Raw genomic sequence first — 57456 nt, forward strand, 5'->3', positions numbered from 1 at the left:
CCTCGGCGAGACGGTGCCGGCCGGCGCCGGACCCGCGCTCGCCGAGCGCCTGCGGGACAGCGCGCCGCAGGTCCGGGCCGCCGCCGCGGCCGCCCTGCGTGAACTGGTCGAAGTACTGCCGGCCGAACCCGATCTGAGGTCGGGGCTGCGCAAGGCACTGCGCGGCGCCGACCCGGCCGTCCGGGCCGCCGCCCTCGACGTGCTGCGCGCCCTGCGGCTGGGCGACACCGGCGTGTACGCCGCCGCGCTCGCCGACACCGACACGGAAGTCCGCATCACCGCCGTGCGGGCCCTCGTCTCGGTGGACGCGGTCCCGGAACTGGCGGCGGCCGCCGCCGACCCGGCCCGCGAGGTCCGGGTCGCGGTGGCCCGCGGCTTCGCCGCTGTACACGCCCCCGCCCCGGCACCGCTCACGCCACTGCTGGACGACGCCGACTCGCTCGTCCGGAGCGCCGCGCTGGCGGCGCTGGCCGCCACAGGCTGCCCGCCCCGCTACGCCGCGCTGGCCACTGCGGCCCTCGACGATCCCACCTGGCAGGTCCGTGCCGGTGCCGCAACCGCCCTCCGGGCGGCCTCGCCCGCCCAGGCCGTCCCCGCTCTGGCCAAAGCCCTGACCGACCCCAACGCGGACGTCCGCAAGGCCGCCGTCCTCTCCCTGCTCCCCCACCGGGCCGATGCCGAAGCCCGCGCCGCCCTCGCAACCGCCACCACCGATCCGGACGCCGACGTCCGCGCCTACGCGTCCCGGGCCGTCTCCTGACCACCGCGCCTCAGACGGCGAGGACCGGCCCCATGTCCACCACGAAGGTCAGGGCATGGGGCACCCGGCTCGGCGGCCAGGACTCGCGCGCTCCGCGATCCGGCTCACCCATCAAAGAGTCGGCGCTGACGCACCATCAGAACGAGCGTCAGCTGAGCGTCACGACGCTGTCGAGAGCATCGTTCCAGCATCAGGAAGTCGCTCTTGACGCACACGGTGCTTACCTGTCAAACCGCAGGTCATCGGCTTGCATCCACAGGTTCCGGACTCGCCACGCACTCCACCTGGTGTGCTCCTGGAAACAGGTCGGACCGATCGGCCCGGGCATGGGGAGCAAAGAGAACCGGCAGGTCAGAGGCCCTTTGCCGCAGGCTCAAGAATGGCCACGCATTCCACATGCGACGTCATCGGGAACAGGTCGAACGCCCGCAGCGTCCGCACCTTGTACCCGCCCTCCCGGAAGTACGCCAGGTCCCGCGCCAGCGCCGCCGGGTCGCACGCCACGTACGCGATGCGGCGCGCCCCGAGGGCGGCCAGCTGCTTGACCGTGGCCTTGCCCGCGCCCGCGCGCGGCGGGTCCAGGACGATCAGGTCGCACTCGGTGATGCCCGTGCGCGGCAGGACCTGGTCGACCTTGCCGTGCTCGATGCGGACCCGGTCCAGGTCCTTCAGGTTGTGACGGGCGTCCTCGACCGCGCGCTTGCCGGACTCGATGCCGAGCACCGCGCCCTTCTCGCCGATGCGCTGGCCGATGGCGCCGGCGAACAGGCCGACACCGCAGTAGAGGTCGAGCGCCGTGTCGTTCTTGCGGGGCAGCAGTCCCTGCATCACCGCGCGGACGAGGGTGTCCGCCGCCTGCGGGTGGACCTGCCAGAAGCCGCCGGAGCCGACGCGGTACGTGCGGTCGTCGGCGCGCTCTCGGACGAAGGCGCGGCCGTGGACGCGGTGGACGCCGCCGTCCTTCTCGTCCACGCGCATCACGGAGACGGGCTTGTCCAGCTCGACCAGGGGGAGCCGGCCGCCCTCTCGCGGGGTAAGGATCACCTGGCGGTCGTGGGAGCCGGTGGCGGAGATGGCCTCCACAGCGGCCATCTGCGGCCAGTCCTGCTTCTCGATGCCGAGCTCGGAGACGCCGGGGGCGGCGATCAGGCAGTGGTCGATCGGCTGGACCTCGTGCGAGCGGTGCTTGCGCAGTCCGGCCAGGCCGTCCTCGTCGATCGCGTACTGGACGCGGGTGCGCCACGCGGGGACCTCGCCCGGCGGGAGCTTGTCGCCCTCGGCCGGCATGACGGTGCCGTCCCAGCCGGCCTCCTCGGGCGTGAGGCCGGCGAGACGCTGGAGCTGCTCGGTGATCACCTCGCCCTTGAGGCGGCGCTGGGCGCCGGGCTTGGCGTGCTGCCAGTCGCAGCCGCCGCACTTGCCGGGCCCGGCGTACGGGCAGGGGGCCTCGACGCGGTCCTTGGACGCCTCGATGACCGTGACCGCGTCGGCGCGCAGGAAGCGGGAGTCGCTCTCGCCCTCGGTGACCCGGGCGACGACCTTCTCACCGGGGAGGGTGTGCCGTACGAAGAGCACCTGGCCCTCGGCGGTGCGCGCGATGCAGTGGCCGCCGTGTGCGACGGGGCCGACCTCGACCTCGTACTCCCGACCGATCAGTGACTCCCCCGCCGGCGACGATGTGGATTCGTTCTGCATGAGGGGGTGGCTCCAGAGATCAAAGGGAAAGCGGCCGGACAACAACCCACGAGTCTACGTGGATGCCGGCCGACCGCTTACCACGAGCGGGTGTGCCCGGTCAGCTCCGGTGGCCGTGTTCCTTGTGCCGCCGCTCCACGGGGCCGCGGCGGACCGATCCGGGTGCGGACCAGTCCGCACGCCTCCTGGCCCGGAGCTTCGCGGCCTCGGAGGACACCAGCTGGTACGGCACCGAGGTCACCATCACCCCCGGCGTGAACAGCAGCCGGCCCTTGAGTCGCAGGGCGCTCTGGTTGTGCAGCAGATGCTCGTACCAGTGGCCGACGACGTACTCGGGGATGTAGACGCTGATCACGTCGCGGGGCCGGTCCTTGCGCAGGCCCTTCACGTACTCGATGACCGGCCGGGTCACCTCGCGGTAGGGCGAGTCGAGGATCTTCAGCGGAATGTCGATGCCGCGCCGCTCCCACTCCTCCTTGAGCGCCTTGGTCTCGGCTTGGTCGACGCTGATGGAGAGCGCCTCCAACTGGTCCGACCGCACCAGCTTGGCGTAGGCGAGCGCACGCAGAGTGGGCCGGTGGAGCTTGGAGACGAGGACGATCGAGTGGACCCGCGAGGGCCGGACGGTGTCGTCGGTCGGGGTGTCGGTCGCCGCGATCTCCTCGGCGACCCGGTCGTAGTGCCTACGGATCGCGGTCATCGTGCCGTAGAAGATCACCATGCCGAGCAGGGCGACCCAGGCCCCGTGGGTGAATTTCGTGGCCAGGACGACCACGAGCACGAGGCCGGTGAAGAAGGCTCCGAAGGTGTTGATGGCGCGCGAGCGGACCATGTGCCGGCGCTTGGCCGGATCGCGCTCGCTGCGCAGGTGGCGGTTCCAGTGCCGCACCATGCCGGTCTGGCTGAGCGTGAAGGAGACGAAGACGCCGACGATGTAGAGCTGGATGAGCCGGGTCGAGTCGGCCCCGTAGATCCAGACGAGGAGGATGGCGGCTCCGGCCAGCAGCACGATGCCGTTGGAGAAGGCCAGCCGGTCGCCGCGGGTGTGAAGCTGACGCGGCAGGTAGCGGTCCTGGGCCAGGATCGAGCCCAGCAGCGGGAAGCCGTTGTACGCGGTGTTGGCGGCGAGGAAGAGCACGAGGGCGGTTGCCCCGGCCAGGAGGACGAAGAAGAACGTACCGTCGCCGAAGACCGCCGCCGCGACCTGGGAGATCACCGGGTCCTGGACGAAGCCGGCGCCGACCGCGACGCCGTTGTCCAGCAGGTCCTTCGCGGGGTTCTCGGCCATCTTGACGTCGGTGGCCATGGCCAGGCCGATGATGCCGCAGAACATGGTGACGGCCAGCAGGCCCATCGCGGCGAGGGTGGTGGCCGCGTTCTTGCTCTTCGGCTTGCGGAAGGCGGGCACACCGTTGCTGATCGCCTCGACGCCGGTGAGCGCCGCGCAGCCGGAGGAGAAGGCCCGCAGGAGCAGGAAGACGAGGGCGAAGCCGGCCAGCCCCTGGTGCTCGGGCTCGATCTCGTAGTGCGAGGTCGGTGCGTGCATGGTGTCGCCGAGGACCAGCCCACGGAACGCGCCCCAGAGGATCATGATGAAGACCCCGGCCACGAACAGGTACGTCGGGATGGCGAAGAGCTTGCCGGACTCCTTCACGCCGCGCAGGTTCATCAGCGTCAGCAGCACGATGGCCCCGATCGCGAAGAACGTCTTGTGCTCGACGACGAGGGGGATCGCGGAGCCGAGGTTCTCCACTCCGGAGGAGATGGACACGGCGACGGTGAGCACGTAGTCGACGAGGAGCGCGCTGGCGACGGTGAGACCGGCCTTCGGCCCGAGGTTGGTGTTGGCGACCTCGTAGTCGCCGCCGCCGCTCGGGTAGGCGCGCACGTTCTGCCGGTAGGAGGCGACGACGGTGAACATCAGGACCACGACGGCGGCCGCGATCCACGGACTGAAGTGGTACGCCGACACACCCGCGATGGACAGCACGAGGAGGACTTCACCGGGTGCGTACGCCACCGAGGACAGCGGGTCGGACGCGAAGACGGGCAGAGCGATGCGTTTGGGGAGGAGTGTTTCCCCCAGCTTGTCGCTGCGCAGCGCCCGGCCGATCAGGATCCGTTTGGGCAGGTCGGTCAGTTTGGACACGCTGAGGATCGTAAGCGCTGTCGCGGCAGGCCATTGTGGCACCACCCGCTCGGCCCCGGGAAAACCTTCATAATTACCCGCGCTCACCACGAAAGTCCATGGAATCCTTAACGAAATCCTTGCGGGCCGGGCAGTCGGCGGCCCGCTGCGGGGCCCTCCTTTGCCCGACGCACCGGTGGATGCGCACACTCGGATGAGGCGGCGGATACCCGGCCGCATAAGCTCATCCCCGGGCGACGCCAACGCGATGGCCCGACGGGGCTGCACCGCAAGCGGAGAAAGAAGTGTGACCAGGGTGTTTTCGCAGGTCATCCGGACGACCAGGACGGCGAGGTAGGCGCACGGTGCACATCGTCATCATGGGTTGCGGGCGTGTCGGAGCCGCTCTCGCACAGACCCTGGAGCAGCGGGGACACACGGTCGCCGTGATCGACCAGGACCCCACGGCGTTCCGCCGCCTCGGTGCCGGGTTCGGCGGCCGGCGGGTGAACGGGGTCGGTTTCGACCAGGACACCCTGCGTGAGGCCGGGATCGAGGAGGCGGGGGCGTTCGCCGCGGTGAGCAGCGGCGACAACTCCAACATCATCGCGGCCCGGGTGGCCCGCGAGATGTTCTCCATCGACAACGTCGCGGCCCGCATCTACGACCCCCGGCGTGCCGAGGTGTACCAGCGTCTCGGCATCCCCACCGTCGCGACGGTGCGCTGGACCGCGGACCAGATGCTGCGGCGGCTGCTGCCTTCGGGCGCCGAGCCGCTGTGGCGCGACCCGAGCGGGGGTGTGCAGCTCGCCGAGGTGCACACGACGCCGTCCTGGATCGGCCACAAGATCAGCACACTGCAGGAGGAGACGGGCGTCCGCGTCGCCTTCCTCACCCGGTTGGGCGAGGCCATACTGCCGACGTCGCAGACGGTGCTGCAGGAGGGCGATCTGGTCCACGTGATGATGCGGACGGACGAGATCGCGAAGGTCGAGGAGGCCTTCGCCGAAGGTCCTGAGGAGGGCGGTCACTGATGCGCGTGTCGATTGCCGGTGCGGGTGCGGTGGGCCGTTCCATCGCGGCCGAGCTCCTGGAGAACGGGCACGAGGTGCTGCTGATCGACAAGGCGCCGACCGCCATCTCGGTGGAGCGGGTCCCGATGGCCGAGTGGCTCCTCGCGGACGCCTGTGAGATCACCTCGCTGGACGAGGCGGCGCTGCAGCGGTGCAACGTCGTGATCGCCGCGACCGGCGACGACAAGGTCAATCTGGTCGTCTCGCTGCTCGCCAAGACGGAGTACGGCGTTCCGCGGGTCGTCGCCCGGGTGAACAACCCGAAGAACGAGTGGTTGTTCAACGAGTCCTGGGGCGTCGATGTCGCGGTCTCCACGCCGCGTCTGATGTCCGCCCTGGTCGAGGAGGCGGTGAGTGTCGGCGATCTGGTCCGGCTGCTGCGCTTCAGCCACGGCGACGCCAACCTGGTCGAGCTGACGCTGCCCCCGGAGTCGGCGCTGGCCGGCACGCGGATCGGCGATGTGGCCTGGCCCGAGGACACCTCGCTGGTCACCATCATCCGGGGTACGCGCGTCCTGACGCCGAGCCCCGAGGAGACCCTGGAGGCGGGTGACGAGCTGTTGTTCGTGGCCGCCCAGGCGCGCGAGGAGCAGTTGGAGGACCTGCTGTCGGTCCGCCGCCCCTCGGAGGACAGCTGAGACGGGTGACGACCGCACGCGGCGTAGGGGCCCGGAACCGTGAGTCACGGTTCCGGGCCCCTACGCCGCGTCCGCGGGGTACCGGCGGTCAGGCGTCGTAGTTGCGGACCTCGGCGGCCCGGGCGCTCTGCGCGGCCTTGCGGGCCTTCTCGGCCTCCTCCTGCGCCTCCATCTCGGCGAACACGTCGATGGGCGGCGGCGCCTTGGCGAGGAAGACCCAGGTCAGGTACACCGCGAGCAGGAACGGCGGGATCTTGAGCGAGACCAGCACCCAGCCGAGCTGCGTGGTGTCGGCCCACCAGTACAGCGGGAAGAGGATCGCGCACTTGGCGAGGAGGATCAGCCCCCACGCGTAACTGGCCTTGGCATAGGCCTTCTTGCGCCCGGGATTCCTGGTGCGCCAGGAGAGGTTCTCCTTGAAGACCGGGCCGAGGATCAGGCCGATCAGCGGCACCCCGGCGAGGGTCGTGACGAGGTAGGCCAGCGCCAGGCCGAGCGTGTAGATCATGCCCGGCAGGTAGAAGTCCTTGGCGTTGCCCGTCATCATCGCGAAGACCACGCCGAAGGCCACGCCGAAGACACCGCTGAAGGCGTGCTTGACCGTGTCCCGGCGGATCAGGCGTACGACCACGAGGACCAGGGACAGCGCCAGTGCGGCGACGGCGGACGCCTTCAGGTCCTTGTTGATGGTGAAGATCGTGACGAAGATCAGCCCGGGCAGGACCGTCTCCACCATGCCGCGTACGCCGCCGAAGGCCTCGAAGAGCGCGGCTTCGGTGACCGCCTTCGCCTCGGCGTCCTGCCGGTCGGTGCGGTGGGGCTGGTCCATGTCGGATGTCGGCTTGTCGCGAGACGTCACCGGCTACTCCTTGCCGAGCGGTCGGAGTTCGTATGTGGGGTTGAACAGCACCCGGCGCCCGTGACTCATGGCGACGCGGCCCGAGGCGATGATCTTACGGCCCGGCTCTATGCCGACGATGGAACGACGGCCGAGCCAGACCACGTCGAGCGGCGCGGTCCCGTCGAAGAGCTCCGCCTCCAGGGCGGGCACTCCGGCCCGCGGGCGCAGGGTGACGGTCCGCAAGGTACCAGTCACCTTGACGATCTGGCGGTCGGCGCATTCGGAGATGCGCGTGCAGCCCGACGCGTGCGTGTCCTCCTGCAGCTCCTCCGACTCCAGGTCCTCCTGGGAGCTGGACAGCCGGTCGAGCATGCGCCGGAAGCGGCCGGACGGCCTCGAAGCCTTGCCGGCCTTCTCGAATCGGGGAACAGCGCTCATACCCGAAGGGTACCGGTCTCCCGTGATACGGGCTGGCCCCCGGGGTGTCACCCGGACGGGGGACCCGAGGGACCGGGGAAGCGGTCAGCCACGCTCGAAGCGGTACCCCATACCGGGTTCGGTCACGAAGTGCCGGGGGTGCGCCGGGTCGGCCTCCAGCTTGCGGCGCAGCTGCGCCATGTAGACCCGGAGGTAGTTCGTCTCGGTGCCGTAGGACGGGCCCCAGACCTCCTGGAGCAGCTGTTTCTGGCTGACGAGCCGGCCCGCGTTGCGGACGAGCACCTCCAGCAGGTGCCACTCCGTGGGGGTGAGCCGGACGTCGCGGCCCTCCCGGTGGACCTTCTTCGCCGCGAGGTCCACGGTGAACCCCTCGGTCTCGACGATCACGAGGTCGTCGGCGCCGTCCGGGCCGACCGGTTCGGCCCGGCGTACGGCGGCCCGCAGGCGGGCCAGGAGCTCGTCCATGCCGAACGGCTTGGTGACGTAGTCGTCGGCCCCGGCGTCGAGGGCCTCGACCTTCTCGTCGGAGGTGTGCCGGGCGGAGAGCACCAGGATCGGTACGCGGGTCCAGCCGCGCAGGCCCTTGATCACGTCGACGCCGTCCATGTCGGGCAGGCCGAGGTCCAGGACGACGACGTCGGGGTGGCGGGCGGCGGCGAGCTGCAGGGCGGTCGCACCGTCGGGCGCGGCGTCCACCTCGTACCTGCGCGCCTTCAGGTTGATCACGAGGGCGCGTACGATCTGCGGCTCGTCGTCGACCACAAGCACCCGGGTCATCGCGGACCTGCCTTTCCGGAAAGTGTGTACGGGGCGGGGGCGTGCCCCGGGGACGTCATGAGGTGGCCTGCACCGGGAGTCCGGGGCCGTCACGCACCTGTCCCGGTACGGCCTTGAGCGTGAGGACCATGGTCAGACCGCCTCCCGGGGTGTCCTCGGCGCCCAGCGTGCCGCCCATCGACTCCACGAAGCCGCGGGCGACGGCGAGGCCGAGGCCGACTCCGGCGCCGCGCGGGGCGTCGCCGTACCGCTGGAAGGGCTCGAAGATGCGTTCCTTGCCCTCGTCGGGGACGCCGTGGCCGCGGTCGGCCACCCGCAGCTCGACGCGCCCGCCGAGTGCGCTGGCCGCGACGGTGACACGTTTCCCGCCAGGGCTGTACTTGACCGCGTTCTCGACGATGTTGGCGACGGCCCGTTCCAGCAGCCCCGGATCGACGGCGACCATCGGCAGCGTCTCGGGGATGTCGAGGTCGACAGCGCCCTCCGGGACGCCGCCGAGTGCCATCGGGACGACCTCGTCGAGGTCGATCTCGCGGATCAGCGGGGTGACGGTGCCGGTCTGCAGGCGGGACATGTCGAGCAGATTGCCGACCAGGTGGTCCAGGCGGTCTGCACCGTCCTCGATGCCCGCGAGGAGCTCGGCCTCGTCCTCCTCGGACCAGGAGACGTCGTCGGAGCGCAGGGAGCTGACCGCGGCCTTGATCGCGGCCAGCGGAGTACGCAGGTCATGGCTGACGGCGGCGAGCAGCGCGGTTCTGATCCGGTTGCCCTCGGCGAGCCGGCGGGCGGCCTCCGCCTCCCCCACCAGGCGCTGCCGGTCGAGCACGACGGCGGCCTGCGCGGCGAAGGCGCCGAGCACCCGGCGGTCCTCGGCGGGCAGCACCCGTCCGGACAGGGCCAACGCCATGTGGTCACCGACGGGCATGTCCACGTCCGCGTCGTCGGGCCGGGCCGCCGGGGCGGGTCCGACGGATCCGGCGCAGGTCCACGGATCGACGTCGCTCTGCCGCTCCAGCAGCGCGACGGACTCCATGGCGAACGTCTCCCGCACCCGGTCCAGCAGGGCGTCCAGGGCCGTCTCGCCGCGCAGGACGCTCCCGGCCAGGGCGGAGAGGATCTCGGACTCGGAGCGCAGCCTGGCGGCCTGATGCGTGCGCCGGGCCGCCAGGTCCACGACGGAGGCGACCGCGACCGCCACCGCGAAGAAGATGACGATCGCGACGAAGTTCTCGGGGTCCTGCACGGTCAGCGTGTGGGTGGGCGGGGTGAACCAGTAGTTGAGGAGCAGGGAGCCGACGGCCGCGGAGGCGAGCGCGGGGGCCAGTCCGCCGAGCAGCGCCGCGGTGACGGTCATGAACAGGAAGAGCAGCACGTCGTTGGCGAGCCCGGGCCCGTTCTCCATGCCGTACAGGAGCAGCGTCAGGAGTGCCGGTCCGCCGACGCCCACGGCCCAGCCCCAGATGATCCGGGTGCGGCCGAGCCGGGCGCCGCGGGCGATGGGCAGTCCGCGCCCCTTGGCGACCGCCTCGTGCGTGACGATGTGGACGTCCAGGTCGGGGCCGGACTCGCGGGCGACGGTGGCGCCGACGCCCGGTCCGTAGATGTACTGCCAGGTCTTCCGCCGGCTGGAGCCGAGGACGACCTGGGTGGCGTTGACGCCCCGGGCGAAGGCGAGGAGCGCCGAGGGTATGTCGTCGCCGATGACGTGGTGGAACGTCCCGCCCAGGTCCTCGACGAGGGTGCGCTGGACGGCGAGTTCCTTGGGTGACGCGGAGGTCAGCCCGTCGCTGCGGGCGATGTACACGGCGAGGATCTCGCTGCCGGAGCCCTTGGCGGCCATCCTGGACGCGCGGCGGATGAGCGTACGGCCCTCGGGGCCGCCGGTCAGTCCGACGACGATGCGTTCGCGGGCCTGCCAGGTGGTGCGGATGTCGTGCTCGCCGCGGTACTGCTGGAGGTATTCGTCGACACGGTCGGCGACCCAGAGGAGGGCCAGCTCGCGCAGGGCGGTGAGGTTGCCGGGGCGGAAGTAGTTGGACAGGGCCGCGTCGACCTTGTCGGACCGGTAGATGTTGCCGTGCGCCATGCGACGGCGCAGTGCCTGGGGCGACATGTCGACCAGCTCGATCTGGTCGGCCCGGCGGGCCACCTCGTCGGGGATGGTCTCCTGCTGCCGCACTCCGGTTATCGACTCGACCACGTCGCCGAGGGACTCCAGGTGCTGGATGTTGACGGTGGAGATCACGTCGATGCCGGCCCGCAGGAGCTCCTCGACGTCCTGCCAGCGCTTGGCGTTGCGGGACCCGGGCACGTTCGTGTGGGCCAGCTCGTCCACGAGGGCGACGGCCGGCGCCCGTTCCAGGACGGCGTCGACGTCCATCTCGGAGAAGACAGCGGTGCGGTATTCGATGTCGCGCCGACGGATCTGCTCCAGACCGTGCAGCAGGACCTCGGTGCGGGGCCGTTCGTAGTGCTCGACGAACGCGACGACGCAGTCCGTGCCCCGTTCGACCCGGCGGTGGGCCTCGGACAGCATCGCGTGCGTCTTGCCGACGCCGGGTGCCGCACCCAGGTAGATCCGAAGCTTGCCGCGCGCCATGGCCCCATTGTCTTCTCTGAACCGGCTGCCGCAGATCGGGGAGCCCACCCTCGAAGCTACCCCGAAAATTTCCGGCATATGGGTCGGTGGGGTGTGGCGGGGGTCCGTATTGACGGGATTCTGACGCGGCTCAGCAGGTCACGCCTGTTCCACGATGTGCCCGTCGCTGAGTTCCAGGACCCGGTCGGCGAAGCCGAGCAGCTGCGGGTCGTGAGTGGCGACGAGGGCGGTGACGCCCTCGCTGCGGACGACGGCCCTCAGCAGTTCCATGACGGCGAGGCCGGTCTCCGCGTCGAGCTGCCCGGTGGGCTCGTCGGCGATCAGGAGAGCGGGCCGGTTGGCGAGCGCGCGGGCGATGGCGACACGCTGCTGCTGGCCACCGGAGAGCTCCCCCGGGCGCTGCCGCGCGTGGTCACCGAGGCCCACCAGGGAGAGCAGCAGCGCCACCCGGTCCTCGCGCTCGCGCGGGTCGGCCTTGCGCAGCCGCATGGGCACGCCGATGTTCTCCGCCGCGGTCAGGATCGGGATCAGGCCGAAGGACTGGAAGATGAAGCCGATCCGGTCCCGGCGCAGCTCCAGCAGCCCGTCCTCGCCGAGCCCGGAGAGTTCGGTGCCGCCGACGGTGATCCTGCCGCGGTCCGGGGTGTCGAGACCGCCGACCAGGTTGAGCAGCGTGGTCTTGCCGGAGCCCGATCGGCCCTTGAGCGCGACGAGTTCACCACGGGAGATCTCGAAGGAGATCCCGCGCAGGGCGTGCACGGCGGCGGCGCCGGTCCCGTACGAGCGGTGCAGGTCCTCGATCCGCACCATGGGTCCGTCGGCCGGGCTTTCGGCCAGGGCCGTGCCGCTCTGTCCGCCGGTGCTCCGTGTCATCGCTCTCCCCCGTGCGCGCGCTGCCCTGCGCAGCGCTTCTCGGCCGCCGCCAGTATGTGCATGAGGCACGCGCCGGGGCAATGGCCTCGGGTACGGGCTGCCTCCGGACCGGCGGACCGTCGGGCGCGAGGGCGTCCGGCCCGGGAACGGCCGGTGGGCCGTACCCCTCGCGAGGGGTACGGCCCACCGGCCGGAACGTAGCGCGACGAGCGGTCAGCGCACCTCGGTGATCTCGGGTCCCCGCTGGAGCTGACCCATGCCACCGGAGAACTTCGAGTTCTCCTGGTCCTCCTGCTGCACACCCTCAGGCACCATCTGGGCGTCGTTCGGGAGCTTGAGGACGATCGGGTCGCGCGGGGCCATCGGGCCGTCGCCACGGACCACCACGGTGTCCCGGAAGATCGTCTCCAGCAGCCCGGCGGCCTCCGGCTGCACGGCACCCTGACCGGAGATCACGCCGCGCAGGAACCAGCGCGGGCCGTCGACTCCGATGAAGCGCACGAGCTGGACGCCGTTCGTCCCGTCGGGGAGCTGTACGGGGACCTGGGCGCGCAGCTCCCAGCCCAGCGGGCCCTCGACCTCGTCGATGATCCCGCCCTGCTGGGTGATGCCCGAGGCGATCTCCTCGCGCACCTCGCCCCAGATGCCCTCCTTCTTGGGAGCGGCGAAGGCCTGCAGCTGGACCGCGCTGTCGCGCAGCACGACGGTCGCCGCGACGATCGCGTCGCCGGCCACCTCCACCCGCAGCTCCATGCCCTCGACTCCGGGCACGAAGATGCCGCCCAGGTCCACCCGGCCCTCGCCGGGCTGGGAGACCTCGGAGATGTCCCACGGCCCGTCCGGCCGGGGAGCCGGCGGGAGGTTCGACCGGCGCGAGCCGCTGCCTGCGGCCCCGTCGGCACCATCGAGCTCGTCGGCGACCTGCTCGGCCTCGCGCGTCTCGTCCGCCTTGTCCTCGGCGGAACCACTGTTCTTGCGACGTCCGAACACGTCACTGTCCTTCCCGGTCGGATACGACCGAAGCGTAGCTGTTCCCACCCTGGGTGTTACCGCCCGTGACGCCATCCACTGCGGCATGGCCGCCGGTGGACCCGAAGCCACCCCCGGCCCGCGCCGAACCGGGGAGTTCCGCCACCTCGTGGAAGCGGACCTTCTCGACCTGCTGGACGACCAGTTGGGCAATCCGGTCGAACCGCTCGAACCGAACGGTCTCGCGTGGGTCGAGATTGACCACGATTACCTTGATCTCCCCACGGTACCCGGCATCAACCGTCCCGGGGGCATTCACCAGGGCCACTCCGCAGCGGGCCGCGAGGCCGGAGCGGGGGTGCACGAAGGCCGCGTACCCGTCGGGCAGCGCGATCGACACCCCGGTGGGGAGCACCGCCCGTTCGCCGGGAGCGAGCTGGGCCGCCTCGGTGGTCACCAGATCCGCACCGGCATCGCCCGGGTGTCCGTACGCCGGGATCGGCACGTCCGGATCGACACGGCGGATCAGTACGTCGACGGGGCGGCGCATCAGGGGTTCACCTCGAAGGCGCGGGCGCGCCGGGACTGGTCGGGGTCCGACATCGCGGCCTCGATCTCCTCGGGGCGGCCGTTCTCGATGAAGTGCTCCACCTTGACCTCGATGAAGAGGGCCTCGGCACGGACCGCGACGGGGCCCTCGGGGCTTCCGGTCCGGCCGGTCGCCCGGCAGTAGATCTTCCGGTTGTGCACGGCGGTGACCTCGGCCTCCAGGAAGAGCACCGTGCCGACCGGTACCGGCCGGACGTAGTCGGTCTCCAGCCGTCCGGTCACCGCGATCACCCGGAGCAGCCAGCTCAGCGCGCCGAGTGTCTCGTCCATGGCCGTGGCCAGGACACCGCCGTGCGCGAGTCCGGGGGCGCCCTGGTGGGCGGGCTTCACCGTGAACTCCGCAGTGACACTCACACCCTCTCCGGCGCGTGCCTGGAGGTGCAGCCCGTGGGGCTGTCCGCTGCCGCAGCCGAAACAGTGTTCGTAGTGCGAGCCGAGGATCTCGCCGGGTGCCGGGGCGTCGGGATGCCGGACCGGCCCCACGGCGTCGGCCGGGGGTGTCAGACGTGCAGATGTTCCACTCACAGGCGCAGACCTTACCCGCGCGGCCGATCGCGGGGCGCGGCGTGCCAAGCTTGGTTTCATGCAGCCTTCCGCACCGCCCTTCGACGAGCGTCTCACCGCACCCCGTTCGTGGTGGTTCATCGCTTTCGGGATCGGCGTCGCCTGTGCCCTGATGCTCCTGCCGCTCGGCGTCCTGCCCATGCTCGGCGGCCTGGCGGGCGGAACGGCGGCGGCGGCCGTGGCCGTGAGCTCGTACGGCTCCGCGCGCATCCGGGTCGTGGCGGGGGCTCTCGTCGCGGGCGACGCGCGGATCCCGCTCTCGGCCCTCGGCGACGCCGAGGTGCTGGACGGGGAGGAGGCGCGCGCCTGGCGCTCGTACAAGGCGGACGCCCGCGCGTTCATGGTGCTGCGCAGCTACATCCCCACGGCGGTGCGGGTGCCGGTCACGGATCCGGCCGACCCGACGCCGTACGTCTATCTGTCGACCCGGGAGCCGCAGGCCCTGGTGGCGGCCCTCGCGGCCGTGCCCGCCTAGCGACCCGGGCCCTCCAGGCCCTTGGGCAGTTCCTCGGCGGGTACCGCGGGCTGCTCCAGCGGCGGAAGCTGCGGGAGCCGGTCCCAGTCGACGCGGTGGCGCCGCAGGTCGTTCCTGACCCGGTCGGCCAGCTTTCTGGTGTCCCGGCGGTTCATCATCGCGCCGACCGCGGCGCCGATCATGAACGGGAGCAGATTCGGCAGGTCGCGCGCCATGCGCTTCATGATCTGCTGGCGCAGCTCGCGCTTCATCTGCCCGCCGAGCGCGGCGTTGAGCGTGGTGGGGCGCGATACGTCGATGCCGCGCTCCTCCGTCCAGGACGTCAGATACGCGGTGCTGCGCTGCCCGACATTGCCCGGCGGACGGCGTCCGTAGACCTCGTGGAGCTCGGCGACGAGCTTCATCTCGACGGCAGCCACGCCGGTGATCTCGGCGGCGAGCTCGGCCAGCATGGCCGGGGGTACGGGCATCATGGCCGCTGCCCCGATGCCTGCGCCGACGGTCGCGGTGGCGTTGCACGCGCCCGCGACGAGCTTGTCGGCGAGCTCTTCGGGACCGAGCCCCGGGAACTGCCTGCGCAGGGTCGCGAGGTCGCGCACGGGGATGCGGGGAGCAACGTCGATGATCCGGTCGGCCAGTCGGCCGACCACGGCTCCGGCGCTCTCCCCGCCCTTGCGTACGCCTCGTTTCAGTGTGTGCAGGCGGCCTGACCCCGCGGATTCGGTCGGGCCGTCCTGCCCGGGCCCCTGTGACGGGCCCGCTGTCCGGACTGCTTCGAGCGAGGCCGGCCGGCCTCGCCCGTCGTCAGACGCACCGGAGGCCGGCAGGGCGGCCTGACGCTCGGCAGTGGGGCTTGCGCCTTCTGCCGGGCCTGTGCCGCCCTGATGCGCCTCCGACGACTTCTCGCGCCGCAAGCGCCGCTTCCGGAACGGTGTGTCGCCTGCCACGGCCGGCCTGCCTCAGTCGCAGTCGCGGCAGATGGGCTGGCCGTTCTTCTCGCGCGCCAGCTGGCTCCGGTGATGCACGAGGAAGCAGCTCATGCAGGTGAACTCATCGGCCTGCTTGGGCAGGACCCGTACGGCCAGCTCTTCGTTGGACAGGTCTGCGCCGGGCAGCTCCAGTCCTTCTGCCGCGTCGAATTCGTCCACGTCGACGGCGGATGCCGTCTTGTCGCTCCGACGAGCCTTGAGCTCTTCGAGGCTGTCCTGATCGACGTCGTCGTCGGTCTTTCGTGGGGTGTCGTAATCCGTTGCCATGTCGCTCTCCCCCTCATGGGTTGCTGCGGTGTCTCAGCGCACGTAACGCGTGAGAGGCCGGACTTGTGCCCGACCTGAGGCGGAGATTTTGCCTCACATCAAGGTCTGTTACTCAATCGACACCCAACCGGACCTCTCGAGAGCGATCAGCTTGGGTGGCGATGGGGACCGTACACGGTCCGATCGTTGCCGTTCACGGGTGCCACCCCGTGTACTTCCCGTGATATCACCCCCTGAAAACCCGGACGTTTCCCGGCTTTCGGGCAGAGTCGTGATCACGGAGGGTAGAGAGACCGAAAATCGCTCCTGTGATCGATCACACAGGGGCGGAAGGGAAACGGGCCCCGAGAATTCCGCCCAAAGCGAACAGAGCGATCCATTGCGGCTTCACGGGCGAAGCCTCTCAGACCGGCAGGGTGACGCGCATCACGAGACCACCGCCCTCGCGGGGCATCGCGATGATACGGCCTCCGTGCGCCCGCGCGACGGACCGCGCGATCGACAGGCCGAGCCCCACCCCCTTGTCACTGCCTGTGCGTTCCGTACGCAGCCGCCTGAACGGCTCGAAGAGGTTGTCGATCTCGTAGGCGGGCACCACAGGACCTGTGTTCGAGACCACCAGGAGCGCCTGTCCGGTCTGGAGCTCCGTGGTGACCTCCACCCAGCCGCCCTCCGGCACGTTGTAGCGCACGGCGTTCTGTACGAGGTTCAGTGCGATCCGTTCCAGGAGGACGCCGTTGCCCTGCACGACGGCGGGAGCACGCTCTCCGCGCACCTCCACCCCCTTCGCCGCGGCCTCCGCGCGGGCCTGGTCGATGGCGCGGTCGGCCACCTCCGCCAGGTCGACGGGCTTGCGTTCGACGATCTGGTTGTCGCTGCGGGCGAGCAGCAGCAGGCCTTCGACCAGCTGCTCGCTGCGCTCGTTGGTCGCCAGGAGCGTCTTGCCGAGCTGCTGGAGCTCCGGTGGGGCATCGGGATCGGAGAGGTGGACCTCCAGCAGCGTGCGGTTGATCGCGAGCGGTGTGCGCAGCTCGTGCGAGGCGTTCCCCACGAACCGCTGCTGGGCAGTGAAGGCCCGCTCCAGACGGTCCAGCATCTCGTCGAAGGTGTCGGCGAGCTCCTTCAGCTCGTCGTCCGGGCCGTCCAGCTCGATCCGGCGGGACAGGTCCGTGCCGGCCACCCGGCGGGCGGTGCGGTTGATCCGGCCCAGCGGGGACAGGACGCGGCCGGCCATGGCGTAGCCGAAGGCGAAGGCGATGATGCTGAGGCCCACGAGGGCCAGCAGCGCCCTGTTCAGAAGGCTGTCGAGGGCGTGCTGCCGCTGGGCGGCGGTGCAGTCCTTGATCGCCTCGTTGAGCTGGCCGTTGTTCTGCGCGGCGCCGAGCTGCGGACACGTGTCGCTGGAGATCCGGACGTTCGTCCCGGAGACCTGGAAGACGAGGCCGCCCGCGTCGTTGAGGGCCTGCGCGGCCAGCATGTAGATGATCGAGAGCAGCAGGATGCCCGCGATCAGGAACATGCCGCCGTACAGCAGCGTGAGCCGTATCCGGATGGTCGGACGCAGCCACGGGTAGGTGGCCTCCTGCTGTTTGGGCTCCCAGGTGGGCTTCGGGGGCACGGTCACCGGCCCCGGGGAGGCTGCCATCACGTCCTCAGATCCGGTAGCCGGAGCCGGGGACGGTGACGATGACGGGCGGCTCCCCGAGCTTCCGGCGCAGGGTCATGACCGTCACCCGCACGACGTTGGTGAACGGGTCGGTGTTCTCGTCCCAGGCCTTCTCCAGCAGCTGTTCGGCCGAGACGACCGCGCCCTCGCTGCGCATCAGGACCTCCAGCACGGCGAATTCCTTCGGAGCGAGCTGGATCTCCTGCTCGTTCCGGAAGACCTCGCGCCGGTTGGGGTCCAGCTTGATGCCGGCCCGCTCCAGCACGGGCGGCAGGGCGACCGTGGTGCGGCGCCCCAGGGCCCGTACCCGTGCGGTCAGCTCGCTGAACGCGAAGGGCTTGGGCAGATAGTCGTCCGCACCGAGCTCCAGGCCCTCGACCCGGTCGCTGACGTCCCCGGACGCGGTGAGCATGAGCACCCGGGTGGGCATGCCGAGCTCGACGATCTTCCGGCAGACGTCGTCGCCGTGTACCAGCGGGAGGTCCCGGTCCAGCACGACGACGTCGTAGTCGTTGACCCCGACGCGCTCCAGGGCCGCCGCTCCGTCGTAGACGACGTCGACGGCCATGGCCTCCCGGCGCAGTCCGGTGGCCACCGCATCGGCGAGCAGCTGCTCGTCCTCGACGACGAGTACGCGCACGGCGCAGTCCTTCCCTAGATCTCCGTAAACACGGCGAGCGGCCCTGTTGCGGCCGCTCGCTGCACGTCAGCGGCACCGACTGTGCGCGTCCATCCTGCCCGTAACGCGCATAAACCGGCGGTAAGACGACGCGGGCGGGACCGTGCCCCAGGGAAATCATCGGATTCCCGGGCCAGTTGAGGTTTCTCCCGTACCCGGTCAGGGGAGGACGAATTCACACCCGCGATCACGCCATGCCTGTGGCGTACCACAGCCCGCTCTGTTCCCAGAGGGTCTGCGTGATCACCCGTCCCTCCGGTCACCGCCGGGGGAATCCGGGCACACCCCCGTGCCACCGACCCACGATGAGGGGCGCTTCATGGACGCTTTCACCGCAGGTCTGCTGCAACGAATCAAGACCACCGAATCCGATCTCACGAGGGCGCGTGAGACGGGCGACGACTTCCTCGCGGACGTCGAGCAGGGAGAGCTGGACGACCTGCGCCGCCTCGCCGCCGAGCACGGCGTCGAAATCAGCGCCACAAGCGTCTGAGCCGCCACGAGAGGGCCCCGGGTGCCGATGACGGCATCCGGGGCCCTCTTCGTCTGTCCGCGCCCCTCGGTCCCCGCCAGGGGTGCGGGGTGCGGGTCAGTCGTGCCAGGCTCCGAGCTCTTCCAGAAGCACCTGCAGCGGCTCGAAGACCCCCGGCGTCGCGGCGACCGTCAGATCCCGGTCCGCGGGCAGCCCTGGGCGGCCCCCGGTGAGCGCGCCGGCCTCCCGGGCGATGAGGTCACCGGCGGCCAGGTCCCACGGGTGGAGTCCCCGTTCGTAGTAACCGTCGAGCCGCCCCGCCGCGACGTCGCAGAGGTCGACCGCGGCCGATCCGCCCCGCCGGATGTCACGCAGTCGCGGGATCAGCCGCTGCGCGACGGCCGCCTGGTGGGTGCGCACCTCGGTGACGTAGTTGAAGCCCGTCGACACCAGGGCCTCGCCGAGCGGCGGTGCGGGGCGGCAGTGCAGTGCCTCGCCGTTCCCGAACGCTCCGCCGCCGAGCACCGCGTGGAACGTCTCACGGCGCATCGGGGCCTCGACCACGCCGACCACCCGCTCGCCGTCACGCTCGGCGGCGATGGAGACGGCCCAGGTCGGCAGCCCGTAGAGGTAGTTCACCGTGCCGTCGAGCGGATCGATGACCCATCGGATCCCGCTGGAGCCCTCGGAGCTGGCACCCTCCTCCCCGAGGAAGCCGTCGGCGGGCCGGCGCTCGGCGAGGAAGCCCGTGATCAGCTTCTCCGCCCTGATGTCCATCTCGGTGACGACGTCGATGGGGCTGGACTTCGTCGCGTGCACCCCCAGGTCGGCGGGGCGGCCGTCGCGCAGCAGGGCTCCGGCCCGGCGGGCCGCCTCCAGGGCGAGGTCGAGCAGTTCGGACAGGACGGGGTCGGTCACGGCGCTCCAGGGTGAGGGTTCGCGGGCTGACGTACCAGGGACTAGGCGTACGGGCTGTCGGCGCCCGCGGCGGCCGGCTTGACGTTCCTGGCCGGGCAGCAGCCCACCGGGCACAGGTCGTGGGAGGGGCCGAGCTCTCCCAGGGCGCACCGCTGCGCAGGGCGGCCCTGTTCGGCGGCGGCGCGTTCGAGGAGGAGCTCGCGCACGGCCGCGGCGAAGCGGGGGTCCGCTCCGACCGTCGCGGAACGGCGTACCGGCAGACCCAGTTCGGCGGCCTTCGCGGTGGCCTCCGTGTCGAGGTCGTAGAGGACCTCCATGTGGTCCGAGACGAAGCCGATGGGGGCCATGACCACCGCCGGGACGCCGTCGCCGTGGACGGCCTCCAGGTGGTCGCAGATGTCGGGCTCCAGCCACGGGATGTGCGGGGCGCCGCTGCGCGACTGGTAGACGAGCCGCCACGGGTGGGCGATGCCGGTCTCCTCGCGCACGGCTTCGACGATCAGCCGGGCGACGTCGAGGTGCTCGGCCACGTAGGAGCCGCCCTCGCCGTGCGTCTCTTCGGGACCCGAGGTGTCGGCCGCCGAGGTGGGGATGGAGTGCGTGGTGAACGCGAGGTGCGCGCCCTCCCGGGCACCGTCGGGGAGGTCGGCCAGCGAGGCCAGCACCCCGTCCACCATGGGCCGTACGAAGCCGGGGTGGTTGAAGTAGTGCCGCAGCTTGTCCACGTGCGGGACCGGCAGCCCCTCGGCCTCCAGGGCGGCCAGCGACTCCGCGAGGTTCTCGCGGTACTGGCGGCAGCCCGAGTACGAGGCGTAGGCGCTGGTGGCGAGGACCGCGATCCGGCGGTGCCCGTCCGTGATCATCTCGCGGAGGGTGTCGGTGAGGTACGGAGCCCAGTTCCGGTTGCCCCAGTACACCGGCAGATCGAGGCCGTGGTCCACGAAGTCCTCGCGCAGCGCGTCGAGCAGGGCCCGGTTCTGCGCGTTGATGGGGCTGACCCCGCCGAAGAGGAAGTAGTGCTTGCCGACCTCCTTCAGCCGTTCTTCGGGGATGCCACGGCCGCGCGTCACGTTCGCCAGGAACGGGACCACGTCGTCCGGGCCTTCGGGACCGCCGAAGGAGAGCAGCAGCAGGGCGTCGTAAGGAGCGGGATCGCGCAGATCGGACATGTACCCGATCCTGCCACTCGCCTCCCACGGTCCGGCGACCGACATCGGCAACCGGGGCGCGGGCCGTCCCTGCGATCCTGGCTCGCGGGTGCCGTCCCCGGTCCGGTGCGTCTCAGGGTGGAGCGGTCCCCACGGTGACTGGTGGGGGTCCGCGCGACGGCCGCCGTGAGTATGATCCCCCTCCAAATGGCCGGGAGCCTGCCGTTCCTGGCCGTGGCGCTCTTTTGCCGCGGGTCTGGTCGTCGCACCGGGGACGGTGACCACCATGGCCCTCGTCGAGCAGCACGTACCGCGCGCCCAGCTGACCGAGGGCATGACCCGGACCCGTACCGGAATCGCGGTCGGAGCGGCGCTCGGCTCCTCCGCGGCCGGCCAGGTGTCCGGCGGTCCGGGGGCCGGGGCGTGGTGCGCGGTGCCCGTCGCGGCGGGAGCGCTCGCGGCTGCGGTGGCGTTCCCGGGATGTCGCCGGCTCACCGAGCCGGTTCCTACGGGAGGGCACGGGGAAGATGGCCGAGACCTACGCACGCACGACGGACACGTGGCGCAACTGGGCGGGCAACGTCACCGCCCGGCCGGTACGGACCGTGTCCCCCGCCTCCGTCGCCGAGCTCGCCGAGGTGCTCCGCAGGGCGTCCGAGGACGGCCTGCGGGTGAAGCCGGCCGGCACCGGTCATTCGTTCACGGCGACCGCGGCCACCGACGGTGTGCTCATACGCCCGGACCTGCTCACCGGCATCCGGGACGTCGACCGTACGGCGATGACGGTGACGGTCGAGGCCGGCACCCCGCTGAAGCGGCTGAACACCGCACTCGCACGTGAGGGGCTGTCCCTCACCAACATGGGCGACATCATGGAGCAGACGGTCGCGGGGGCCACCGCGACGGGCACCCATGGCACCGGCCGCGACTCGGCGTCGATCTCGGCGCAGATCCGCGCGCTGGAGCTGGTCACCGCCGGCGGCACGGTGCTCCGCTGTTCCCCGGACGAGAACCCCGATGTCTTCGCCGTCGCCCGGACCGGGCTCGGAGCGCTCGGCGTGGTCAGCGCGATCACGTTCGCGGTGGAGCCGGTCTTCCTGCTGACGGCGCGCGAGGAACCGATGACCTTCGACCGGGTCACGACCGACTTCGATCAACTGGTCGCCGAGAACGAGCACTTCGAGTTCTACTGGTTCCCCCACACCGGTAACTGCAACACCAAGCGCAACAACCGCAGCACGGGCCCCGCGGCCCCGCCCGGAAGGATCAGCGGCTGGATCGAGGACGAGCTCCTCTCCAACGGCATCTTCCAGGTCGCCTGTTCGGTCGGCCGGGCCGTCCCCGGGACCGTCCCGACCATGGCCAAGCTCTCCAGCCGCGCCCTGTCGGCCCGTACCTACACCGACGTTCCTTACAAGGTCTTCACCAGTCCCCGGCGGGTCCGCTTCGTCGAGATGGAGTACGCCCTGCCGCGTGAGGCCGCGATCGAGGCACTGCGGGAGGTCAGGACCATGATCGAGCGCTCGCCGCTGCGGGTCGGCTTCCCGGTGGAGGTCCGCACGGCACCCGCGGACGACATCACGCTCTCCACGGCCTCGGGCCGGGAGAGCGCGTACATCGCGGTGCACATGTACCGGGGCACGCCGTACCAGGCGTACTTCACCGCCGTCGAGCGGATCATGACGGGGTACGACGGCCGTCCGCACTGGGGCAAGATCCACACCCGGGACGCCGGCTACCTGGCCGGGGCCTACCCGAGGTTCGGCGAGTTCACCGCCGTACGCGACCGGCTCGACCCGGACCGGCTGTTCGCCAACGACTACCTGCGCCGGGTGCTCGGCGACTGAGCCGGGCGAACGGCCGCTGCGGGACACCGGCCGGTGACCGGACGGTCCGGCCGCCCCGCCCGGTCACCGGCCGGTGTCCGCTCCCGCCGTGACTCCGTCCTGCCGCTGTGCCGGTGCCTCGCCGGTCGGGTCCGGTGCGGCCGGGGCGCTCTCCTCGGGCGCCGTCGGCGTGGTGGTCGGACCGGGCGGCGCGGTGGCCCCGGAGGGCGTGGGCCCGGCCGTCGGCGCACCGCCGGTGCCCGGGTCCGGCGCCGTGCTCGTCCCGGCGCCCGGGTCGGTCCCGGGCGCCGTCCCCGTGCCGCTGCCGGGCGACTGCTCCCGGTCGGCGTCCCGCTCCTGGTCCGTGCCGGGCGTGGGGGTGGGCGTGGGATCCGCCGGTCCCGCGTCCCGCTCGCCGCCCACGACGGAGCCGACGGTCGTCCCCCCGCCGCTGAGGCCGTTGCCGGAGACCAGTTCGTACGTGGTGATGCCGGTCATCGACACGGCGAAGACGGCGGCGGCCGCGAGGGCCGGACGCCTCCAGCCCCGGATACGTGTGCCGTGCGTGCGGGCGTCGGAGTACGCGGCGCCGGACGGGACGGGGCCGAGCCGGTGCGTGCGTTCCGGACCGGGCTCCGGCGACCCGGTCCGCTCCGGAGCCTCCACCAGCGGCTGTGTCCGCTCGGGGTCGGGCTTCAGGAGCCGGGTCCGATCCGTGCCGGACTCCGTCGCACGCAGAACCGTCGTGGCCTGGTCGTCGGGTGGGGTCGCCCCCGCCCGGGAACTCTTCTCCGCGGGGGCCGTCTCCCGCGTGTGCACGGTCACCTGGCGGCCGCCCGGATGCTTCACCTGGACGGTGACTTCGCGGATCTGCTCCCCCGTGCGGCGGAAGAAGTGCTGGAAGACCGAGCCCCCGCAGGTGGCCACCACGCTCATCACGCCCGCGCCGGCGATCGTGCCGTAGACGCCCAGCTGCGAGGCCATCACCGCTGCCGCTACGGCAGCGACGGCGCTGCCCGCGACCTGCGGCAGACTCAGGTCTATGCGCCTTTCCTTGTGTTCCGCATCACTTTGCGGCTTCTGAACCATTATCAGCCCTTGCTCGACAACCACCCCACCGTGCACCAAGAAGGGACATATGAGCGAAGCGAATAGTTCCGTTCCTGGAGATTCTGTGAAGCAGCACACGCATTGAGGGCATATCGCGGACAACTGGGTAATCCAACTCCCGTGCCCGGCGAGAACTTCGGCGGCGCGCCGGTCCACCCCGGTGGCCCGAATGGAGTACTGTGGCGAGCCCTGGGGCCGGACTCCCGCATGGGTATCCGGGCCTTACGGGAGGGGGCCCAAGGCGGCACTCGAACCGGTGACGCGGCATCGCACGGGCGCCTGCGACATGAAGTGACCAGCCAGGTCACTCACCGTCGCGCAGCAGGGGACCGTGCCGGCGTGGCGGTCCAGGGCCAATGCCCGACACGCCGGGTAACTTGGCAAGGTTGTGACAGGCTGAACCCGGGCAGGTCACACTCGACTAGCGGAAGCAGCGACGCACGTGACGTCGGCAGGCACCACCCGGGAGGTTCCCATGCCCGAACTGCGTGTCGTGGCCGTCTCGAACGACGGCACACGACTGGTGCTCAAGGCTGCGGACAGCACGGAGTACACGCTTCCGATCGATGAGCGGCTGCGTGCCGCCGTGCGCAACGACCGCGCCCGGCTCGGCCAGATCGAGATCGAGGTGGAGAGCCACCTCCGCCCCCGCGACATCCAGGCACGGATACGAGCCGGTGCCTCCGCGGAGGAGGTCGCCCAGTTCGCCGGTATCCCGGTGGACCGTGTGCGCCGCTTCGAGGGCCCCGTGCTCGCGGAGCGTGCCTTCATGGCGGAGCGGGCCCGGAAGACTCCCGTGCGCCGCCCCGGCGAGAACACCGGTCCCCAGCTGGGCGAGGCGGTGCACGAGCGGCTCCTGCTACGCGGCGCCGACAGGGAGACCGTCCAGTGGGACTCCTGGCGCCGGGACGACGGCACCTGGGAGGTCCTCCTCGTCTACCGGGTCGCGGGCGAGCCGCACTCGGCGAGCTGGACGTACGACCCTCCGCGCCGCCTGGTCCAGGCCGTGGACGAAGAAGCCCGTTCGCTGATCGGCGAGACCGACGACGACGCCGCTCCGGAGCCGAGCTTCCCGTTCGTGCCCCGGATCGCCCGGCTGCCGCGCGACCGGCCGCTGGACCGCGCGCTCGACCGCCAGATCGAGCGTCCCGTTCCCCCCGCACCGGAGCCGGAGGAGCGCATCGGGGGCGTGTCGGCTCTCGAGCGCGACTCGCTGACCAGTCTCTTGGAGGCGGTGCCGAGCTTCCGTGGCGACATGGTCGTGCCCGAGCGGCCGTCCCAGCCCGAGCCGCCCGCGATCGAGCCCGCGTCCCAGGAGCCGGAAGTCGACGAACCTCCGGCCCCGGCGGCCTCCGCCGGGGCGGGTTCGGCCTACGCGGATGTCCTGATGCCCCGCGCGGTGGCCGGTCATCGCGACCGGCTGACCGGGACGACGGACCGGCAGGCCGAGGCGGACGGTGTCCGTCCGGGGCGCCGGGCGGCCGTGCCCAGCTGGGACGAGATCGTCTTCGGCACACGCCGGAAGAAGCAGGACTGAGGGCCGATCCGGATGCCCGTGGCATGACGAGGGTCCGAACGCCGCTGCGTACGGGCCCTCGCTCCGTCCGGATACGGGTCGCGTTACCCGGGGTCAGACCCGGTGGCGACGGGGCGGGACTCGTCCGAGGACCACTCCGACCAGGAACCCGCGTACAGGGCCGCCCGGAGGCCGGCGATCTCCAGTGCCAGCACCTCGTGGGCGCCCGAGACACCCGAGCCGCAGTAGACACCGATCTCCGTGTCACCCTCGGCACCCAGGGCGGAGAACCGGGAGGCCAGCGCGTCGGCGGGAAGGAAGCGTCCGTCCTCCGTGACGTTCAGGACGGTGGGAGCGGAGACCGCTCCCGGGATGTGGCCGCCCACCCGGTCGATCGGCTCCACGTCGCCCCGGTAACGCTCCGCGGCCCGCGCGTCGAGCAGCAGCCCGGAGCGGGCCAGTGCCGCGGCCCCGTCGGCGTCCAGCAGGGGAAGTGCTCCCGGCACGGGCCGGAAGTCGCCCTCGACGGGCTCCGGGGTCTTCGTGTCGAGCTCACCGGTCCACGCGCCGAGACCGCCGTCCAGCACCCGGACCTCGGGGTGCCCCGTCCAGCGCAGCAGCCACCAGGCGCGGGCCGCGGCCCAGCCCTGCCCGCCGTCGTAGACCACCACCGGAGCGTCCCGGCGGACCCCGGCCCGCCTCATGACGGCTCCGAAGGTCTCCACGTGCGGCAGGGGGTGACGGCCGCCGCTGCCCGCCGGACCGGCGAGCTCCGCGTCGAGGTCGACGAACACCGCGCCGGGGAGATGTCCGGCGTCGTAGTCGGGGCGGCCGTGCGGACCGCCCAGCTGCCAGCGGATGTCCAGGAGCACCGGCGGACGCGGGCCTTCCGACTCGCTCAGGTATTCGGATGCGGTGATGATGGGCTTCATGAGTGCCATCTTCGCGCAGGGGCGGTCCCGTGCGTCACGTTTCCGAAAGGGATGTATCGCACCGAACCCGACTTCCTGACGACCGGACCGCCGCAACGCGGCGCGGCCCGGGTGCCTGGGTTGCCCGGTGGTGCGAGCATCTGCACGGAGCGCACACGCCCGTATCCGTACCGCTGGACGGCCTACCGGCTCCGCTCCCCCGTACGGCCACCCCGATGGCACGAGGAGAGAGAAGAAGATGACGGAGGCTGCCCCCAGGCGCACGCCCGGAGCACCGTGCTGGGTGAGTCTGATCGTGCACGGCCTGGCCGCGACCCAGGACTTCTACGGCCGGCTGTTCGGCTGGGATTTCCGGCCGGGGCCCGAAGAGCTGGGGCCCTACGTCCGTGCCCTGCTGCGCGGGAAGGAAGTCGCGGGCATCGGGCAGCTGCCGCCCGACCGCCACCTTCCGATCGCCTGGACGACCTACCTCGCCACCAAGGACGCGGATGCCACCGCTGAGGCCATCCGCTCCTGCGGCGGCACGGTGGCCGTCGGGCCGATCGACGCCGGCCGTGCGGGCAGGCTCGCGATCGCCTCGGACCCGGGCGGCGCGGTATTCGGTGTCTGGCAGGCGGCCGAGCACCTCGGCACGGCCCTGGCCGGCGTTCCGGGCACCCCGGTCTGGAACGAGCTGGTGACCCGGGAGACCTCGTCGGTCGCCAAGTTCTACCAGGCCGTGTTCGGATTCGAGACGGAGGCGGTCGTCTCGGCGGACTTCGACTACCAGACGCTGCATCTGGGGGGCCGGCCGGTGGCCGCCCTCCACGGTGTGGGGCACGCCCTGCCGCGCGACCGGGGGCCGCACTGGATGACGTACTTCGAGGTGGCCGACACCGACGAGGCCGCCGCGCGCGTGGTGGAGCTCGGCGGACATGTGCTGCAGCCGCCCCAGGACGCGGCGAGCGGACGGCTGGCCACCGTGGCGGACCCGGAGGGTGCGGTGTTCACCCTGGTGCGGTCGGCGGACCGCTGACCCCGGCCAGTCCGGGTGGCGGGATCTCTCGCCCATGCCTGTCCGCATGCTGGTCGATGTCGCCGACCCTGCCGGACGGCTCCCCCTCAGGAGGGTTCACCGGCGCTCGCGAGCACCTCGCCGCCGAACTCGGCCGCCCGCGCAAGGCGCTCGGCTGGGTCACCCCGGCCGAGCGCCTGCGTGAACCGCTCGTGGCCTGACCAACAGACCACGTCTCGCACACCGCGGAAAGCGGCGGCCGGTCGGGGCTCCGCAACGGCCGCGCTACTGGGGGCGTCAGCCCCGTGCCTGGAACGTCACCTCACTCACGCCCCAGAGGAACTCGCCGCCCAGCGGGTTTTCCGGCCATTCGGCACGGAAGTTCCGGACAAGGAACTCCACCATCCCGCAGTCGTAGCGGCTCCACAGCGACTCGTTGCGCTGATAGACCACGACCGGCCACTTGGCGGGATCGTCGTCCGACGCGTCCCAGCACAACATGTCCGCGGTGGCGTCGACCCCCCAGGTGATCAGCACCGGAGAAGTGCCCTCCAGTTCGGGTGTCTTCTCCTCCGTCTCCCAGTCGGCCTCGGCGTTCGCCGTCTCGATCACCATGCCGTCCCGCGGTGCCTGTTCCAGCGGCACCTTGGGCTCCGGGCTGCCGATCGACAGGTAGTTCTGCACCGCGCCGGCGCCGTAGACCTCCATGTAGCGCCGGAAGTCGAGCGGGAAGGGCTTGCCCCACGACGCGGCGAGAGCGGCCCAGTCGACCGTCGTGCCCCCGTCCGTCGGCGGCGGCATCAGCCGTCGCAGGGCGTCCAGATCGGTCGACTCACTCATCGGTACCTCGCTCTGTGTCCATTCGGTCCTCGTCGGTCCGGGTCATGGGGTGCTCCCTGTGGGTGCCGCCGCGCCGTTGTGCATCTGTGAGCCGAGATTGTCTCCCGTGCTCAGTTCGTTCGGTATGAACACCTTGAAGTCGATCCCGGCAGAGCCGTCGGGATTGACGCCGTACGCCGATATGTCGTACCCGGTCGGCACCGTCCTGCTGCCGTCGTAGCGGGGCGACACGGTGTACATGACGTCCTGGCCGGCCATCACGGCCGTGTAGACCTTGCTCTCGTACGTTCTCATGTGCTCGTCGCCCTGCGTGGAGCCGATCTGCTTGGCGTTGGCGCCGCGGGCACACGGGGAGAGGTTCGCCAGGACGCCCTTGCCCGCCAGCTTGTTGCCGATGAGGTGACAGGCGTTGACGTTCTTCTGCGCGTCCAGGCCCTTTCCCGTGGCGAAGCCCTGAGCCCACTGGTATCCGGGCGGGTTCGAACCCACGGGCGTGCCCTTGTTCTTCTTCAGGTACTCCTTCGTCAGACAGGCCTCACCCGTCGTGGCCCGGCTGCCGTTGTCCGCGTCCCGCGCGCCGTACTTGATCCAGCCGTCACCGCAACCGGACCGGTCGTCGTCGCTGTCGGGCTCCGGCTGAGGCCGCGGGACGGGCCGCGGGGCAGGTGTGGGCTCGGCGGCGGCGTCGTCCCGCGCACGGGAACGCTCGTCGATCCGGTCCCGGACCTCGCTGACGACGTAGTCGACGGCCGCGGCCACGGCGATGATCGCGACCGTGACCACGACCGCGGCGACGAAGACCGCGGCGACCACGGGGATGGCGAGGGCGAACCAGTGACCGTCGACCTCCACGTTGCTGATCGGGTTGCCGCCGGTGAAGGCGTAGCGGTTGCCGGTGAAGGGGTCACTGCCCAGACTCATGTCGGCCAGGGCCCCGTTGAACATGTCCCGGCTGGTGAAGCGGTTCAGCCCCGGGTCGTAGTCGCGGAAGCCCATGTCGTACGTGCCGGATCCGGCGTCCCACCGCTTGGCGTTGTAGCGGTAGGAGTTGTACTCCTCCTTGGCCGGATCGGCGGCGTCCGGCTTGTCGATGCCGGTGAACTCCGACGAGTCGTCGTTGCCGTAGGCCGTGTAGCCGTAGGTGGCCTTGGTGTTGCCGGTCCCGTCGGTCAGGGTCTCGACGTCCGTGTGGCTGTTGTAGCCGTAGTACGCGTCCTCGGTCGTCCCGTTCTCGTTGTGCTTGACCTGCGACAGGCGCTGGCCCCACGGGCTGTACTGGTAGGACTTGGTGAGCTTGCCGGCCACCTCCTCGGTCAGTACCTCCTGGGAGAGGCCGAGGTAGCGGTAGTCGGTGGTCTTGCCGTCAGCGGTTTTGGACGAGGTGCGGTCGAGCGGGTCGAACGTGTACTTCGTCGACTTCATCGTGCCGTCCGCGTCCCGCTGCTGAGACTCGGTGACGTGGTCGAAGCCGTCGTAGATGCTGCGCGAGACGACCTGTCCGTCGTGGGACGTCGACTCCTGACGGCCCAGCGGGTCGTAGGTGAAGGAGGTGACGGACCCGGCGGTGGTCGACGTCTGCAGCCGGTTGCGGTCGTAGCGGAAGTCCGTGGGCGTGCCGCCCACGGTCTGCTGGACGACGTTGGCGTTGTCGTCGTGGACGAACGTCTCCGTGGCGGCGCCGTTGCCGGTCTTCACCGACTTGGAGATCCGGTCGACCGGGTCGTAGGTGTACTCGGTGGTGGACTCCAGGTACGCCGAGTGGTTGTCGGCGTTCATCTTCTTCGCCGTGTCCTTCGCCTTGTTGCCGTTGGCGTCGTAGACGTAGGCGTGCGAGGCGACGAGCGTGCCGTCGGCCCTCTTCTCCGCGGTGGTGTTCACCGTGCCGTCGAGGAAGTACGTGTGGTCGACGGTGTTGCCGTTGTCCTTGGTCTCCCGCAGCGTCTCCCCGCGGTCGGTGTAGGCGTAGGAGGTGACCTTGGGGTCGGTGTCCGTGGGCGAGGTGCCCACCGAGACCGACTTGACCTTCTCCCTCAGGTCGTAGGTGAACTTCGAGTACTGGTCGGGGTGAGTGATCGTCTCGGGCTGGTCGTTGGGGTCGTAGGTGTAGGACGTGTTCGTCTTCTCCTGGCCGGCCAGGGTCTCGGTGATCCGGGACACCCGGTTCAGGCCGGTGTAGGAGATCGTGTACTTGTCGACTTCGGCGCCGGGCGACAGGTCGTCGATCAGCGAGAGGTTGTCGTTGAGGTCGTAGGCGTAGCGGAAGTGGTGCTTCTCCGCGTCGATGTCGCCGGTCAGGTCGCGCACCAGCTTGACCCCGTCGGCCACGACCTTGCCGTCGGCGGCCTGGAACAGCTCCAGCTCCGCCGCGTCGCCCTGGGTGAACTCGTACGTGCCGAGGCTGACCCAGGTGCCCGCCGCGGCGGTCTGGTCGACCGTCCGGTCGGTGCTCCCGCCGGTGTGGGTGACCTTGTACTTGGCGGTCTTGCTGGCACCCGCGACCTGCGGGAACTTCACGTAGGCGGTGTACCTGCCGTTCTTGGGGATGCTCAGCGTCCAGGAGTACGCGTCCGTCCCGTTGCCGGCCGCGTGCACACGGTGATCGAAACCCTGCTGCCCGCTGAGGCTCGCCGTGGTCCAGGTGCCGGTGGAACCGGTGTGTTGGATGTCGGAGTTGTCGACGAGGGGCACCGCCGTGCCCACCGGCACGCCGTCGTCGGTCTTCTCCTTCAGCTTGCCGTTCGGGTGGTAGCTCCAGCCCATGGTGCGGCTGACGGAGTCGCCGGCGGAACTCAGCGTCCTGGAGGTCTGCAGCCCCAGGTCGTTGTACTCGTAGCTGGTCCGGATGTCCCACGGGTCGGTGGAGCTCCTGGTCCACCCGTTGTCGTAGTAGGTGAACTCGGTGTCGTTGCGGACCGTCTGGCCTTCCGAGGGCGGCAGCGAGCTCCGGGTGACGCGGCCGGCCGCGTCGTAGAACGTCTGCGTGTACACGTTCGGGTCGTTGTAGCGGGTGTCCGACGGGTTGTACGGCAGGTACTGCTTGACCGGCCGGTTCAGCGCGTCGTACTCGGTGCGCTGGGTGAAGTCGTCGGCGTTCGCGGTCTCCGTGCCGCGCGGGGTGATCACCCGGGTGGCGTTGCCCACCTGGTCGTACTCGTAGCGGGTCGTCCGGTACGTGGTGACGCCGCCGGTGCTCGAGTGCGGAACCTTGACCTCGGCCTTGCGACCCCGCTCGTCGTAGCTGGAAAGGGTGGTGTTGCCGTCGGGGTCCGTGTCGACGACGACCAGCGCGTCCTTGTCGTAGGCGCGGCGCGTCTCATTGCCCAGCGGGTCGGTGACCGAAGTGACCCGGTGCTCCAGGTCGTAGGTCATCTTCGACGAGAAGTCGTCGGGGTCCGCCGTCCGGTTCTTCCTCGGGTCGACGACCTTGACGTTGTTGCCCACCGAGTCGTACGAGTACGTGATCCTCTCGCCGGCTGCGTTGACCACCGAGGCGAGCTGGTAGATCTCGTCGTAGTTCTGGGTGGTGGTGTAGTCGTCCGGGACGGCGGGCGTGTCGACGCCCTTCGGCTCGGTGGTCGTCCTCAGGTGACCGGTCTTGTCGTAGGTGTAGGCGGTCCGGCGCAGGGGCGCGGTCGGCGAGTCCTGCGGCGAGGTGGCCTCGGTGATCTGGTCGGCCGCGTCGTAGACCGCCGTGGAGACCGCTCCCGTGGGCGAGATCGCCTTGGTGACGTTGTCGTTGGCGTCGTAGTCGGGTGCCGGAACGGTCACCAGGTCGCTCTCGGCCTGGTCCCTCGGTACCGTCCTGACCAACGGCCGGCCGTACGTGTCGTACGTCTGCGTGGTGTGTTTGCCCAGCGGGTCGGTGGCCTCGGTGACCTTGCCGCGCTCGTCGTACTCGTAGGTCGAGCTGTTGTTCAGCGCGTCCGTGATCTTCGCCGGGGAACCGGTCGGGGCGAACTCGCTGTTCACCGTGGAGTGGCCATTGGCGTCGGTGGACTTGGTGAGCTGACCGTGGGCGTCGTACTCGTACCGGGTCGTGTAGTCGTCCTCGGCGGGCGTCGAGACGCCCTTCGGGTCGGTGACCGACTTCAGGTTGCCGAAGCCGTCGTAGCCGAACTGCCAGGCGCGGCCCTGCGGCGACGTCTTGCGGACCAGGTCGGAGGAGTAGCCGTCCATCCGCTTGGCGTACTCGAACTTCTGGGCGTCGGCCGGGTACGTGCCGGGCGCGCAGTCGCTCTGCGGCGGGGCCCCGCCGGTGTTGTGCTCCGCGGTGCGCTTCCACTGCGGGTAGCCGGTGAGCGCGTCGTAGCAGTACGCGGTGACGGCCCCGTTGTTCTCCTCCATGTGGGTGACGTTGTTGTCCGCGTCCCACGCCAGCTCGGTCTGCTGCGACTTGGCGTTGACGGACCGCACCGGACGCCCGAAGTCGTCGGTGACGTACGTGGTGTTGTGCCCCTCGGCGTCGGTGACCACCGTGGACGTGAAGCGGGTGTTGGCCGTGTCCGAGGCGTAGGTGAACTCGGTGGGGCCGCCGATGCGGTCGGTGAGGGTCTGCGTCCACCAGTGGTACTTCGGGTCTTCGCCCTCGTTCGGGTAGTGGTAGTCGAGGCCGGTCGCGTTGCCGCGCGGGTCGGTGATCTCGACCAGTTTGACGTTCTTGTTGCCCTGCTCGGCGTCGTACGTGAAGCCGAAGACCTTTGGCTGGGACGAGCCCGCGCCGTCGGTCAGCTTGGTCAGCAGTCCCTTGTCGGAGTACTCGAAGGCCAGCTTGCGGCCCGAGACGTCGGTCATCGACCTGAGGTGGTCGATGATCTTCGGGCTGCTGGTGTCCGACTTGGTGTAGTAGGCAGCGGTGAGCGTCTCCCGCCCGGTCGGGTCGGTGATGTACCTGAGGAACTTCGTCGGCTTGTTGTTGGACTTGCGTTCCTCGTACGTGAACGTCTGGGTGTTGCCGTTCTTGTCGACGACGGACGTCTGGTAGCCGTCACAGCCGAACAGGAACCGGGTTCCGTCCGGGCGCGTGAGAGTCCAGGCGTCCGGTACGGGGTCCTTCGCCGGCGTGCAGTCCAGTCCCGGTTTGGCCGAGAGCCGGAAGTGGACGCCGGCCGGTGCCTTCCACGTGCCGTCGTCCCGCAGCCGGAAGGTGTGGGTGGTCCCGTCCCCATCGGGCAGCCGGACCTCCCGCGGGTTCGGGTCCGGGTGGAAGTCCAGCGGGGCGCCGAGCCGGATCGGCCCCGCGGCCTGCACGGACCAGCCGTGACCGGCGACGGTGTCCGAGGTGTCCTGGGTGTTGTAGGCAAAGCGGGCGAAGGTGTTCAGGCCGCGGCCCGGGTTGCTGAGAGCGTTGTACTGCCAGACGCTGTTCCCGGCGGCAGTGTTGTTCATCAGCGACGAACCCGCGCCGGTGTTCGTGCCGTTGTACGAGTAGTACTTCTCCAGGCCGAGCTGGTCCGAGGTCGGGTCCTCGACGGTCACGTTCTGCCGGAGTCCGGGTATGCCACCCGCGCCGGACAGCCAGGTGCCCGCCACCGTGTCCTGGACGTCCCAGGTGAGGACGTACTCGGTGCGCTTGTTGCCCGAGCCGGAGTTGATGGGGGCGCGGAGACCGGCCCGCAGGGTGACCGAGTTACCGGGCAGCAGGTCGGCGGGCAGGGCCGTCCGGATCTGGTTGCCGCCGGTGGTGACGTCGGTGCCGTCCGGGAGCGCCCACCGGTAGCTCAGGACGTGGGTGCCCGCCTTCCAGACGGACGTGGTGGTGTTGGTGAGGGTGAACTCGACGGTGTGGTCGGTGTTCGGGGTGATCCGTGCCGGGGTCTGCGGCGCGTAGTACGTCGATTCCGTGGTGGAGTCGATGTAGGTGACCACGATCCTGGGGTGGAGTCGCGGCTCTGTGCCCTCGGAGGACAGGAACAGGGTCCGCTCCTGTTGGACGGCCTCGTCGGCCATCTTGATGGCCACGCCCTGCTGGGAGGCCGGGGTGGTCACCCAGGACTGGGCGAGGGAGGTGACGTTCCAGTCGTGCCGGGCCGGGTCGTTGGTCTTCGCGCCGGTGTCGGCCGCCACCGGGCCGAAGTCACCGCCTGCGGTGGTCCAGTCCGTGGTCGCGTTCGCCTTGGCCCAGGTCGCAGTGGCCTCGTCGAAGTCACGCGTCAGCGGGCGGAGATCGTAGAGGGCCCCGGTGGTGTCCTGGGCGGTCTGCGTGCTCCACAGCCGGACCTTCGCGTCCAGGACCCGGGCCGTGGCGGGGATGCCGAGGGCCGGGAACTTCAGCAGTGCGCGGGTGTCGCCGTAGGTGGCGGAGTTGTTGCCGACGCTCAGCCAGTTCTTCGGGCCGCCGCCGTCGTCGATCGTGTCGTGCGTGGACGTGGTGCGGGCCGAGGACAGGGTCGTGTCCTGCGAGGCGGTCAGCACCTTCGTGGTGCGGCCGGCCTTCGGCAGCCGCACGAGCTGCGTCGGAGCGGCGACGACCTGGCCGTCCTTCGTCTTGACCGCGACCATGTAGTAGTACGCCCGGCCGAACGGGTCCGGGTCGTCCGCCTTCGTCGGCACCGCCGTGGTGTCCGTGAACGCCGTCACCGTGGAGGCAACGGGCGAGACGAGCGTGGCGGCGGAAGGAGTGAAGGTCTGGTTGATGGAGCGGTGGACCTGGTACTCGACGATGTCGTCGGTGGTGTTGATCGGGTCCTGGTCCTGGTAGGCGGACCAGTTCAGCTCTGCGCCCGTGTCGTGGATCGTGGTGGGGGCCGCGAGATCCACGCCCTGCCTGCCGAAGGTGAGCACCATGCGCGGATAGTTGGCGCTCTCACCGCCGTACCCGAACTCACTGCCCTCGTAGCGCGGACCGCCCTTGGGGCCGTTCGCGGACTCGTCACCGGCCTTGATCACGAAACCGTTGTTCGTGTAGGTGCCGTCGATCCACTGCTGGACCGTCTTGGTGACGGGGAAGGTGTGCCAGGTGTTCAGCTCGCCCGGCTTCTTGGTGACCACGCCGCCCTTGGTGAAGCGAACGGCATCGGCGATGACCGAGGTGCTGGTCGACGCCGGGCCGTCGCCCAGGACGATCTTGCCCAGGGTGCCCGCCTTGAACGGGTGCGAGCCGAGCGTCTTCCACACGCCGGCGGTGCCGGCCTGCTGGTTGACCGTGTACGCCTTCGTCCCGCCGTCGTAGGTGACGGTGTACGGGGCGTTGGTGGCACGGTCCGGGGCCGGGACGTTGTGCGTCTCGACCTGGTACGTGCCGTCCTCCGGGAGGCTCGGCTGCCAGGCGTACGTGTCACCCGCGACCGAGTCCTTGTTGTACAGGTAGTCCTGGTTGACCGCGTACTGCGTGTACGCCGTGTTCCCGGACGCGGGCCAGGCGCCGACGGCGGCCGTCCGCCCGGCGTCGCCGTCGTCCACGACGACCGCGGTGCCCGACAGCTCACCGGTGAACGTGCCGGCACTGTTCCACGTCGCCTGTTCCTCGGTCCACGCCTGCGTGGCGCGGTGCGCCTCCAGCTGGACCTCGGTGTCACCGGTGGTGTGGGTCTGGTCGTAGTACAGCTTCAGGTCGGCCGAGTCCAGCTTGGTGCCGGCCGGGACGCCGGTCAGCGGGAACCGCAGCAGCGCCCGCGAGGAACCGGTGCTGGTGTTGCCGACCGACAGCCGCCAGTTGTCGTCGTAGTTCGTCGCCGGACCGTCCGAGGAGATCATCACGTCCTGCGCCGTCGTCGGCGTCGGCGCGATGGATATCGTCGGATCGATCGTGACCGGGTACTGCCGCTCCGGTGCGGCCAGCCACTTCGCATCGGGCGTGACGGTCAGCTTCCAGCCCTTGCCGGCCCTGGTCAGCTTCTGGGTGACCGTCTTGCTGTACGCGAACCCGTACGGCGACCGGACGTCCTTCTTGGCGTCCGTCATGAACGCCGCGGGGATCACCAGTACCGGATTCGGGGCCTCCCCGTAGAAGGAGACCGAACCGTCCTTGCCCGGCTTCGGCGTCAGCCCGCCGGCGTCCAGCGTGAAGGTGAAGGAGACCGGGCCCGTGGGCTTCCGGTCCAGGAGGATGTTCTCCTTCACCCGGCCGGGACCGACCTGGTACGACAGGTCCGCACCGGCCACGGCGTCCTTGTACGTGACGGTGTCGCCCTTGGCCACGGGGGTGAGCTTGCCCGCGCCCTCAAGGCCCAGAGTCACCGCGTGCCCGTCACCGGACTCGAAGCGGAGCAGCCTGTCGGCGTCCGATCCGAACCAGCTACTGGCAGCGTTGGTCGTGTTGGCGAAGTCGAAGCCCTTGGTGCGGGTCGGGGTGACCGTCGGGTCGATGTCCTTCCACGACTTCCCCGCCCGGTACCCGGTCGGCACCGCCGACACCTCGGCCTGCACCCGGCCGTCGGACAGCTTCCAGTACCGGGCGTTCGCCGTGCGCTTGCCCGTCAGTTCCGCGACGCGCTTCGCCTTCCCGGCCGCCTTGCCCTTCGGCAGCTTCTCCCGGCTCGGCAGCACCGGCGTCCCACCGGTCGACGGCTCCTTCGGCCCGTCCGACTCGTCCTCGTCGTCCGAGAACCAGCCCCCGAGGGTATCGACGATACCCTCGCCGTTATCATTCGAAACCGGTGCCGCATAGGCGACTTGTGGCAGCATGGTCCCGGCGACCGCCGAAACCACGAGGCAGGCTATCGCCCGCCCGTATCTGACTTTCACGCCATTCCCTTCATCGGCGCCCGTCCCGCACCAGGCGAAAAGGGCGCACCGACGCGCCGGCGCGGCGCTCCGTCGCCGGTCACGGTGGACCTGACCTCGACCGGAGCACCTCAAGGCACGCCAGACAGGGCCACCTCCCGCATACGGAAAAATGGCCTCGTCAGAGATGAGCCGATCGTGGCGGGCAGATTCTGATCACGGGAGTTGATGCCCCGTCAACCGTTTACTCAATTAGGGCATTTCGACTACCGGATCAAGGCGATTGGGGGCACCTTGCCGGACTTTTCCGCTGCCTGGCATTCGTTGAATCCGATGGTGTATAACGCAGGCGGAATTCACATCGGGAGAAAGCGCGGCCATGCCGACCACCGAAGAGACGAAAGGACCGGGTGATTCCGAAACCCCGGACGCCACAAGGGTCGACCCGGACCTCGGACGACCACCGCATCTACCGTCGTGGCATCGCCGTCGCCGCGGCTCTCCGGCTCGCATGCGGCATGTTCGTCACCTACGGAGTCCTCGGCTCCGATGACGACCCGGTGGACAAGCGGCCGACCTCGCCCAGTGCCGAGGTGATTCATGAGGTGCTCGGCGAGGGCGCGGCCGACATCTCCTACCGCGAGGGCCGGCGGCGGCAAGGCGGACAGCGTCAGCAGCGCCCGCCTGCCGTGGAGGAAGACCTTGAGCGTTCCGTTCGGCGCTTCCCCTGTCGTCAACGTCACCCTCGGCGAGAAGGGGGGCACGGCCAGCTGCACCCTGGCCGTACGTGCCAGGCACGTCCAGCGCGCCACCGCCACCGGTGCCTTCGGCCGGACCACATGCAGCAGTGAACTCCCCGCCCCCGAGGCGTCCGCAGCCGCTGACGTAACCCCGTGACCCCGCAGCTCTTCCGTCGTACGGCCAGGGTCGTGGCGCGATGGCGCGGGCGCGCACAGTGCCTGCGTGAGGAGGGCTGCGCCGCCATCCTCGACACTGCGAACGGCCTCGGGCACACCGCCGGCCCCGCCGAACGACAAGTGTCGCCACCGCGCGGCGTTCACTGGCAACAACCGTCGCCGGGCCTCCAGGCGGCGGGGTGTCGCCGGCGCACCGGACGAGATCGGGGGAGACGGAGACCGAGAGGCTCTGCAGACCACCGCACGGTGCATCACGGCCTGTTCGGCCGACCGTCCTCAGTCGGAGGCCACCGGCAGGACGTCCGGCGAGAGCGCGCCGGCGCGGACAGAGCCGCTCGTCATACGGCGACGATGGTGACGCCTGCACAACACCTCGTAGCCGACCTCCGCAGCGGGGCTGCTCACATCACCGACCACGACCTGCTCACCTTCCACCACCATCTCGCCGCCCACCGTGCGGGCATTGTGCGTGGCACGCGCCCCGCACCAGCACATCGCCTCCACCTGCAGCGTCTCAAGGCGGTCCGCCAGCTCGATCAGGCGCCGCGAGCCGGGGAAGAGCTTCGTGCGGAAATCGGTGGTGATACCGAACGAGAAGACATCCAGGCCCAGGTCATCCACGACCCGCGCCAATTGATCGATCTGCACCGGCTCCAGGAACTGCGCCTCGTCCACGATCAAGTAGTCGACCCTGCCGCCCTGCGACACCCGGTCGACGACATAGGCGTACAGGTCCATACCCTGCACGGCCTCGACCGCCTCGGTCACCAGCCCGAGCCGGGACGAGAGCTTCCCCTCCCCCGCACGGTCATCCCGAGTGAAGTTCAGACCCTGCAGCCCTCTCGCCGACCGGTTGTGCGCGATCTGCAGCGCCAGCGTGCTCTTTCCGCAGTCCATCGTTCCGGAGAAGAACACAAGCTCGGGCATGAGAAGTCGAGCGCCTTTCGAGTGCGGTGCAGTGGGGGAAACGGGGCTTACGAGCGTACTTCGAGGAGCGGAACGAGCTGTTCCACGGAAGTCAGCGAGCCGTGCATGCCGACCATCGCCGACTCATGGGGCTCGTTGACCGAGGCGGTGATCACCACGTCGTCGTGGGCGGCCGCCACCACGTCGCCGATCCTGCCGTACACGCGCTCGTCGATCCGTGGGCCGAACCAGCCGGCCGCGACGGCCTCGTCCCTGCTCGCCACCCAGAACTGCTCGCCGAGCACCTCGCGCCAGACGGTCAGTACGTCGGCCTGGGCTCCGGGGACCGCGTACACGTGGCGGGCGCGGCCCTCGCCGCCGAGCAGGGCGACTCCGGCGCGGAGCTCCCAGTCCTCGTCGAAGTCGATCCGGGACTGCTCGTCGAACGGGATGTCGATCATGCCGTGGTCGGCGGTGACGTACAGCGCCGAGCGGGGCGGGAGCTGTTCGGCGAGGCGCTGGGCGAGACCGTCGACGTACATCAGCTGGCCCCGCCAGGCGTCGGAGTCGACCCCGAAGCGGTGCCCCTTTCCGTCGACCTCGCTGTAGTACGTGTAGACGAGGGACCGGTCGCCGGCGGCGAGCCGCTCGGCGGCGAGATCCATCCGGTCCTCGCCGGACAGCCGGCCGAGGAAGGACCCGCCGCTGAGCGCGACCTTGGTGAGCGGGGTCTGCTCGAAGTCGGGCGAGGAGACCTGGGCGGTGCGCACGCCCGCGGCGTCGGCGAGCTTGAAGACGGTGGGGTACGGCTGCCAGACCTTGGGCGCGGTCCACGGCTTCCAGCGGAGCTGGTTCATCAGCTCGCCGGTTTCCGGATTGCGCACGGTGTAACCGGGAAGGCCGTGCTCGCCCGGGGGCAGCCCCGTACCGACCGAGGCGAGGGAGGTCGCCGTCGTGGACGGGAAGCCCGCCGTGATCGGGCGGCCGGTGCCGCCGCGGGAGGTGGGGAGCAGGGAGTGCAGGAAGGGGGCCTCGTCCGGGTGGGCCCTGATCTGCTCCCAGCCGAGTCCGTCGATCAGGAAGACGCAGTTCCGGTCGGCGGGGGTGAGCTCCGGGATCGTCGCCTCGAAGCCGGGTACGCCCTGGCCGGCGGCGAGGGTCGGCAGCAGGTCGGCGAGCGAGCCGCTGCCGTACTCGGGCGCGGGGGCGGTGTCGGGAGCGAGCAGAACGGGGTCCTGCCAGGCCGGCTGGACCATCAGCGGCCGGTCGCCGCGGTCGCGGCCGTGGCCTCGGAGAGTGCCTGGGCGAAGGCGAGGGTCTGGCGCACGGTGTCCGGGCCGTCCCCGGCCTCGCTGACGCGCAGGCTCAGGTCGTCGGCGGTGGAGCTGCCCGTGTACCCGTGGTCGGCCTCGCAGTTGGGGTCGCCGCAGGCGGCGGGTTCGAGGTCGAGCCGGGAGACCGCCCCCCAGCCGATCGTCAGGACGACCTCGCGGGGCAGGGTGCCGGGCACGTACTTCTCGGGGTTGGCGACCACGCGGGAGACCACGACGGACGAGATCCGGTCGAGCTTGACCGACTCGGTGGACGTGGTGGCGTACGGCGTCGGGGAGCTGGTGTCGGCGGCCTGTTCGTCGGTGTGGCTGACGATGAAGCGGGTACCCGTCAGGACGAGGACCGTGACGTGGCGGCGCACCTCGTTGGAGTCGAAGGTGGTCTCCTGGTGCACCAGGTACGAAGCGACCGGCTCCCCGCCGACGGCGGCCTCCACCGCCTCGGCCACGAGGGCCGGGTAGTAGCCGCTGCGCTCGATCGCCGCGCGCAGCCCCTGGGTCGTCGTACCGGTCTTTGCCATGCGGACCATCCTACGGGGGGCAGGTGACTGCCGGGGACGCCCTGCGCGGCTCTGTGACAGGTGAGCAGTCAGTAACTGGGGAGACGGCGGGGGCCGAGGTCGGTGCGGGCCGGCGGCGGGGCGAGCCGGACGGTCGCCCCGAGCACGGTCAGCCCGTGTGTGGCGACGACGACGGGTTCCAGGGCGACCGAGACCACCTCGGGGTGGTCGTCGACCAGCCGGGAGACCCGCAGCAGGAGCTCTTCGAGCGCCGCGGTGTCCGCGGGCGCGGAACCACGCCAGCCGAAGAGCACCGGCGCCGCCCTGATGGAGCGGATCAGCTCGGCGGCGTCGCGGTCGGTGACCGGCACGAGCCGGTGGACGGTGTCGCCGAGCAGCTCGGAGGGCGCGCCGGCCAGGCCGAAGGAGAGGACGGCCCCGGCGGCTGCGTCGATCGAGGCGCGCACGACGGTGTCCACCCCGCGCGGCGCCATGGCCTGGACGACGGGCCGCAGCTCTGCGGGGGTGCCGAGCAGATCGGTCAGTTCCTCGTAGGCACGGCGCAGGGCGCTCTCGTTCACGAGGTCGAGCCGGACACCGCCGAGGTCCGCACGGTGACGGAGGTGGGGGGCGGTGGTCTTGAGTGCCACCGGGTAGCCGAGCTGCGCGGCGGCGGTGACGGCGGCCTCCGCGTCGGGGGCCGGGAGAGCGGGCCGTACGGAGAGCCCGTAGAGGCCGAGCAGCTCGCGGGCCTCGTCATGGGTGAGCGGGCGGCCCCGTGGGTCGGGCGCCGGGCCGAGCAGCCGCTCGATCAGGGCGGCGGTGCCCTGCTCGTCGATGGTGTCCTGCAGGAACTCGGGGACCTTGCCGGGGGTGGCTGCCTGACGCCGCCACTGTGCGTACTTCACGGCCTCGGCCAGGGCCCTCACGGCCCGCTCGGCGGCGGGGTAGGAGGGGATGCGCCCGGTACGGAGCTCCGGGGCGGGTGCGCCACCGGCCGCCCCGCCGGATTCCGACTCCGCGCTCCCGGCCGCCCCGGACCCGGCGGCGGCCGGGAGCGGCCGGCGGGTGCCGGTCCCCGGTGCGCTCGGTGCATGGGGCGCGGAGCCACCGGGGCCCGTCCGCGCACCGGGCGCGTCCGTCCGCCGGACCTCCGTGTCCGCGGCGGGCGAGCCCGGGACCACCGGGCCCGGGGCGCCGCTGCCGGTGGCGTCGCCGGATACCGGTGCGCGGTTCCCGCGCGGAGCGGCCGTGCTCGCTGCGGCGGCCAGGGCCTGTGCCAGGCCGCCCATCTCCACGTGTACGACCGCCACCGGCTTGGCCGGGCCCGTGGCCGCCGCCTCGCGCAGCGCGGCGGCGAGCACCTCGCCGTCGCCCGTCTCCGGCTCGCCGTTCTCCCCCACCCATGGGATCGCCGTCACGATCACGGCGTCGCAGGTCCGGTCGGCGAGCGCCTCGGCAAGCGCGTCCCGGAAGTCCTCGGGTCCCGCCTCCGTGGTGAGGTCGCGGGGCGGTCGCGGACGCAGCCCTTCGGTCAGGCAGGCGTCGTAGGTGAGGAGGCCGAGGGACTCGGAGTTGCCGAGGATCGCCACCCGCGGACCGTTCGGCAGCGGCTGATCGGCGAGGAGCAGCCCGGCGTCGAGCATCTCCGTCACCGTGTCGACGCGGATCACGCCGGCCTGGCGCATCAGCGCGGAGACCGTCGCGTCGGGGATCCGGCTGACCGGGACGGCGTGTCCGGGCGGGGTGGAGCCGCTGTGCCGGGCCCCCTTGACCACGACCACGGGCTTCACCGCGGCCGTCCGGCGCGCGAGCCGGGTGAACTTGCGGGGGTTGCCGAGCGATTCGAGGTAGAGCAGGGCCACATCGGTGTCCTCGTCCTCGAACCAGTACTGCAGGAAGTCGTTCCCGGAGACGTCGGCCCGGTTGCCCGCCGAGATGAAGGTCGACAACCCCGCGCCACGCCGGTACAGGCCGGACAGGACGGCGATGCCGATCGCGCCGGACTGGGTGAACAGCCCGATGCGCCCGGCCGCGGGCGATTCGGGGGCGAGGGAGGCGTTCAGCCGGACCGCGTCGGAGGTGTTGATGATGCCGAAGGCGTTCGGGCCGATGATCCGCATGCCGTACGAGCGGGCCTGCCGGACCAGTTCGCGCTGCCGCTCCCGTCCTTCGGCTCCGCGCTCGGCGTAGCCCGCGGAGAGGACGACGAGGCCCTGGACTCCGTGTTCGCCGCAGTCGGCGACCGCCTCCGGCACGCGGTCGGCGGGGACGGCGACGATCGCGAGGTCGACCTGTTCGCCGATCTCGCCGACGGAGCGGTGCGCGGGGACACCCTCGACCGTGGTCGTGCCGGCGGGGAAGGAGCGGTTCACGGCGTACGTGCGCCCGGTGAAGCCGGAGCCGAGCAGATTGCGCAGCACGGTGCGGCCCACACCGCCGGGGGCACGCCCGGTGCCGACGACGGCGACGGAGCCGGGGGCCAGCAGCCGCTGCACGGAGCGGGACTCGGCCCGCTGCTCACGGCCGCGCTGGACGGCGAGGGACTCGGCGGTGGGTTCCAGGTCGAGCGTGAGGTGGACGGACCCGTCCTCGAAGCTCCGCTGCTGGGTGTACCCGGCGTCCCGGAACACCTTGATCATCTTGTTGTTGGCAGGAAGTACCTCGGCGGCGAAGCGGCGGATGCCACGCTCACGGGCGACCGCCGCGATGTGTTCGAGGAGGGCCGAGGCCACGCCGCGGCCCTGGTGGGCGTCCTGGACGAGGAAGGCGACCTCGGCCTCGTCGGCGGGCGCGGAGGCGGGCCTGCCCTGCTCGTTGATCCGGTCGTAGCGGACGGTGGCGATGAACTCCCCGCCGATCGTGACGGCCAGACCTACCCGGTCGACGTAGTCGTGATGGGTGAAGCGGTGCACGTCCTTGGCGGAGAGACGCGGATACGGGGCGAAGAAGCGGTAGTACTTCGACTCGTCGGAGACCTGTTCGTAGAAGCTGACCAGCCGGTCGGCATCGTCCGTGGTGATGGGCCTGATCCGCGCGGTGCCACCGTCGCGGAGCACCACGTCCGCCTCCCAGTGATCGGGGTACGCATGGTGCGGACTCTGCTCCGGCGTGGGCTCCATGGGCAAAGCCTACGGCCCGGACGCACCGGTAGCGGAGGGGTCGGTGCGCGGGCACGCTGAGGAAGCCGTTCGGCGGTGGCCCGCCGGGCCGGAGGCCGGGCACGGCCGTACGCACCGCATGAGAGACTGGTCTAGACAACCTATTGACACGTGAAGGGCAGAACCATGGCTGAGCGCCGCGTCAACGTCGGTTGGGCCGAGGGCCTGCACGCCCGCCCCGCTTCCATCTTCGTCCGTGCCGCCACGGCCTCCGGCGTCCCCGTGACGATCGCCAGGGCCGACGGCGCCCCGGTGAACGCCGCGTCCATGCTCGCGGTGCTCGGTCTGGGCGCGCAGGGCGGCGAGGAGATCGTGCTCGCGTCCGAGGCGGACAACTCGGAGGCTGCCCTGGACCGTCTGGCGAAGCTGGTCGCCGAGGGGCTCGAGGAGCTTCCGGAGACCGTCTGATCCGGCCGGCCCGTACCGGAACTCTTTCCACGGGTAAGCCGCGACACCCCTCGGGGGTCGCGGCTTACCTGTTTCCGGAACGGGAAGGAGGAACACCCGACAGACCGGAATCAGGGCAGCAAAAAGAAAGCCCTCCCGCAATTACCTTCTCTGTATACGGCGCAATTGTTAATGACGGACGCCCGCGGTGTTTACGGCGTGTTGCGAAGTCCTCACCCGGGACGCGACCGCCGCGCGCTCCGGCCGGTCCGTGCGGCGCAGCAGCCGGTGCGCGGCCGTGGCGCGCTCGGCGTGCTGGGTGGCGAGCACCCGGGCCCGTTCCGCGTCGCCGCGCGCCACGGCGTCCACGAGGGCGCCGTGCTCGGCCCAGGAGTCGGCGGGGCGGGCCGGCTGCTCGACCGCGTACATCCAGGCGATCTTGTGCCGGAGCTGGGTGAGCAGCGCGATCAGCGCGGGACTGCCCGAAGCCTGGGCCAGCGTCTCGTGGAACCAGCCGCCGAGGGAGCGCAGGTCCTCCCCCTCACCCCTGCGCACCCGCTCCTGCCCCAGCCTGACCAGGCCTCGGAGCACCTTGAGGTGTGCCTCCGTACGGCGTTGAGCGGCACGTGCGGCGCCGAGGGGCTCCAGAAGCATCCGTATCTCCAGGAGGTCGGCGGCCTCCTGTTCCGTGGGCTCCGCGACGCATGCCCCCGCATGCCGACGGGTGACGACGAACCCCTCGGACTCCAGGGTGCGCAGCGCCTCGCGCACCGGGACACGGGAGACCCCGTAGCGACGCGCGAGCACCTCTTCGGTGAGGCGGCTGCCACGCTCGAAGACACCGGAGACGATGTCGTCACGGATTGCCGTGCATACCGAATGCGCGGGAATGCGCATGTCCGAACCTCCGCCTTAATCCCCGCGAAACGCGGCCGATCGACGCCTGTTCCGTGACTCTATTGCAATCAGCGTGAATTTCCGATGCCGGAGCGGAATCCATGCATATCTTCTGCCCGGAAAGCACTTCCGCGGAGCTTCGTCGCGCACCTTCCCCGGCGGCACGACGAAGGCCCCGGCGGGTCTTGGGTTCTAACGGCCCTCGCAACACCCGCGATCTGTGGGAGTTGCGAGGACCCCTTGAACCCAAGGGTGCCGGGGCCTTCGTCGACGGGACAGCCCGCGACAGGTCAGACCTGGACTCCGTGCGCGCGGAGGTAGGCGACGGGGTCCATGTCCGAGCCGTACTCCGGGGTGGTCCGCGCCTCGAAGTGCAGGTGCGGTCCGGTGGAGTTGCCGGTCGAGCCGGAGAGGCCTATCCGCTGGCCCGGGGTGACGCTCTGGCCGACCGAGACGCCGATCGAGGAGAGGTGGCCGTACTGGGTGTACGTGCCGTCCGTCATCCGGAGCACGACGTTGTTGCCGTAGGCCCCGCCCCAGCCCGCCTCGACGACCGTGCCGGCGCCGACCGCGACGACGGAACTGCCGGACGCGGCGCGGAAGTCCACGCCGGAGTGGCTGCCGGAGGACCAGAGGGCGCCGCCGGACTTGTAGCCGGTGGTCACCTGGGAGCCGGCGACCGGCAGGTGGAAGGAGTTCAGCCGGGCGCGCTCGGCTGCGCGGGCGGCGCGCGCCTCGGCCTCACGTGCTTCCTCGGCCCGGGCTTCCGCTCTGCGCTTCGCCTCGGCCTTCGCCTTCGCCTTCGCTTCGGCCTTGGCGGCGAGGTCGGCCTGATGCTGCTGTGCCTTCGCCTGGGCGGCGATCTGGTCGGCGAGGGTGGAGTCGATCGTGACGGCCTGGGTCAGGCCGGTGCCGCCTGCGGTGAGGGCCTCGGAGTCCGCGGCGAGGGCCGGGGAGGACACACCGCCGATGACGCCGGTGGTGGCCAGAGCCGCGATGCCTGCGACCTGGGCGCTCCTGCGCGTCAGGCGGCTCGGGGCACGGTGCTTCCCGGTGGCACGGGTGAACGCCATGGAGGGGCTGATCCTTTCCTTCCTTCTCGCCTACCGGGTTAGCTGACGGGTTCGGAGCAGGAAGGTCTCCTACGGACGCATTCGCCCCGTGCGAGGGCGCAGGCGTCCGATTCACCCCAGGGACTTCGTGGGTCCCCGGCTCCCCAGGCTCGCGCCTGACGGGGACTCGGCGATGGCTGCCCGGCGCCGCGGACGCGGCATATGTCTGACGGACAGCCGGGCCGACGCTAGGCCGGACGACTTTCCGACGCCAAACGGATCAGGCCTTTTGTCATACATCCCACAGGACATAAAGCCGCATGTGCGGTTGACACGGACAAATGGGAGGACCCCGGCGAGAACGTACTCGCCGGGGTCCGCGTCGCTCCGGGCACGTCAGCCGTTGACGACCGTCACCTCTCCGATGCCCAGCGCCCTGACAGGCTCCGCGATCTGCGCGGCGTCCCCGACGAGGACGGTGACCAGACGGTCGACCGGGAAGGCGTTGACCACCGCGGCGGTGGCCTCCACCGTGCCGGTCTCGGCCAGGCGGGCGTACAGCTGGGCCTGGTAGTCGTCCGGGAGGTGCTGCTCGACCTGGTCGGCCAGGGTGCCCGCGACGGAGGCAGCCGTCTCGAACTTCAGCGGAGCCACGCCCACGAGGTTCTGCACCGCGGTCTCGCGCTCGGCGTCCGTGAGCCCTTCGGCCGCCAGCGTGCGCAGGACCTTCCACAGATCGTCCAGCGCGGGCCCGGTGGACTCCGTGTCCACGGAACCGCTGATGGCGAGCATCGCGGCACCGGTCGCCCCGGAGGCGGATCCGGGTGCGGTCGAGCGCAGCACCTGCCCGAAGGCACGGACCCCGTAGGTGTAGCCCTTCTCCTCGCGCAGCACGCGGTCCAGCCTGGAGGTGAGCGTGCCGCCCAGGCAGTACGTGCCGAGGACCTGGGCGGGCCACACGCTGTCGTGCCGGTCGGCGCCGATCCGGCCGATCAGCAGCTGGGTCTGCACGGCTCCGGGACGGTCGACGACGACCACACGGCCGGTGTCGTCCGCGGTGATCGCCGGTACCGGGCGGGACTCGGCGGCGTTGCCCGACCAGTCTCCGACGGTGTCGGCGAGCAGTGCGTCCAGGTCGACCCCGGTGAGGTCGCCGACGATCACGGCCGTCGCGGTGGACGGGCGGACATGCGCGTCGTAGAAGGCGCGCACGGCCGCGGCGTCGATCCGGCGCACCGTCTCCTCGGTCCCCTGGCGCGGGCGCGACATCCGCGCCGTTGCCGGGAAGAGCTCCTTGGAGAGCTGCTTGGCTGCGCGGCGGGCCGGATTGGCCTGCTCGTGCGGGATCTCGTCGAGACGGTTGCCGACCAGGCGCTCCACCTCGCTCTCCGAGAAGGCGGGCGCCCGCAGCGCCTCGGCGACCAGGCCGAGCGCCTTGGCCAGCCGGGATACCGGGACCTCCAGGGAGACGCGGACGCCGGGGTGGTCGGCGGACGCGTCCAGGGTGGCGCCGCAGCGCTCCAGCTCGGCGGCGAACTCCTCCGCGGAGCGCTTGTCCGTTCCCTCGGACAGCGCCCGCGCCATGATCGTGGCCACGCCGTCCAGGCCCTCGGGCTCGGCGTCCAGGGGCGCGTCCAGGAAGATCTCCACGGCGACGACCTGCTGGCCGGGGCGGTGGCAGCGCAGCACGGTCAGGCCGTTGGGCAGGGCGCCGCGCTCGGGTGCGGGGAAGGCCCAGGGCCTGGCCTCGCCTGCGGTCGGCTGCGGGTGGTACTCCATCGCTACTCCAGTCACGGCGGCGTCGGTCACTTGTCGGCCCCCTCGTGCGCGTCGGTGCCGTCCGTCTCGTCGGCCGGTTCGACCGGCTCGTAGACAAGGACGGCCCGGTTGTCGGGACGCAGATGCGCCTGGGCGGCCGCCTGGACCTCCTGGGCGGTGACGTCGAGAACCCGCTGCACCGCGGTCAGGGCGAGCTGCGGGTCGCCGAACAGGACGGCGTACCGGCACAGTTCGTCCGCGCGGCCCGCGACCGTGCCGAGCCGGTCCAGCCACTCCCGCTCCAACTGGGCCTGCGCCCGCTCCATTTCCTCGGGCGTGGGGCCCTCGGCGGCGAACCGGGCGAGCTCCTCGTCGACGGCCGCCTCGATCTGCGGCACCTCGACGCCGCCGGACGTCTTGACGTCCAGCCATCCCAGCGAGGGCGCCCCGGAGAGCCTGAGCAGCCCGAATCCCGCGGCCACCGCCGTACGGTCCCGGCGGACCAGGCGGTTGTGCAGCCGGGACGACTCGCCGCCGCCGAGCACGGTCAGCGCCAGGTCCGCGGCGTCACACTCCCGGGTGCCGTCGTGCGGCAGCCGGTACGCGGCCATCAGGGCACGCGCGGGGACCTCCTCGTGGACCACCTCGCGCAGCTGCTCGCCGATGGTGCCGGGCAGCGTCCCGTCTCGCGGCGGCTGCTTGCCGTCGTGGGAGGGGATGGAGCCGAAGTACTTCTCGATCCAGGCGAGCGTCTGCTCCGGGTCGATGTCCCCGACCACCGAGAGCACCGCGTTGTTCGGCGCGTAGTACGTACGGAAGAACGCCTGCGCGTCCTCCAGCGTGGCAGCGTCCAGGTCGGCCATCGAGCCGATCGGCGTGTGATGGTATGGGTGGCCCTCCGGGTACGCGAGGGCGGTGAGCTTCTCGAACGCCGTGCCGTACGGGACGTTGTCGTACCGCTGGCGGCGCTCGTTCTTCACGACGTCGCGCTGGTTCTCCATGGACTCTTCGTCGAGCGCGGCGAGCAGGGAGCCCATCCGGTCGGCCTCGAGCCACAGGGCCAGCTCCAGCTGGTGCGTGGGCATCGTCTCGAAATAGTTGGTGCGCTCGAAACTGGTGGTGCCGTTGAGGGAGCCCCCCGCGCCCTGCACCAGCTCGAAGTGCCCGTTCCCCTTGACCTGGCCGGACCCCTGGAACATCAGGTGCTCGAAGAGGTGAGCGAGGCCGGTGCGTCCCTTGACCTCGTGGCGGGAACCGACGTCGTACCAGAGGCAGACCGCCGCGACCGGGGTCAGATGGTCCTCGGAGAGCACGACGCGCAGGCCGTTGGCCAAGCGGTGCTCGGTCGCCGTCAAGCCGCCGGAACCGGCCTGGGCTGTGGCCGTGTGACCCATGGGCATGTACGTCCCTTCGATCGATACAGGATTTCCTGCCGGACCTGCCACTGTAAGCAAGCGCACGGGCACCTGGCGAAGTTCCCGTTCCGTGAATGTTGTCGTAGATGCTGCCGTAAACAGGGGCTCCGGGGACGCCCGGGAGACCACTTCGGACGGGTCGAGGTCGGCGTTGTCGGTACGGCGGTCCACAATGGTCGGCGTCAGAACCTGAGGTTGCCCGACAGAATCTGTGAAGGAGTCGCAGCCGCGATGGCCCGCCGCAGCACGAAAACCCCGCCGCCGGACGACTTCGAGGAGAAGATCCTCGACATCGACGTCGTCGACGAAATGCAGGGCTCCTTCCTCGAGTACGCGTACTCGGTGATCTACTCCCGCGCTCTGCCCGACGCCCGCGACGGCATGAAGCCGGTGCACCGCCGCATCGTGTCCCAGATGAACGAGATGGGGCTGCGCCCCGACCGCGGCTATGTGAAGTGCGCCCGCGTCGTCGGCGAAGTGATGGGCAAGTTGCACCCGCACGGTGACGCGTCGATCTATGACGCACTGGTGCGCATGGCACAGCCGTTCTCGATGCGCCTGCCCCTCGTCGACGGTCACGGCAACTTCGGCTCGCTCGGCAACGACGACCCGCCGGCCGCCATGCGGTACACCGAGTGCCGGATGGCCGATGCCACGTCGCTGATGACGGAGTCCATCGACGAGGACACCGTCGACTTCCAGTCGAACTACGACGGCCAGGAGCAGGAGCCGGTCGTCCTCCCCGCGGCGTACCCGAACCTCCTGGTCAACGGCGCGTCCGGGATCGCCGTCGGCATGGCGACCAACATGCCCCCGCACAACCTCGGAGAGGTGATCGCCGCCGCACGCCATCTCATCAGGCATCCGGGCGCCGACCTGGAAACCCTGATGCGCTTCGTCCCCGGACCCGACCTGCCGACCGGCGGACGGATCGTCGGCCTCGGCGGCATCAAGGACGCGTACGCAGCCGGGCGCGGCACGTTCAGGATCCGTGCCACCGTCGCCATAGAGAACGTCACGGCCCGGCGCAAGGGCCTCGTCGTGACGGAACTCCCCTTCACCGTGGGCCCGGAGAAGGTGATCGCCAAGATCAAGGATCTCGTGGGGTCGAAGAAGCTCCAGGGCATCGCGGACGTCAAGGACCTCACCGACCGGGCGCACGGTCTGCGCCTGGTGATCGAGGTCAAGAACGGCTTCGTGCCGGAAGCCGTGCTGGAGCAGCTCTACAAGCTGACGCCGATGGAGGAGACCTTCGGCATCAACAACGTGGCGCTGGTGGACGGGCAGCCGCTCACCCTGGGGCTCAAGGAGCTCCTGGAGGTCTACCTCGACCACCGCTTCGAGGTCGTGCGCCGGCGCAGTGAGTTCCGCAGGACCAAGCGTCGCGACCGCCTGCACCTGGTCGAGGGTCTCCTCGTCGCTCTGCTCGACATCGACGAGGTCATCCGCCTCATCCGGGACAGCGACAACTCGGCGCAGGCGAAGGAGCGCCTGATGGAGCGCTTCTCGCTGAGCGAGATCCAGACGCAGTACATCCTGGACACCCCGCTGCGCAGGCTGACCCGGTTCGACCGGATCGAGCTGGAGGGCGAGCGCGACCGGCTCGCCGGCGAGATCGCCGAGCTGACGGCGATCCTGGAGTCGGACGCGGAGCTGCGCAAGCTCGTCTCGGCCGAACTGGCCGCGGTGGCGAAGAAGTTCGGCACCGACCGGCGCACGGTGCTGCTGGAGTCGGCCGGTTCTCAGGTAGCCTCCGTACCGCTGGAGGTCGCGGACGACCCGTGCCGGGTGCTTCTCTCCTCGACGGGCCTGCTGGCGCGTACGGCCGGCGCCGACCCGATCGTCGTGGCCGAGGACGCCAGGCGCACCAAGCACGACGTGATCGTCTCGGCGGTCGCCGCGACGGCGCGCGGCGATGTGGGTGCGGTGACGTCCACCGGGCGGCTGCTGCGCCTCTCGGTGATCGATCTGCCGCAGCTGCCGGACACCCACGCGGCGCCCAATCTCTCGGGAGGGGCTCAGATCTCGGAGTTCCTGACGCTGGGCACGGACGAGGAGCTCGTCTGTCTGACCACGCTGGACGAGGAGTCCTCCGGACTGGCCATCGGCACCCTGCAGGGGGTGGTGAAGCGCGTGGTGCCCGACTATCCGGCGAACAAGGAGGAGTTGGAGGTCATCACGCTGAGGGACGGTGACCGCATCGTCGGCGCGACGGAGTTGCGTACGGGCGAGGAGGACCTGGTCTTCATCACCTCCGACGCGCAGCTGCTGCGCTATCCGGCGGCGCAGGTGCGTCCGCAGGGCCGTGCGGCGGGCGGCATGGCGGGCGTCAAGCTCACGGCGGGTGCCACGGTGCTCTCGTTCACGGCGGTGGATCCCGCGGCGGACGCCGTGGTGTTCACGGTGGCCGGTTCGCACGGCACGCTGGACGATTCGGAGCTGACCTCGAAGCTCACCCCCTTCGACCAGTACCCGCGCAAGGGGAGGGCCACCGGCGGGGTGCGCTGCCAGCGCTTCCTCAAGGGGGAGGACGTCCTGGTGTTCGCCTGGGCGGGCGGTGTTCCGGCCCGGGCCGCGCAGAAGAGCGGCGCGCCGGCGCAGCTGCCTGCCCAGGATCCGCGCCGCGACGGTTCGGGGACACCGCTGGCCGGACCGGTCGCGGTCATCGCCGGACCGCTGTAGCCGTCCGGCAGTACGGCGGCGGGGCCGTTCGGGCTCCGTCGCCGTGCCGCTGTCACACGTTCACTCGCTGTCCGGCTCCCGCACGGTCTCGGCGTCTTCCGGCTGTCGCACGTACCGCAGGACGCCCCACATGCCGCGCTCCAGCTCCTCGGTGGCGTCCTGTGGCGTCTCCCGGCAGTCCGTGAGCTCCTTGTGCAGTGCCTCGGCGTCGATACCGGAGCCGATCAGCACCAGCTGCGTGAGCCGTGGTCCGTCCCGGGCCCACGGCTGCGGGACGAAGCGCAGGAACCTGCCCACGGCGTGCAGGGTGTAGCGGTTGCCCCGGTCCGCCGCGCCGAAGTCGGCGAAGCCCTTGATCCGGTAGAGGCCTCCGGGCCTGGAGTCGAGGAACGCCATGAACCGGCGGGGGTTCATCGGCACGTCGGCGGTGAAGGAGACGCTTTCGTACGCCGCGTGCAGATGGCTGCCGTGATCGTCCTCCGTCTCCTGGAGCAGGTCCTCGAAGGTCAGCTGACGGACGGCTTCGTCCTCGTCGGGCCGGAGCGCGGGATCGAAGAGCAGCTCCGGGTCGATCCGGCCGTAGGCGGCGCTGATGACAGCCGCCCCGCTGCCGGACGCCGCCACGGCCTCCCGCACGGTGTCCAGATCCGCTTCGGCCACCCGGTCCGTCTTGTTCAGCACGACGAGGTCGGCGACCGTGAGGTGGCGGTCGATCTCGGGGTGGCGCTCCCGTGTGGTCATGAATTCGGCGGCGTCGACGACCTCGACCAGTCCCCCGTACCGGACGCGGGGGTTCTCGCTGGCCAGCAGCATACGTACGAGTTCCTGGGGCTCGGCGAGGCCGCTCGCCTCGATGACGATCACGTCGAGGCGGGCGGCGGGCCTGGTCAGGGTCTCCAGGAAGGTGTCGAGCTCGCTCGCGTCGACGGCGCAGCACAGGCAGCCGTTGCCCAGCGAGACCGTCGAGCCGACCTGCCCGGCGACGGTCATGGCATCGATCTCGATGGACCCGAAGTCGTTGACGATCACCCCGATCTGGTTGCCGGCGCGGTTGCGCAGCAGATGGTTGAGCAGCGTCGTCTTGCCGGATCCCAGGAACCCCGCCAGGACGACGACCGGGATCTGCGGGGCGCGGGACGGGGTCAACAGGGGCCTTCCTCGGGGTCGGTCAGGGTGCGGGCACCGGGTGCGGCGGCGGAGTTCCGACATAGCGGGCCGCCGGGCGGATGATCTTCGAGTCCTCCGCCTGCTCCAGGATATTGGCGCTCCAGCCGACCATCCGCGCCGCGCAGAAGGTGGGGGTGAACATCTCGCGCGGCAGCCCGCAGAGTTCCATGACGACCCCGGCGTAGAACTCCACGTTGGTGTGCAGCTCACGCCCCGGCTTGAGCTCGGCGAGGATGGCCTCCACCTGGCGTTCCACCTCGACGGCGAAGTCGACGAGCGGGCCGCCGAAGCCCTGTGCGATCGAGCGCAGCATGCGTGAGCGGGGGTCCTCGGTGCGGTACACGGGGTGGCCGAAGCCCATGATCCGGCCACCGGCGAGGACCTGTTCGCGGATCCAGCCGTCGATGCGGTCCGGGGTCCCGATGGCGTCCAGGGTGTCCATGGCCCGGCTGGGCGCGCCTCCGTGCAGCGGCCCGGACAGCGCGCCGACCGCGGCGACGAGGCAGGCGGCCAGGTCGGCGCCGGTGGAGGCGACCACCCTGGCGGTGAAGGTCGAGGCGTTGAAACCGTGGTCGATGGTGGAGATGAGGTACTGCTCGACGGCCCTGGCCCGGGTGGCGTCCGGTTCGGCGCCGGTGAGCATGTACAGGTAGTTCGCGGCGAACGGCAGGTCGTCGCGCGGTCCGACCGGTTCGAGACCCTGGCCGAGGCGGTGCAGGGCGGTCAGCAGAGTGGGTACGGCGGCGCAGACAGCGAGTGCGTCGGTGCGGCGGCGGTCGGGGCCGATGTCGTACACGGGGCGGAATCCGGCCGAGGCCCCGAGCAGGGACAGCGCGGTGCGCAGTCCGGCCGACGGGCCGGAGACGGCGCTCGCCCGGGCGATGGCGGGCAGCGCCTCCCGCACCTCGTCGGGCAGGTGACGCAGGCCCGCGGTACGGGCGGCGAAGTCGGCACTCGCCGCCCGGCCGGGCAGCTCGCCGTGGAACATCAGGTACCAGACGTCCTCGAAGCCGCGGCGCTGCGCCAGCTCGATCGCCGAGTAGTGCCGGTAGTGGTAGAAGCCCTCGCGCCCGCGGACGTCGCCGAGCGCCGTGTCGGTCACGATCACACCGGCAAGGCCGCGGGGCACGTCGAGCGGGGCCGATCCGGTCCACGAAGCAGGCATTTCCGGTCTCTCCCTCACCATGAGTCGAACATTGATTCAACAGTCCATGACTGACTTCAGGCGTGTCAATATTGATTGAATCAATATCAAGTAGTGATGGGTGCCGATGGATGTCGATACGGTGGGCACCATGACGCGAGACGTAGCACACGGGACCGGCTCGGAACAGGCGGAGGCCGGGGACGCCGGACAGGCGCGGAGGCTGACGACCCGGGAGACGGCCGGACTGCTCGGAGTGAAGCCCGAGACCGTGTACGCCTACGTGAGCAGGGGGCAGCTCGGCAGCAGACGCGCTCCCGGCGGACGCGGCAGCACGTTCGACGCCGCCGAGGTGGAAGCACTGGCGCGGCGCACCGGTCGCCGGGAGCCCTCCCCCGCAGCCGGTGACCTGGTCTTCCGTACCGGCATCACGCTCATCGAGCGCGACCGGTACTACTTCCGCGGTGTCGACGCGACCGAACTCGCCCGCCACTACGGCTACGAGGAGGTCGCCGAGTGGATCTGGACCGGCGAACTCCGCCCGGGCGTCCGCTTCGAAGCGCCCGCCGAATCCCTCGCGGCCGCTCGGCGGACGGTGGCCGCCCTGCCGGTGCACAGCGGCTCGACGGACCGGTTGCGGGTGGCCGTCGCCGCTGCCGCCGCCGCCGATCCCCTGCGGTTCGACCTCTCCCCCCGGGGTGTGCTGAGCAGCGCACGCGGCCTGATCCCCACCCTGGTGGGCGCGCTGCCCTTGACGGGCGAGGAGGCCCGCGACGACGACTGCCTGGCCCGCCGGCTGTGGCCGAGGCTCTCGGGCCGGCCGGCCGACGCGGCGTCACTGTCCGTACTCGACACCGCTCTGGCTCTGCTGGCCGATCACGATATGGCGGCCTCGACACTGGCGGCACGCGTCGCCGCGTCCGCCCACGCCCATCCGTACGCGGTGGTCTCCGCGGGGCTGGGCGTCCTGGAGGGCCCGTTGCACGGCGCCGCGAGCGGCCTGGCGCACCGGATGTTGTCCGAGGTGGTGGAGCGGGGCGGCGCCGCCCCGGTCGTCGCCGACCATCTCCGCACCGGCCGCCGGGTGCCGGGGCTGGGGCACCGGCTCTACACGGTCGAGGATCCGCGGGCCCAGGTGCTGTTCGCCCTGCTCGCCGAGGTGCCGAGAGCGGCACCGGTGCTGGAGGCGGCCCGTGACGTGGTCGCCACCGCCGCCCGGCACGCCAACGTCGACCTCGCCCTGGCAGTCCTCTCGGTCGCGTGCGGCATGCCCGCGGAGGCCGGCGAGACGGTGTTCGCGGTGTCGCGCACGGCGGGCTGGATCGCCCACGCGCTGGAGGAGTACGCGGAACGGCCGCTGCGGATGCGGCCCAGCGGGCAGTACGCGGGACCGCGCCCACCGCAGCCGCTGCCCGGCCCGGCGGGGCCCACGCCTGCACATTAGCCACGATCAGCGGGAATTTCCGCGGGGCGGTCGGGCCGTCGAACGACGCAGGACCAGCTCCGGTTCGAAGAGGAGCTCGACGTGACCGGCCCCGGAGACCTCCCCTTGATCCGCGTGCCCAGCACCGGGGTCGGTCCCTGCTGGGCGAGCGCGCCGCCGACCACTTCGGCGAAGGCCGGGAAGATCGGGTTCTGCGGCTCGGGAAGGACCGGTGCGACCAGCCGCGCGGGACGCTCGTGACCGAGGACGTCGAGCGCGGAGAGGACGGACTGCCGGGTGGCGCCGGAGACGCCCGGCTTGCCGTTGGCACCCGGCTGACCGTGCTCGCTGACTCCCCCAAGGGGATGGCGGTGCGCCGCTTGCCGGCGGGCGGTGCCCGGCACGGACGGGCCGAAGGCCTCGGAGCCGTCCGCGGGAACGGAGATCAACGGGCGGAGATTTCCGGAACGCCGGATCGCCCCTTACCGTTCGTACGATGAGCGCCCCACCGACCACCTCGCGGGTCCCGCGCCGGTTCGGCTGGCCGAAGCGGGTCTTCTCCCAGGTGCTGCTGATGCAGCTGGCCATCGTCACCGGCGTCACGGTGCTGGTCACCGGCCTCTTCCTGGCACCGCTCAGCGCCCAGCTCGACGACCAGGCGATGCGCAGGGCCCTCGCGATCGCGCAGAGCACGGCGGCGCAGCAGCAGATCGCGGTGTCACTGCTCACCACCGAACCGGACCCCGACGGCCCCGTACAGGCCATGGCCGAGCGGATCAGGCGCTCCACCGGCGCGGAATACGTCGTGATCATGGACAGGCGGGGAGTGCGCTGGTCGCACACCGATGCCGCCCGGATCGGCGAGGTCGTGTCCACCGACCCCAGTACGGCGCTCGCGGGCAGGTCCGTGATGGAGATCGACAACGGCACCCTCGGACGCTCGGCCCGCGGCAAGGTGCCCCTGCGTGACGGCTCGGACCGGATCGTGGGGGCCGTGTCGGTCGGGATCGCGTACGACAGTGTCCGCGCCCGGCTCCTCGCGGCGATCCCTGGGCTGCTGGCCTATGCGGGCGGAGCGCTGGCCGTAGGGGCGCTGGCCGCCTACCTCATCTCCCGCCGTCTCCAGCGGCAGACCCATGACCTGGCGTTCTCCGACATCTCGGCCCTGTTGACGGAGCGCGAGGCCATGCTGCACAGCATCCGCGAGGGAGTCGTCGCGCTCGACCGCACGGGCCGCATCAGGCTGCTGAACGACGAGGCGCAGCGTCTGCTCGGGCTCGGCCCCGACGCCGCCGGCCGGCCGCTCGACGAGGCCCTGGGTGCGGGCAGGACCGCCGAGGTACTGGCAGGACGGGTGGTCGGGGACGACCTGGTGGCGGTCAGCGGCAACCGTGTGCTGCTCGTCAACCGGATGCCGACCGACGACGGCGGGGCCGTGGCGACCCTGCGCGACCGGACCGAGCTGGAGTACCTCGGCCGCGAGCTCGACTCCACCCGCGGCCTGATCGACGCGCTCCGCGCCCAGGACCACGAGCACGCGAACCGGCTGCACACCCTCCTGGGGCTGCTGGAGCTGGAGATGCACGAGGACGCGATGGAGTTCGTCACGGAGGTCGTGGGCGTCCACCGGGCCACCGCCGAGCAGGTCACCGAGAAGGTCCACGACCCGCTGCTGGCCGCCCTCCTGGTCGGCAAGGCGACGGTGGCCGCAGAACGCGGTGTCTCCCTGCGCATGGCGCCCGGGACACTGCTGCCGGACCGGCTGGTGGACCCGCGCGGCCTCGTCACGGTCGTCGGCAACCTGGTGGACAACGCCCTGGACGCCGCCGCCGGGTCGGCGGACGCCCGGATCGAGGTCGGGCTGCGGGCCGAAGGCCGTACGGTGGTGCTGCGGGTGCACGACAGCGGTCCGGGCGTACCGTCGGGCCGCCGTGAATCGATCTTCATGGAGGGCTGGTCCACCAAGGACCTCCCGGCCCACGGCAAGCGCGGCCTGGGGCTGCCGCTCGTGCGGCGGCTCGCGGAACGTCAGGGCGGCAGTGCGTCCGTGTCGGACTCGCCCGACGGCGGGGCGGTCTTCACCGTCGTTCTCCCGGAGGCACTGGGCGGACCGGACCCGGAGGGCGGCCCGTCGGCACGCGTACCCCCGGCGACGACAGGAGGCGCCCCATGATCCAGGTCCTGGTCGTGGACGACGACGTCCGGGTCGCGCAGATCAACGCGGCCTATGTCGCGAAGGTGCCCGGTTTCCGGGTGGCC

The 57456-nt window shown here is 70.9% G+C and carries 45 protein-coding genes, 2 pseudogenes and 1 riboswitch (2 of these 48 running past the window's edge); of the genes and pseudogenes, 16 read left to right on the forward strand and 31 right to left on the reverse strand.

Features of this window, described 5'->3' with window-relative positions; translation table 11 throughout:
• A protein-coding gene (locus tag AB0F38_RS19655; protein ID WP_361894585.1) for a fumarate reductase/succinate dehydrogenase flavoprotein subunit crosses the window boundary here: on the forward strand, window positions 1–760 show its 3' end. The gene continues 2003 nt to the left of window position 1, outside the view; only the last 760 of its 2763 coding nucleotides appear in the window; its start codon lies beyond the left edge, outside the window; the stop codon is at window positions 758–760.
• 351 nt (window positions 761–1111) lie between these two features.
• Here AB0F38_RS19655 and AB0F38_RS19660 read toward each other — a convergent pair whose 3' ends face one another.
• Window positions 1112–2455 carry a class I SAM-dependent RNA methyltransferase gene (locus AB0F38_RS19660; RefSeq protein ID WP_361894588.1) on the reverse strand — a complete coding sequence of 448 codons (1344 nt, stop codon included), beginning with the start codon at window positions 2453–2455 and terminating at the stop codon, window positions 1112–1114.
• A gap of 100 nt (window positions 2456–2555) precedes the next feature.
• On the reverse strand, window positions 2556–4604 hold the full coding sequence (locus AB0F38_RS19665; RefSeq protein ID WP_361894591.1) for an APC family permease: 2049 nt from the start codon (window positions 4602–4604) through the stop codon (window positions 2556–2558).
• Window positions 4605–4948: 344 nt separating this feature from the next.
• Here AB0F38_RS19665 and AB0F38_RS19670 point away from each other — a divergent pair, with 344 nt between their 5' ends.
• Window positions 4949–5617, forward strand: coding sequence for a TrkA family potassium uptake protein (locus AB0F38_RS19670; protein WP_361894595.1), 669 nt, complete (start codon window positions 4949–4951; stop codon window positions 5615–5617).
• On the forward strand, window positions 5617–6294 hold the full coding sequence (locus tag AB0F38_RS19675) for a TrkA family potassium uptake protein (RefSeq protein WP_361894598.1): 678 nt from the start codon (window positions 5617–5619) through the stop codon (window positions 6292–6294). The genes AB0F38_RS19670 and AB0F38_RS19675 overlap by 1 nt, the downstream gene beginning before the upstream one ends.
• 88 nt (window positions 6295–6382) lie before the next feature.
• Here the strand turns inward: AB0F38_RS19675 and AB0F38_RS19680 are convergent, their stop codons facing one another.
• The 8 genes from AB0F38_RS19680 to AB0F38_RS19715 all read right to left on the reverse strand — a co-directional run bounded on the left by AB0F38_RS19680 (window position 6383) and on the right by AB0F38_RS19715 (window position 13925).
• A complete protein-coding gene (locus AB0F38_RS19680) occupies window positions 6383–7153 on the reverse strand; it encodes a DUF3159 domain-containing protein (RefSeq protein WP_361894601.1) in 771 nt (256 codons plus the stop codon).
• Window positions 7154–7156: 3 nt separating this feature from the next.
• Window positions 7157–7573 (reverse strand): OB-fold nucleic acid binding domain-containing protein, encoded by a 417-nt coding sequence (locus AB0F38_RS19685; RefSeq protein WP_361894604.1) that lies wholly within the window; start codon window positions 7571–7573, stop codon window positions 7157–7159.
• 84 nt (window positions 7574–7657) lie between these two features.
• Window positions 7658–8350, reverse strand: a complete 693-nt coding sequence (locus tag AB0F38_RS19690) for a response regulator (RefSeq protein WP_361894607.1) — start codon at window positions 8348–8350, stop codon at window positions 7658–7660.
• Window positions 8351–8405: 55 nt separating this feature from the next.
• Complete coding sequence (locus tag AB0F38_RS19695) at window positions 8406–10949, reverse strand: sensor histidine kinase KdpD (RefSeq protein WP_361894610.1); 2544 nt, start codon at window positions 10947–10949, stop codon at window positions 8406–8408.
• 138 nt (window positions 10950–11087) lie between these two features.
• On the reverse strand, window positions 11088–11822 hold the full coding sequence (locus AB0F38_RS19700; protein ID WP_361894613.1) for an ABC transporter ATP-binding protein: 735 nt from the start codon (window positions 11820–11822) through the stop codon (window positions 11088–11090).
• Window positions 11823–12035: 213 nt separating this feature from the next.
• Window positions 12036–12812 (reverse strand): DUF3710 domain-containing protein, encoded by a 777-nt coding sequence (locus tag AB0F38_RS19705; RefSeq protein ID WP_361894616.1) that lies wholly within the window; start codon window positions 12810–12812, stop codon window positions 12036–12038.
• 1 nt (window position 12813) lies between these two features.
• Window positions 12814–13341 (reverse strand): dUTP diphosphatase, encoded by a 528-nt coding sequence (gene dut / locus AB0F38_RS19710; protein ID WP_361894619.1) that lies wholly within the window; start codon window positions 13339–13341, stop codon window positions 12814–12816.
• On the reverse strand, window positions 13341–13925 hold the full coding sequence (locus AB0F38_RS19715) for a PaaI family thioesterase (protein ID WP_361894622.1): 585 nt from the start codon (window positions 13923–13925) through the stop codon (window positions 13341–13343). The genes dut and AB0F38_RS19715 overlap by 1 nt, the downstream gene beginning before the upstream one ends.
• 58 nt (window positions 13926–13983) lie before the next feature.
• On the opposite strand from AB0F38_RS19715, the gene AB0F38_RS19720 reads away from it, so the two are divergent.
• On the forward strand, window positions 13984–14439 hold the full coding sequence (locus AB0F38_RS19720) for a DUF3093 domain-containing protein (protein ID WP_361894624.1): 456 nt from the start codon (window positions 13984–13986) through the stop codon (window positions 14437–14439).
• Here the strand turns inward: AB0F38_RS19720 and AB0F38_RS19725 are convergent.
• The 4 genes from AB0F38_RS19725 to AB0F38_RS19740 all read right to left on the reverse strand — a co-directional run bounded on the left by AB0F38_RS19725 (window position 14436) and on the right by AB0F38_RS19740 (window position 18001).
• Window positions 14436–15386, reverse strand: coding sequence for a hypothetical protein (locus AB0F38_RS19725; RefSeq protein ID WP_361894627.1), 951 nt, complete (start codon window positions 15384–15386; stop codon window positions 14436–14438). The genes AB0F38_RS19720 and AB0F38_RS19725 overlap by 4 nt on opposite strands.
• A 12-nt stretch (window positions 15387–15398) precedes the next feature.
• On the reverse strand, window positions 15399–15695 hold the full coding sequence (locus AB0F38_RS19730; protein ID WP_003965732.1) for a DUF4193 domain-containing protein: 297 nt from the start codon (window positions 15693–15695) through the stop codon (window positions 15399–15401).
• 403 nt (window positions 15696–16098) lie between these two features.
• A complete protein-coding gene (locus tag AB0F38_RS19735) occupies window positions 16099–17340 on the reverse strand; it encodes an ATP-binding protein (RefSeq protein ID WP_361894630.1) in 1242 nt (413 codons plus the stop codon).
• Window positions 17341–17347: 7 nt separating this feature from the next.
• Complete coding sequence (locus AB0F38_RS19740) at window positions 17348–18001, reverse strand: response regulator transcription factor (RefSeq protein WP_056790703.1); 654 nt, start codon at window positions 17999–18001, stop codon at window positions 17348–17350.
• 358 nt (window positions 18002–18359) lie between these two features.
• Between AB0F38_RS19740 and AB0F38_RS19745 the strand changes: the two genes are divergently transcribed.
• Window positions 18360–18533 carry a hypothetical protein gene (locus tag AB0F38_RS19745; RefSeq protein ID WP_361894633.1) on the forward strand — a complete coding sequence of 58 codons (174 nt, stop codon included), beginning with the start codon at window positions 18360–18362 and terminating at the stop codon, window positions 18531–18533.
• A gap of 96 nt (window positions 18534–18629) precedes the next feature.
• On the opposite strand, the gene AB0F38_RS19750 is transcribed toward AB0F38_RS19745, so the two are convergent.
• Both AB0F38_RS19750 and AB0F38_RS19755 read right to left on the reverse strand, forming a co-directional pair.
• Window positions 18630–19430 carry an inositol monophosphatase family protein gene (locus AB0F38_RS19750; RefSeq protein WP_361894636.1) on the reverse strand — a complete coding sequence of 267 codons (801 nt, stop codon included), beginning with the start codon at window positions 19428–19430 and terminating at the stop codon, window positions 18630–18632.
• 41 nt (window positions 19431–19471) lie between these two features.
• On the reverse strand, window positions 19472–20599 hold the full coding sequence (locus AB0F38_RS19755; RefSeq protein WP_361894639.1) for a ferrochelatase: 1128 nt from the start codon (window positions 20597–20599) through the stop codon (window positions 19472–19474).
• A gap of 66 nt (window positions 20600–20665) precedes the next feature.
• Between AB0F38_RS19755 and AB0F38_RS19760 the strand changes: the two are divergent.
• Window positions 20666–21125, forward strand: a pseudogene (locus AB0F38_RS19760) (MFS transporter); the annotation flags it as partial.
• On the forward strand, window positions 21106–22425 hold the full coding sequence (locus AB0F38_RS19765; protein WP_361894642.1) for a D-arabinono-1,4-lactone oxidase: 1320 nt from the start codon (window positions 21106–21108) through the stop codon (window positions 22423–22425). The pseudogene AB0F38_RS19760 and the gene AB0F38_RS19765, both read left to right, overlap by 20 nt.
• Before the next feature lie 63 nt (window positions 22426–22488).
• Here the strand turns inward: AB0F38_RS19765 and AB0F38_RS19770 are convergent, their stop codons facing one another.
• Window positions 22489–23493 carry a hypothetical protein gene (locus AB0F38_RS19770; RefSeq protein ID WP_361894645.1) on the reverse strand — a complete coding sequence of 335 codons (1005 nt, stop codon included), beginning with the start codon at window positions 23491–23493 and terminating at the stop codon, window positions 22489–22491.
• A 496-nt stretch (window positions 23494–23989) separates the two neighbouring features.
• Between AB0F38_RS19770 and sepH the strand changes: the two genes are divergently transcribed.
• Window positions 23990–25051, forward strand: a complete 1062-nt coding sequence (gene sepH / locus AB0F38_RS19775) for a septation protein SepH (RefSeq protein ID WP_361894648.1) — start codon at window positions 23990–23992, stop codon at window positions 25049–25051.
• An 83-nt stretch (window positions 25052–25134) separates the two neighbouring features.
• Here the strand turns inward: sepH and AB0F38_RS19780 are convergent, their stop codons facing one another.
• Window positions 25135–25962: a sulfurtransferase gene (locus AB0F38_RS19780; protein ID WP_361894651.1), complete on the reverse strand. Its 828-nt coding sequence runs from the start codon at window positions 25960–25962 to the stop codon at window positions 25135–25137.
• A 238-nt stretch (window positions 25963–26200) separates the two neighbouring features.
• On the opposite strand from AB0F38_RS19780, the gene AB0F38_RS19785 reads away from it, so the two are divergent.
• Together AB0F38_RS19785 and AB0F38_RS19790 are read left to right on the forward strand one after the other, a co-directional pair.
• On the forward strand, window positions 26201–26977 hold the full coding sequence (locus tag AB0F38_RS19785) for a VOC family protein (protein WP_361894654.1): 777 nt from the start codon (window positions 26201–26203) through the stop codon (window positions 26975–26977).
• A 56-nt stretch (window positions 26978–27033) separates the two neighbouring features.
• Window positions 27034–27177 (forward strand): hypothetical protein, encoded by a 144-nt coding sequence (locus AB0F38_RS19790; RefSeq protein WP_361894657.1) that lies wholly within the window; start codon window positions 27034–27036, stop codon window positions 27175–27177.
• A 76-nt stretch (window positions 27178–27253) separates the two neighbouring features.
• Here AB0F38_RS19790 and AB0F38_RS19795 read toward each other — a convergent pair whose 3' ends face one another.
• Window positions 27254–27796, reverse strand: coding sequence for a hypothetical protein (locus AB0F38_RS19795; protein ID WP_361894660.1), 543 nt, complete (start codon window positions 27794–27796; stop codon window positions 27254–27256).
• 42 nt (window positions 27797–27838) lie between these two features.
• Window positions 27839–36478 (reverse strand): DNRLRE domain-containing protein, encoded by an 8640-nt coding sequence (locus AB0F38_RS19800; RefSeq protein ID WP_361894663.1) that lies wholly within the window; start codon window positions 36476–36478, stop codon window positions 27839–27841.
• Between the two features lie 681 nt (window positions 36479–37159).
• Here AB0F38_RS19800 and AB0F38_RS19805 point away from each other — a divergent pair.
• Complete coding sequence (locus AB0F38_RS19805) at window positions 37160–37354, forward strand: hypothetical protein (RefSeq protein WP_361894666.1); 195 nt, start codon at window positions 37160–37162, stop codon at window positions 37352–37354.
• Window positions 37355–37650: 296 nt separating this feature from the next.
• Here the strand turns inward: AB0F38_RS19805 and AB0F38_RS19810 are convergent, their stop codons facing one another.
• From AB0F38_RS19810 to AB0F38_RS19825, 4 genes are all read right to left on the reverse strand, one after another.
• Window positions 37651–38301 (reverse strand): thymidine kinase, encoded by a 651-nt coding sequence (locus tag AB0F38_RS19810; protein ID WP_361894669.1) that lies wholly within the window; start codon window positions 38299–38301, stop codon window positions 37651–37653.
• Between the two features lie 47 nt (window positions 38302–38348).
• On the reverse strand, window positions 38349–39536 hold the full coding sequence (locus AB0F38_RS19815) for a nucleotide pyrophosphatase/phosphodiesterase family protein (protein ID WP_361894672.1): 1188 nt from the start codon (window positions 39534–39536) through the stop codon (window positions 38349–38351).
• A complete protein-coding gene (locus AB0F38_RS19820) occupies window positions 39536–40132 on the reverse strand; it encodes a DUF5998 family protein (RefSeq protein ID WP_361894675.1) in 597 nt (198 codons plus the stop codon). The genes AB0F38_RS19815 and AB0F38_RS19820 overlap by 1 nt, the downstream gene beginning before the upstream one ends.
• 68 nt (window positions 40133–40200) lie before the next feature.
• On the reverse strand, window positions 40201–43233 hold the full coding sequence (locus AB0F38_RS19825) for a GNAT family N-acetyltransferase (RefSeq protein WP_361894677.1): 3033 nt from the start codon (window positions 43231–43233) through the stop codon (window positions 40201–40203).
• 165 nt (window positions 43234–43398) lie between these two features.
• On the opposite strand from AB0F38_RS19825, the gene AB0F38_RS19830 reads away from it, so the two are divergent.
• Entirely contained in the window at window positions 43399–43680 is a 282-nt protein-coding gene (locus AB0F38_RS19830; RefSeq protein ID WP_361894680.1) for an HPr family phosphocarrier protein, read from the forward strand.
• A gap of 168 nt (window positions 43681–43848) precedes the next feature.
• On the opposite strand, the gene AB0F38_RS19835 is transcribed toward AB0F38_RS19830, so the two are convergent.
• From AB0F38_RS19835 to AB0F38_RS19850, 4 genes are all read right to left on the reverse strand, one after another.
• Window positions 43849–44556: a GntR family transcriptional regulator gene (locus AB0F38_RS19835; RefSeq protein ID WP_361894683.1), complete on the reverse strand. Its 708-nt coding sequence runs from the start codon at window positions 44554–44556 to the stop codon at window positions 43849–43851.
• Window positions 44557–44846: 290 nt separating this feature from the next.
• Window positions 44847–45629 (reverse strand): M23 family metallopeptidase, encoded by a 783-nt coding sequence (locus AB0F38_RS19840; protein WP_361894686.1) that lies wholly within the window; start codon window positions 45627–45629, stop codon window positions 44847–44849.
• Window positions 45630–45642: 13 nt separating this feature from the next.
• Window positions 45643–45811: riboswitch (cyclic di-AMP (ydaO/yuaA leader) on the reverse strand.
• A gap of 193 nt (window positions 45812–46004) precedes the next feature.
• On the reverse strand, window positions 46005–47387 hold the full coding sequence (locus AB0F38_RS19845) for a pitrilysin family protein (protein WP_361894898.1): 1383 nt from the start codon (window positions 47385–47387) through the stop codon (window positions 46005–46007).
• 26 nt (window positions 47388–47413) lie between these two features.
• The gene (locus AB0F38_RS19850) at window positions 47414–48766 is read right to left on the reverse strand and encodes a pitrilysin family protein (protein WP_361894689.1); all 1353 of its coding nucleotides are present in this window, start codon (window positions 48764–48766) and stop codon (window positions 47414–47416) included.
• Between the two features lie 246 nt (window positions 48767–49012).
• On the opposite strand from AB0F38_RS19850, the gene AB0F38_RS19855 reads away from it, so the two are divergent.
• Window positions 49013–51463, forward strand: coding sequence for a DNA topoisomerase IV subunit A (locus AB0F38_RS19855; RefSeq protein ID WP_361894692.1), 2451 nt, complete (start codon window positions 49013–49015; stop codon window positions 51461–51463).
• Between the two features lie 60 nt (window positions 51464–51523).
• Here AB0F38_RS19855 and AB0F38_RS19860 read toward each other — a convergent pair whose 3' ends face one another.
• Together AB0F38_RS19860 and AB0F38_RS19865 are read right to left on the reverse strand one after the other, a co-directional pair.
• A complete protein-coding gene (locus tag AB0F38_RS19860; RefSeq protein ID WP_361894695.1) occupies window positions 51524–52609 on the reverse strand; it encodes a GTP-binding protein in 1086 nt (361 codons plus the stop codon).
• Window positions 52610–52631: 22 nt separating this feature from the next.
• Window positions 52632–53795 carry a citrate synthase/methylcitrate synthase gene (locus AB0F38_RS19865; protein WP_361894698.1) on the reverse strand — a complete coding sequence of 388 codons (1164 nt, stop codon included), beginning with the start codon at window positions 53793–53795 and terminating at the stop codon, window positions 52632–52634.
• 130 nt (window positions 53796–53925) lie between these two features.
• Between AB0F38_RS19865 and AB0F38_RS19870 the strand changes: the two genes are divergently transcribed.
• Window positions 53926–55218 (forward strand): citrate synthase, encoded by a 1293-nt coding sequence (locus tag AB0F38_RS19870; protein WP_361894701.1) that lies wholly within the window; start codon window positions 53926–53928, stop codon window positions 55216–55218.
• A gap of 101 nt (window positions 55219–55319) precedes the next feature.
• On the opposite strand, the pseudogene AB0F38_RS19875 reads toward AB0F38_RS19870, so the two are convergent.
• A pseudogene (locus AB0F38_RS19875) lies at window positions 55320–55558 on the reverse strand (LacI family DNA-binding transcriptional regulator); the annotation flags it as partial.
• Window positions 55559–55693: 135 nt separating this feature from the next.
• On the opposite strand from AB0F38_RS19875, the gene AB0F38_RS19880 reads away from it, so the two are divergent.
• Complete coding sequence (locus AB0F38_RS19880) at window positions 55694–57370, forward strand: sensor histidine kinase (protein ID WP_361894704.1); 1677 nt, start codon at window positions 55694–55696, stop codon at window positions 57368–57370.
• Window positions 57367–57456, forward strand: partial view of a response regulator gene (locus AB0F38_RS19885; protein ID WP_361894707.1) — the 5' portion only. The gene runs 588 nt beyond the window's last position; the window shows 90 of its 678 coding nt (coding positions 1–90); its start codon is at window positions 57367–57369; its stop codon lies off the right edge, out of view. Before AB0F38_RS19880 ends, AB0F38_RS19885 begins: the two co-directional genes overlap by 4 nt.

It is taken from the genome of Streptomyces sp. NPDC025273 (assembly GCF_040638585.1).
Classification (GTDB): Bacteria; Actinomycetota; Actinomycetes; order Streptomycetales; family Streptomycetaceae; genus Streptomyces; species Streptomyces cinereorectus.

Excerpts from the sequence above, each read along its gene's own strand:
- AB0F38_RS19745 (WP_361894633.1), top strand. The coding sequence starts at position 18,360 with ATGGACGCTTTCACCGCAGGTCTGCTGCAACGAATCAAGACCACCGAA.
- AB0F38_RS19830 (WP_361894680.1), top strand. The coding sequence starts at position 43,399 with ATGGCTGAGCGCCGCGTCAACGTCGGTTGGGCCGAGGGCCTGCACGCC.
- AB0F38_RS19700 (WP_361894613.1), bottom strand. The coding sequence starts at position 11,822 with ATGACACGGAGCACCGGCGGACAGAGCGGCACGGCCCTGGCCGAAAGC.
- AB0F38_RS19835 (WP_361894683.1), bottom strand. The coding sequence starts at position 44,556 with ATGCGCATTCCCGCGCATTCGGTATGCACGGCAATCCGTGACGACATC.
- AB0F38_RS19795 (WP_361894660.1), bottom strand. The coding sequence starts at position 27,796 with ATGAGTGAGTCGACCGATCTGGACGCCCTGCGACGGCTGATGCCGCCG.
- AB0F38_RS19755 (WP_361894639.1), bottom strand. The coding sequence starts at position 20,599 with ATGTCCGATCTGCGCGATCCCGCTCCTTACGACGCCCTGCTGCTGCTC.
- AB0F38_RS19660 (WP_361894588.1), bottom strand. The coding sequence starts at position 2,455 with ATGCAGAACGAATCCACATCGTCGCCGGCGGGGGAGTCACTGATCGGT.
- AB0F38_RS19675 (WP_361894598.1), top strand. The coding sequence starts at position 5,617 with ATGCGCGTGTCGATTGCCGGTGCGGGTGCGGTGGGCCGTTCCATCGCG.
- AB0F38_RS19770 (WP_361894645.1), bottom strand. The coding sequence starts at position 23,493 with ATGGTTCAGAAGCCGCAAAGTGATGCGGAACACAAGGAAAGGCGCATA.
- AB0F38_RS19855 (WP_361894692.1), top strand. The coding sequence starts at position 49,013 with ATGGCCCGCCGCAGCACGAAAACCCCGCCGCCGGACGACTTCGAGGAG.
- AB0F38_RS19845 (WP_361894898.1), bottom strand. The coding sequence starts at position 47,387 with ATGGAGTACCACCCGCAGCCGACCGCAGGCGAGGCCAGGCCCTGGGCC.
- AB0F38_RS19865 (WP_361894698.1), bottom strand. The coding sequence starts at position 53,795 with ATGCCTGCTTCGTGGACCGGATCGGCCCCGCTCGACGTGCCCCGCGGC.
- AB0F38_RS19695 (WP_361894610.1), bottom strand. The coding sequence starts at position 10,949 with ATGGCGCGCGGCAAGCTTCGGATCTACCTGGGTGCGGCACCCGGCGTC.
- AB0F38_RS19790 (WP_361894657.1), top strand. The coding sequence starts at position 27,034 with ATGTCGCCGACCCTGCCGGACGGCTCCCCCTCAGGAGGGTTCACCGGC.
- AB0F38_RS19735 (WP_361894630.1), bottom strand. The coding sequence starts at position 17,340 with ATGGCAGCCTCCCCGGGGCCGGTGACCGTGCCCCCGAAGCCCACCTGG.
- AB0F38_RS19825 (WP_361894677.1), bottom strand. The coding sequence starts at position 43,233 with ATGGAGCCCACGCCGGAGCAGAGTCCGCACCATGCGTACCCCGATCAC.
- AB0F38_RS19730 (WP_003965732.1), bottom strand. The coding sequence starts at position 15,695 with ATGGCAACGGATTACGACACCCCACGAAAGACCGACGACGACGTCGAT.
- AB0F38_RS19685 (WP_361894604.1), bottom strand. The coding sequence starts at position 7,573 with ATGAGCGCTGTTCCCCGATTCGAGAAGGCCGGCAAGGCTTCGAGGCCG.
- AB0F38_RS19815 (WP_361894672.1), bottom strand. The coding sequence starts at position 39,536 with ATGGTCCAGCCGGCCTGGCAGGACCCCGTTCTGCTCGCTCCCGACACC.
- AB0F38_RS19880 (WP_361894704.1), top strand. The coding sequence starts at position 55,694 with ATGAGCGCCCCACCGACCACCTCGCGGGTCCCGCGCCGGTTCGGCTGG.
- AB0F38_RS19870 (WP_361894701.1), top strand. The coding sequence starts at position 53,926 with ATGACGCGAGACGTAGCACACGGGACCGGCTCGGAACAGGCGGAGGCC.
- AB0F38_RS19690 (WP_361894607.1), bottom strand. The coding sequence starts at position 8,350 with ATGACCCGGGTGCTTGTGGTCGACGACGAGCCGCAGATCGTACGCGCC.
- dut (WP_361894619.1), bottom strand. The coding sequence starts at position 13,341 with ATGCGCCGCCCCGTCGACGTACTGATCCGCCGTGTCGATCCGGACGTG.
- AB0F38_RS19820 (WP_361894675.1), bottom strand. The coding sequence starts at position 40,132 with ATGGCAAAGACCGGTACGACGACCCAGGGGCTGCGCGCGGCGATCGAG.
- AB0F38_RS19850 (WP_361894689.1), bottom strand. The coding sequence starts at position 48,766 with ATGCCCATGGGTCACACGGCCACAGCCCAGGCCGGTTCCGGCGGCTTG.
- AB0F38_RS19720 (WP_361894624.1), top strand. The coding sequence starts at position 13,984 with ATGCAGCCTTCCGCACCGCCCTTCGACGAGCGTCTCACCGCACCCCGT.
- AB0F38_RS19810 (WP_361894669.1), bottom strand. The coding sequence starts at position 38,301 with ATGCCCGAGCTTGTGTTCTTCTCCGGAACGATGGACTGCGGAAAGAGC.
- AB0F38_RS19765 (WP_361894642.1), top strand. The coding sequence starts at position 21,106 with ATGGCCGAGACCTACGCACGCACGACGGACACGTGGCGCAACTGGGCG.
- AB0F38_RS19780 (WP_361894651.1), bottom strand. The coding sequence starts at position 25,962 with ATGAAGCCCATCATCACCGCATCCGAATACCTGAGCGAGTCGGAAGGC.
- AB0F38_RS19840 (WP_361894686.1), bottom strand. The coding sequence starts at position 45,629 with ATGGCGTTCACCCGTGCCACCGGGAAGCACCGTGCCCCGAGCCGCCTG.
- sepH (WP_361894648.1), top strand. The coding sequence starts at position 23,990 with ATGCCCGAACTGCGTGTCGTGGCCGTCTCGAACGACGGCACACGACTG.
- AB0F38_RS19785 (WP_361894654.1), top strand. The coding sequence starts at position 26,201 with ATGACGGAGGCTGCCCCCAGGCGCACGCCCGGAGCACCGTGCTGGGTG.